The organism is Gilliamella sp. X-57, assembly GCF_057063565.1.
The window spans coordinates 1-57,671 of record NZ_JBXSQI010000001.1; the positions used below are offsets into that span (position 1 = coordinate 1).

Genomic DNA, 57,671 nt, shown 5'->3' on the forward strand with positions numbered 1-57,671 from the left:
GAGAATGCCTTTGCTAGAATCAAGCAATATCTTTCAATATCAACTAGATATGATAAGTTAGAAAGGAATTATGCCAGTATGGTATCACTGGCATTTATGTTAATGTGGCTGCCAATGTATTGTTGAGCAATTTATGTACAGAAAAGATCAACAGCCCCTAAACAAATAAAGATAATAGAACTTTAATGCTATGGCAATTCTTCCTTCTTTTAAGCTGAATTTAGCATAATGACGTAACCAAGATTTTTTTAAGGCTAGAGGGCGTTTAGTAGTTTTCCAAGGGGATAACTTAAAGTATATTTTAAATAATTCAGAATTAAATGTTTGGTACCATGGTTTATATCCTGAAACGTAATGCAATAATACAGTATATGGTGCAATTGACTGTTCTTCTTTACAGGAAATTGAAATTTGAATCTTAGTATTATATTTAATTGGTAAAAGTAGAGTTTTATTTTCTAATAAAATATTTAAAACATCTTGATCAGCAAAACGATAAACATTTCCATCATTTATCATATTCATGCACTGTTCGGTCAAATTGTTTATCGCCCATTGTTTAGTATTTATAAGTAAAACACCTGCATTAAAATATTTTTCTGAGTCAATTAAGTATAAATCTTTTATAATATTTTTCATTACATTATCATCAGGTATGACACCAGCGATATTATCCTTTAATTCTGTATTGTATAATGTGTCGATTCGTTTTAAACATAAAATATCACTATCAATATACAAGAATTTTTCTGTTTCATCTTTCAATACATCAGGAATGATAAATCTAACACACGACATTGCAGATAAATAGCCTAAAACTAATGTCTTTGAATTAATTCGAAAATTACTGTTGAGATAATATATTTTTATTGTAGTTGTTGTACTTACCAAATGTTTGAATTTTTCCAAATTAGCAGGGGATATTTGATCTATAAACAGATGAAAGCATAAATGTATATCAGGATTATTGCAGATAACTGAAGAAATAGTGACGCCTGCTGGCATTGCATAATTATCGTCGAATGCTAATGCTATGTGCATCATATCTAAATTTTCTTTTTCTAATTCTTTAAAAACCTGAATTTCACTGATATATTTATTTAAGTTAAACATTTATTACTTTTAGTTAAAGGACTTTCCTTTATTCTAAATAAAATATAGCCATGTGTAAATTTATTTAATCTTACTCAATTTTTTAATCTATATTTTAACAAGAATTAAATATATAATTAACCATATATTTTTAATATCTAAATTGTCTACATGTTTAACGTTAATAAATTTATTGATCAAATAAAACCCCTTTTTAATAATTATGATCCTAAATACTCAATACTTAATATTGCTTTAGGATTTGATGATAATTATGCAATCCCAGCGGGAGTTGCGATGTTATCGGTAATAAAAAACACGCCAAATTATAATCTAAATTTCCATTTATTTATTGATCAGGTCTCCGAAATTAATCTTGATAAATTCAAAGAATTAAGTAGCAATAACGTTTCAATTACACTCTATTATTTGAATAGTAATTTCATAATTAATCCTAAAACTTTAGTCTTACATATTGCTACAATATCAACGTGTATTCGTTTTATCATGCCAAAATTATTAGAAACAATAACTGATAAATTAATCTATCTTGATAGTGATATAATATGTTTACAATCATTAGCTCAAATAGCCGAATATAATATTGAAAATTATATTGCCGGAGTAGTCTGTGACACAAAAGATATGCAACAAACAATTAGCGAAATGTATCGTATCGATTCAACTAGATATTTTAATGCCGGCGTACTGCTAATAAATACAAAAAAATGGTGTGAAGAAAATATTTCAGAAAAAGCACTTGAGCTAATTAATGATGGAAACATATATAAATTCGCAGATCAAGACGTTTTAAATATTTTGCTAGAAAAGAAAACACTCTTACTTCCTATAAAGTTCAATACAAAAATTAAACTTTCAATTGATGCTCATCAAGAAAAAAGTATTAGGCCTTATACAGTAATTTTGCATTATATTTCACAAAATAAGCCTTGGTTTAAAGTCTATCAATCTGAAATCTTTGAGCATTATTTTCAATTATCACCATGGAAAAGTGATAATTTACCTTTAAGTGCAGATAGTTCGTCAATAAGAAATTATGCTAAATACTTAATGAAAAATAGAGCTTATTACAAAGCTATTTACTATTATGGGGTTTACTTAAAATATAAGTTATTCTTAAAAAAATAATTCTTAATAAAAATATTATATGATAAATAATAATGCTCCTATTTCGATAATTATACCTTGTTATAATGTAGAAAATTACATTGCTAATTGTCTAGACTCATTAATTCATCAAAGCTGTTTACCCGAAGAAATTATTTGCATAGATGATGGTTCAACTGATGACACACTGCTAATTATCCAAAAATATTCATCAAAATTCGACTATATAAAAATTATTCAACAAACTAATCAGGGGGTAAGTGTAGCTCGAAACAAAGGAGTAGAATTAGCAACTAGTGAGTATATCTTATTTATCGATTCAGATGATATTCTAAATACAAATCTATTGTATCAATTTGAATCATCATTAAAAGCCGAACCTAACTTAGATATATTTTACTTTGACTATACAACTTTTAAGATTAACGTACCCATAGATGCAGCAAATAAAATTATGGATATAGAACCAACAATTTTTAAATCGGGGACAGAATTACTAAATTATTTATTAGAAAAAGTCAATTACTCTGGTGTAGTATGGAGATATATATTTAAACGGCAGCTATTCACAGAAAAGTTTAGTGGAACTAATCATGAAGATCATCTGGTATCACTTGCTATTATGACTAACGCAAAAGCATCTTATTATTTTAATAATAAGAATGCACATTTCCACCGAGTCCGATCATCTTCGTTATCAAATCTATATATTGACAATATATATACAGAAACATTAAAAAATGTTTTAAAAAAGTGTATACAACAAATTAATGAGTTACCATTATCAAATAAAGCAAAACTCAATTATACTTTGGTTATGAATGTAACTTATTTAGAGACCATCTTAAGATCGAATATAATTAAACGAAAGCAAGAAAAAGATAATATAATTAAGGAATTAGGTTTATTGAAAATACTAATTCGCATTTATACAAACAATAAACCCAATATTATAAGAAATACTTTTTATATTTTAAAATTCGTAAAACAACATGACTGTTCTCTTTCAACGAAAAAGGCACTATTAAAATGCGTAATTACCAAACAATATCCAAAATTAGATATTAAAAACAATTACAGACAATATTCTTCATTAGATAAATTTTAGTAATTAATTATTAAATCTAAATGTGAAAAAATTAATTAGTCGTTAAAATTACCTTTATATAACTTTGTATACATGCCGTTCATGTTTAATAATTCGGAATGAGTACCTTTTTCAATAATTCTACCTTCATTCATAACTAGTATCTCATCTGCATTCTCAATAGTCGACAATCTATGGGCAATGACAATAGACGTTCTCCCCTTTTGTAATTCATCTAAAGCTTTTTGTATTGCTCGTTCTGATTCAGTATCTAGAGCAGATGTAGCTTCATCTAAAATAAGGATCGGGTTATCCCTTAATAAAGCTCGAGCTATTGCAATACGTTGACGTTGTCCTCCCGATAACAATACACCATTTTCGCCAACTAATGTGTTGAAGCCTTTATCAAACTGTTGTATAAAATCATAAGCGTTAGCTTTTTTGGCAGCATCTTCAATTTGATACTGGGAAAATTCACCGATCTTACCATATGCAATATTATTCGCAATTGTATCATTAAATAAATGGACATTTTGAGACACTAATCCAATCTGGTTTCTTAAACAGTACAAGGTAAAATCTTGTATATTTATACCATCAATTAAAATTTTACCTTGTGAAACGTCATAAAAACGAGTTAGTAAACTGGCTATCGTTGTTTTACCAGAGCCAGAATACCCCACTAAAGCAACGGTTTTACCAGCAGAAACAGAAAAACTAATATTTTGTAAAGCTAGCTCATGCCTAGTTTCATATCCAAATGATACGTTTTCAAAAGCAATATCCCCTTTTACTTTTTTAATATTTAAAGAACCTTTATCGTTTTCTATTGGCTGCTCTAATATAGCAAACAATGTTTGACAAGCAGCCATACCTTTTTGAAATCCAGCATTCACACTAGTTAAACTTTTTATCGGTTGCATTAACGCAACTAATGAAGAAAAAACAACTGTAAATTGACCTGGAGTAATATCTAAATCAGGATTGCTTGCTGTTAATAATACAAATGCAATTGCAAAAGAGATAACGACCTGAATTATTGGGGTAGATAATGCAGATATTGAAACCAATCGCATACCATCACGGCGAAATTTATTACTCACTTTATCAAAGTTTTTTGATTCTTCTTCTTGAGCACCAAATATAATAATTTCTCTATGCCCTTTTAACATTTGCTCAACAGACATAGTGACACTGCCCATAGAATTTTGCATGTTCTTTGCTAATTTTCTAAACTTTACAGAAATAAAGGCGATTAAACTAATCACAATTGGCGTAATAATAATCAAAGATAAAGATAGCTGCCAACTATTACTAAACATGGTATAAAATAATCCACAAATAAAAGCAGATTCACGTACAATCGTTATTAAAGCATCAGATGAAGAAGATGCAACTTGATCGGTATCATAAGTAATGCGAGATAATAATCGACCTGTGGAGTTTTGGTCATAAAAACTAACAGGGGCATCAACAAAATGACTAAATAGCCTCTGTCGAATTTTCATTACAATTTTTCCTGAAATCAATGAAAGGAAAATAGAATATCCATAATTTGCAATCCCTCGAAGTAAAACTAACCCAAAAATGTAAAAAGGTGCCATTAGTAAAAAATCTTGATCATTCATAGAAAAACCGCGATCAAGCAATGGTCGAAGTAACCCAATCAATGAGGTATCCGCAAAAGCACTAGCAATTAATAGAATAACAGACAAAAATAAAATAAACTTATGTTCTGCAATTAATGGCCATAGTTTTAAGAAGGTCTTCCATGTAGATGAGTCTTTATCTATATCATTTATATGATTTGGATTACTTTTTTTAGTCATATTATTCATTATCTATTTTAATTATTTCAAGAACACAATTGCATCTTATGCATTTGAGCATAAATTCCACCTAAATTGATTAATGATTGATGGCTTCCATCTTCAACAACTTTTCCATCATCAATAACTAAAATTCGATCTGCTTTTTCAATAGTAGATAGGCGATGAGCAATTATAATTGACGTCCGATTTTTTTGTAGTATTTCTATGGCATCTTGAACAAGTCGTTCAGACTCATTATCTAATGCTGAAGTAGCTTCATCAAAAATTAAAACCGGATTATCACGCAATAATACACGGGCGATTGCAATACGCTGTCGTTGACCACCAGATAACAAGATGCCATTATCACCGACCTGAGTATCAATACCTTTTTCCAACTTATCAATAAATTCAATTGCATTAGCTAGTTTTGCAGCTTTAATTATATCATCTCTACTATGCAGATTTTTTTCACCATAAGCAATATTTTCAGCAATTGTTCCATTAAATAAATGGACATTTTGAGAAACATAACCTATTTGCTTACGTAATGAGCTTAATGTATATTCTTTAATATTTACAGAATCTAACAATATTTCACCATGTGAAATATCATAAAAACGAGGAAGCAAACTCGCAATTGTTGATTTGCCTGCACCAGAGCGACCAACTAGTGCGATTGTTTGCCCTGCTTGTATTTTCAAAGAAATATTATTGAGTGCTGGTGTATGCCTAGTAGGATAAGTATAAGTCACATTCTTAAACTCAATATCCCCTTTAACTCTATCTGCAACAATAGAACCTTGATCATCTTCTAGTGGGGAGCTTAAAATATCGAATAATGATTCGCACGCAATTGCACCTTTTTGTAGTTCTACATGTAAGCTTGTTAGTTCTCGTAACGGGCGCATAACCGCAACCATTGCAGAAAAAACGACAGTAAAAGATCCCGGAGTAATATCTAAATTTTGGCTAGCAACTAAATAAAGTATAAAACCTAATCCTAAAGTAGCAACTAATTGGATGATAGGTGTAGATAATCTAGAAATAATTTCCATTTTTAGCATTCCACGCCTAACACAATCTGTGATGTAATTAAAATTGCGTTTTTCATACTCCCTAGCGTTAAAGATCAAAATTTCCTTATGTCCTTTTAACATTTCATCACTAGCTGTGGTAATTTGTCCCATCCCTTGTTGCATTGACGCAATTGTTTGTCGGAACTTTTTTGCAATAAATTGAGCAATAAAAATGATTAGAGGAACTAAAACAATCAGGACTGAAGCTAATTTCCAGCTTCCATATAACATAACTATGCACAATCCAATTGCATATGTTATCTCTCGAATAAGTATAATCAATGCATCAGAAGAAGCTTTTGATAGCATTTGAGTATTGAAAGTAATTACAGAAACAAGATCACCAACAGATTGCCTATCATGAAAACTTATAGGACTTTTGATTAAATGATTAAATATCATTATCCTAAATTTAGTTACTACCTTTCCTGATAGCCATGAAAGACAATAAGTTGATATGTAATTAGATAACCCTCTTAATAAAATCAAACCAATGATTGCAATAGCAATCGCAATTAAAAGGGAATAATTTTTTTCCATCAAACCATGATCAAGTAACGGTTTGGTAAGCGAGATTAAAGTTGCATCTGTAGCCGCATTGATTAAAAGCCCAACCACAGCAACAATTAATGCCTTTTTTAGTGGACAAATAAATGGCCATAATTTCTTTAATGTAGTAATTGAATTTAATTTTTGAGACATAATAAAGTATTTAAGAATAGAATTACTAAGTATTATACTATAAATAGCACCTTACTCGTTAATTTTATTGTAAGTCAAAATAAGATCAGTAAGTAATAAAATCAAAACCATAATTTATAACAGACTTGTATCAATTCTTTTTTTATTTTTATTTTAATACCTAAAAAACAAATAATATAATATTTATTTGCATCCCAAATACCTAACAAGCGTTGTTTCTTTGTTAAAAATAACTCATTTATTTTTCCTATTTTATGGTAGCACTTATCGGACAATAATATTAAATAACGATCATGAGGAAAATAAAAATTAAGATTAAATAAATTAACAATTTCAGTTGCTTTATTTAAAGCTAGTATCCGTTTATTCAGAGGAAGGCGACGCAAAGACTCATAAATATTTTGCTTAAATAAATCTCTTAATAAGGGTTTAAATCTCTCTTGCAACTTCCATTTAAACACAAAATTGAGCAAATATTCAAAGCCCAATAATGAATCTAATTCGTGTGATGTTTTATTATAAGTTTTACCTTTCTTATTATATTGGCTCATGATCGATCCATCTCTTATAAGATAATTATAAAATTTATCATTTACAAAAAAGGCGGAATTACACACCAAGGCATAAGACAAAAAAAATGGGTTATCTTCATACCAAAGTCCATCAGGAAATCTAATTTGGTATTTTTTTATTATTGAAAGTTTGTAAATTTTATTCCATACACAAACATCCATTTGTGCAATTACATCATGAGATAAATTAACTAAGCCTATACATTTATGTTCAAAATATTGCTCATCCTGAAATCGATTAACATGATTTTCTATAACAAGCCGAGTAGAGAAATAAACAAGATCTACTTTATTATTATTAAAATATAATAGTGAGTTTTCGTAAGCATTTGATTCAACAAAATCGTCTGAATCAACAAAAGTAATGTATTTTCCTTTGGCATGTTCAATCCCCACATTTCTAGCACAAGATAAACCGCCATTATTTTGATTAATAATTTTAATTCGTTTATCCGCATTTTGATATTTTTGCAAAATTGCAAATGAATTATCTGTGGAGCCATCATTAACACAAATAATCTCAATATTATCTATTGTTTGGTTAACAAGACTGTCTAAACATTTTTCTATATACATTTGTGTGTTATATACTGGAATAACAACCGAAAGGATTGGTAAACTACTCATTTTTTATTTTATTAGAAATCATTATAAATTAAATATTTTATCAGCATCCCATAAAATGGGCAAATTAGTTTTAGCGATAAAAATGATATCAACACTAATATGCAAATAGCTAATAAATTAACAATATAAAATGATACAAAAAACTATTGATGATTCCTAACTAAAGATTAGGACCGATAATAAGCCAAATGCAGTTAAAATCCATCATATAATTAACTACATTTTGCTAATTTTCAAATCATATAAAAAAGTAATTTTTTAAAAGTTATTAAATATAAAAAAGATATCAATGATAGATGTTCTTTATCTTAAGAAGGTAATCAATTCCTTCTTCAATTTCACAAATAGTTTGAGTTTCAGGATTAACATAATTACAGTAAAGAATATATGAAATATAAAATAATTCTTCTATAGAAAGTTTTCTTTTTCTCCGAGGTAGTGAAATTTTATCAATTGTTAATCCCCATCCTGCATAAAAAGGAATTCCATAAACATATACGAGCTTACCACACATTAATGCATCTAAACCTATCATATCATTATGTACATGAACTTCATCCATTTGATTTACTAAATCAAATGGATGAGTGTCATGATGTTCAAAATATTTTATAGTTAAATCCGACTCTAAATTAGCTAATATACTTTTGTAGCGTTTTAACTGCTTCTCACAGCAATTAATAGAAAATTTAATCACTATATTCGCATTTGGATTATTACAAATAACTTCATTAAGCATATCTTCAAAGGAGTAATTCACTTTACAAAATTTTTTATAAATTTCATGTTCAGATTGAACAACAAGTATGTTTTTTTTATGCTTTTCTTTATAAATATTAGAGAGGCTTTTAAAATTATTATATTTGGATATTTTTTCTTTAACGATTTTGTTAATAATATTTCTAGATCTCAGTAACTGCTTTTCATTAACAAATTCTGTATTTAAAAGTTCTTCTAGATCTGTTGCCACATTACCATCATTAAAATAACCTCGGCTGTCTAAAACAAATGAAATAGCAGAACAAAAGGTAGGCATTGCTGAACCATAAGGAGGTAAGATGTTACTTATAAAACCAGTGTATATATAATAAAATAATTTATTTTCCTCTACAGCAATTTTTACCATTTCCAAAATATCTTGATTTTCAAATGAAAATACTGCATTAGATTTATCAATATCATCTGTTAAATTAGCTACAACAGATAAATTTTCAAAATAATACTTAAATTGATTTAAATTCATTTGATTAAAGAAAATTAAATTATTTTTATTAGATAAAAAATTTCCTTTTTTTTGTTTTAAAATACTTGGAACAAGTATTTGTTGTAACTTTGACAATTCATTATATAAATTATTAAACTTATCATTTGTTTCTTTTGAAATCTTTTCCAGTTTGTTTTTAGATTTTTTCCTTTTAATTTTTAATCCTAATAAACATAAAGTAGTGCTACTTGACGAATGATATAAACCAAATAAACGTTGCTTTCTTGTGATATACTCAAGATATTTAATTTTATAATATTTTTTTTTCGATAGCGCTCTGAAAAAACGATTTCTAGGAAATAAAGAGATTAAAGAAAATTTGTTGACTATATTTGTCGATTTTTTTAACACACTCTCAATGTTTTTATGTGATGAATGATTTATTTCATCCCAAAAAATTCGTTCAAAAAACTTTTCTAATATAAAAACCACTTTATAAAATAAATTCCATTTAAAAATGAAAGTTAAAAGTTCTTCGAAACACAATAATCTATCTAACTCATGATTTAATTCATTAATTTTAGATTTAGAAAGTTTTAAAGTTAAATTCATAATTGAATTTTTTCTACTTAGGTAGTTATGAAGTTTTTCAGGCATAAAGTATGCAGAATTACACATTAATGCATATGACCAAAAAAAAGGATTATCTTCATATAGTTTACCTTCTGGAAATCTTATATGATAATCTTGGATAATCGAAAGTTTGTATATTTTATTCCATGCACAAACATCTAAAAATTGGATAACGTAACTTGTTAATTTAACTAAACCACTAAATTTATGTTGAAAATAATCTTGATTATAACGTTCACAATCATTATCTTCCATTATCAGATTTGTTGAAAAATGCACAAAATCTACTTCATCACTAACAAATCGCGATAAGGCTAACTCATATGCGTTATTTTCAACATAATCATCAGAATCTAAAAAAGTAACAAAATGACCATTAGCATGATCAATTCCCATATTTCTTGCTGATGATAACCCACCATTGGTTTTATTAAGAATTTTGATTCGGGAGTCTTTATTTGCATATTCTTTTAGAATAAGATGTGAATTGTCTTTAGAACCATCATTAATACAGATAATTTCAATATCCTTTAAAGTTTGGTTAATTAGACTATCCAAACATTTTTTCAAAAATTTTTCTGTATTATAAACAGGCACTATAACAGTCAATTTAGGTTGCAACATTGAGTATCCTATTTAAACAATAATAAATGCATATTTCTTTTTCTTAAATGAAAACGAAATTAATATTTTATTTGGTATTATTTCTTTATTCAATCTAACAAATTGTATTTTTTTGTTAATCCGAAATTTGACTTTAAATGGTTTTTTAACCTTGATTGGAATAGTTACATTATCAGTATCATCTTTCCAAGAAACATAGAACTGGTGAACACAATAGTTTAAGTATCCTTCTATTTCTTCACAAAAATAATGTGATGGAAAAATAATTTCTTTAGGAGAAATTTTTAAAGTATTAAATTTATCAAATGGTTCAGCAACTAAATTTTTATTTTTTAAAATAGTCGTAATTCGCTCAACATTAGTTGTAAGATCTACTTCACCATTTTTAATAAAACTATCATGCTCATACGTATCTAAAATTTCTTTAATAAAATCATTACACTTAGATGCCCCTAATGTTGCAGTTGAAATAGGGTGAATTATTCCTCTCCAATTCTCATAACAAGAAAAGAACTCCAATCCTAAAAAATAATCAAAAGAATCAAAGCTCTGAGATAAAGTAATATCTGTGTCTAAATATATACCACCTTCAGTCCATAAGGCATATATTCTAAAATAGTCAGATACAAAGGCAAATTTCCTTGTTTGGTAGGCTTCTTTAACATACCGATTGTTGTTTGCTAAATGAAGGTGATTATCATTCCATTCTACAAATTTATAACCAGGAAGTTTCTTTTTCCAATTAGCTATATTATCTAAAACTTTTTTTGGTTTAGGATTATCGCCAAACCAACAGTAATGAATTATTTTAGGAATCATGGTAAATAAAAAGACCTCATCATTTTTTAAAATAACTAAACAAGAAAATACTTAAAGAGAAACCGTATATTCTTTTCATGTAATATTTTGGTAAATTTGAATGTGTTAATAAGTTTAACAATGTTTCTTTAGTAACATTTCCACCCCATTGTAAATGCTTTCTAATCATAAAAAAAATAGCATTATACTTAGAAACATTAAGTTTCTTATTAAACATATATTGTAATATTGAATAAATTACTTTAGCTCTATCGATATTATTTCTTGTTTGCACTTCTGGATCAGGATTATTGCATTGAGAATTTTGATTAAGTTTATTATAGATATAATACGTTTTTTTTGTATAAACTAACTTTTGAGAATTAATTAAATATAATGAATTAAAATAAAAATCCTCAGCAAATCCAAAATAATTATCAGACTCAAGGAATTTAAGGCTAAGCTTTCTAATTTTACTTAAATTATACAATTTAGCATAAGGAGCAGGAAAAGAATCAATGCTTAACATATAAATGATCTCTTTCGTTTTATTTAATGATAAAGTTTCTTGCTCAAAAAAAAAGCTTTTAACTAATCCTTCATGGTTTTGATGATAAATATCACAAAATACGCAATCCACTCCATCTTTATACATTTTAATTAGCTCTTCAAAATAATTATTGGGTATAATATCATCAGAATCAATAAATGTAAGTAATTTACCACTTGCTTTATCGATACCCAAATTTCTAGCTTTATGCGATCCCCCATTCTTTTGATAAAAATACTTTATTCTTGAGTCAAACCTAAACTGCTCACAAATAGCTCTTGTAGAATCAAAACTACCATCATCAATTATAATTAATTCGTAATCAATAAAAGATTGAGAAAGTATACTATTTATACAAGAATAAGCATACTTTTCTGAATTATACATGGGCAAAACAACTGAAAGTAATGTCATATTTATTCCTAAACATTTATAAACACTTTACCAATCTACTTAAACCCAACAGCAAAGAAATAAAAAACCAAGGAAAGATCATGTTTATTATTTTTACAAATAATAAACTATTTTATAAAGAGTAATAAGCTTAAGTCAATATAATTAAAAATATAAGTAAATTTAAAAAATAACTTTTTAATTAAATTCAGTATTAAGCTTAATAAAATTCCACAACATCAATGATGTAAACAAACCTACCGCCCTATCCCATAATCCCTTAACTTATTCGCAATCGCTGTATGCGATACACCTAATCTTTTAGCCAGTTTTCTTGAACTTGGGTATTGGCCATATAATTTTAATAAGATTTCTTTCTCAAATTGTTTTGTCATTTCATCAAGGGTTTTATTTTCAATATTGCTCACCCATGATAATTGCGATGTGGTTGAAGTTGGTAACATAACATCTTTGACAGTTAATATCGGCGAGGTTAATTGCGCTAATGCTGAATAGAGGATATTTTTTAGTTGTCTTACATTCCCGGGCCATGAGTAACCGCTCAAATAATCAATCACATTATTATCAATCCTTGGCGGTGTAATGCCTTGTTTATTGGCAAACTCATTAACAAAAATGTCAGTGAGTAGTGCAATATCCTCTTTACGTTCTTGCAAAGAGGGTAAATTAAGCGATAGCACGTTGAGTCTGTAATAAAGATCTTTTCTAAATTTACCTTGTTCGACCAACTCGGCTAAATCGACTTTTGTAGCGCAAATAATTCTTACATCAACATAGACTTCATTATCATCGCCCACACGACGAAAATAACCATCATTAATAAAACGAAGTAATTTGGTTTGCATTTGAAAAGACATCTCATCAATGCCATCAAGCAACACTGAACCACCATTGGCTTGCTCAAAAAAGCCTTTTTTGCTCTCAATTGCTCCAGGGTAGGCACCTGCTGCATGTCCATATAATTCACTTTCGACCACTTCATCGGGCATGGCTGCACAGTTTAATGCTAGAAAGGTCTGATCACCGCGAGAGCTATATTGATGGCAAGCATTAGCCAATAAATCTTTACCTGTGCCAGTTTCACCAGATATTAATAATGGTTCGCGTTGCATAGAAAAAGCTTTAGCTTGAGCAATGAGCTTTTGCATAACCAAACTTTGGGTAGCAAAAATATCAAAAGCATGCTCCCCCACTACTTTGATTTTTGATAATCGTTTTTTGAGATAATCAATTGATTGTAAAATAAATAGGGTTTTAGACGATCCTATCACTCTTTGCAATAAAAAATGCTGAGAGTTTAAAACAATGATTGTATTATCTTGTTCATCTATATTGATTGTATTATCAAGATTGAAGATCTTTTGATAATCAAATGGTTGATTTAATACTAAAACATAATCAGAAAATAACGCCTTAGCGACATCATTATACGCAACCAGAAGTTGGTTATTATCAATTTCAATGATTGCAACTTGCATAGTTTGCCCACTTTTCACTAAGTTTTACTAAATTATCACGTCGATGTTGCCACTCACAGCTTTTCGTTAATTCTGAATAGGTCATTTTTGTATTGGTTAGTAAACGTTTTGCTTTATCTGATGTTAAAGGATGAACCTTATCTAACGCTGTTAATTGATCTAAAATAGCTAACGCCCCTTGCCGGTTATTACAAGCCAAAAGCAGATCACAGCCTGCGGATAATGCCGCTTGCGCTCGCTCGGCATAATTGCCCATTATTGAAGCACCTTCCATTGATAAATCATCAGAAAAGATGACACCATCAAAATGCAATTGCTCGCGAAGTACTGTTTTAAGCCAATACGATGAACCACTAGCCGGTTTATTATTAAAAGCAGGATAGATAACATGAGCAGGCATAATCGCATCGAGTTTTTTATCAGCAATAAGCTTAGCAAATATTTGCATATCATGTTCAATCAACGATTTTTCACGATCATCAATGGGTGTTTCTTTATGCGAGTCAGCAATTACATGACCATGTCCCGGAAAATGTTTGCCCGTTGTTTTCATACCTGCTGCATGCATACCATCAATCATAGCAGAAGCAACTTGATAAGCGATATTAGCATCTTGATGAAACGAACGAGTACCAATAGCTAAGCAGTCATGACCTAAATCTAAAACAGGTGCATAGCTAAGATCGATATCAAAGGCGATGAGTTCCATAGCAAGTACCCAACCAGCATCAAAAGCTAATGACTTAGCTTGCTCTAGATTATTAAGCACCGCAAAAGATTGTGCAGGAGGAATCGTTGTAAAACCATGCCTAAAGCGTTGAACACGCCCACCTTCATGATCGACCGAAATTAATAAACGCTGTGAAGAAGCCGCTCGAATCTGTTTTATCAATGCCATTAATTGAGCTTGATCTTGATAATTACGACTAAATAAAATCACTCCTGCAACTAGTGGATGTTTCAAAAGCACTTTATCTTCATCGGTTAATGAAGTGCCTTCGACATCAATCAATAATGGTCCCATTTATTCATGTGCCTCTGAAACATTATCTTTATTGGTATTTTGTTGTGAAGGGAAGTCTTTCGATGTTACTCTTGTTAAGATTTCTCCGTTTTGTGTTGATAGCAATTCAACTGAAAGGTTAGCATCATTACTATCAGTTGGTGCTTTATATATAGTTGTAAATAGCACATATCCAGCATTGATTGATTTAGCTAGCCCTATCATCTTACCACGTGACACAAACTTATCATCAGCCGAAATACCTAACGCTTGTTTAGCTTGGTTGGTTGACTGCTTATTGACAACTGTAAACATATTTTGTTTATTCATCAATTGATGTAATGCGTCATCAATTTGATTTGTTACAAGATAATCACCACTACGATTTTGAATGTCACTAATTAAAATAATTTTATTGTCATTATTTGAAAGTGACACGTGTAATATTTTATTTACAAATGGTGATAATATAGTGTTCCAATCAGTTTGTTTAACGATCTGAGGAGGTGTTTCAATCACTCCAGTATCATCTGGTTCAGTGACATCAACGGGTGGTTTTACTTCAACTTTTTGGGTATGACTAATAAGATGACAACCCGCTAATACACAAGTCATTGCACTAATAACAAATAGACGTTTTATCCGTTTCATATAATAGTTAACCTACTAATCGACCTAAGTTTTTGCCACCTAATAAATGCATATGAATATGAAAGACTTCTTGCCCTGCATCTTTATTACAATTCATGATTAAACGATATCCGCTTTCATCAATGCCTTCTTGTTTTGCAATTTTAGCTGCGACAATCATCATATGCCCTAATAACGTTTCGTCTTGTTCAGTGATATCATTTATGGTTGGAATAAGTTTGTTAGGAATAATTAAAATATGTGTTGGCGCTTGAGGAGAAATATCTCGAAATGCGGTCACTTTGTCATCTTGAAAAACGATATCGGAAGGGATTTCTCTTCGAATAATTTTGCTAAAAATAGTTTCCTGAGCCATCAAACTTCTCCTTTTATACAAACGTCTATGCGTAAAATTGATATATACTGACAAGCATAACACATTTTAATAGCAAAAATGTATAGAAATCGTTACATATTTAAAATACATTTTTATATAAAAAACGCCAAAAACTGTGTAAATTTTATTTATTATTTAAATGATATGCATAGTTTGTAAAATAGTTAACCAACACCTTAAAAACACTCAGGTATACAACTGATTATATTCATCTTTTATATTTTACGTTCCAGATATAATATGAAGCTATATCTTCTGTTAAAAACTAAGATAAAACAGAAGTTTCCTTCATAAAAAAGTAAAACAAGTCCTCAAATCAACTGATTATATTCATTTGTCAAATATGATAAGTTGATATATAATGCCCCGTCGATTTCAACCGCCTATTTTCATGTTCCTTGCTTTCAATGGGTTGCGGTTGCCCCGACAGAAAGCTGATTAATCCGTAGGGAGCGATAATGCGTCATTACGAAATAGTATTTATGGTTCACCCAGACCAAAGTGAACAAGTGCCAAGTATGATTGAACGTTATACTGGTACGTTAACCACTGATGGTGGCAAAATCCATCGTCTAGAAGATTGGGGTCGTCGTCAATTAGCCTATCCTATCGAAAAACTGCACAAAGCACACTATGTGTTAATGAATGTTGAAGCAACTCAAGAAGCTGTTAATGAGCTTGAAGATAACTTCCGTTTCAATGATGCAGTAATTCGCAGTTTAATTATGCGCACCAAACACGCTGTAACTGAAACTTCACCTATGTTAAAAGCGAAAGATGAGCGTCGTAGCTCTGAAGAAGATTTTAACGAAGCAAACATGGACGATGATTCCGACGAATAATCGTTTAGTGTTATCGGGTATTGTAAAAAAAACACCGATACGAAAAATCAGTCCAAGTGGGATTTCGCATTGTCAATTTTATTTAGAACATGTTTCTGAGCAGATTGAAGCAGAACTCACAAGGCAAGCATGGTGCATCATGCCTGTAATTGCTAGTGGACAACAAGAGTTAAGTTACGTAAAAAAAGGCAGTAGAGTTTTAGTTGGTGGATTTATAAGTACCCACACTAAACGTAATCAAACAAGCCAACTTGTTTTACATGCTGACCAAATTAAACTATTAGGAGAATAGCCAAATGGCACGTTATTTCCGTCGTCGCAAATTCTGCCGTTTTACTGCAGAAGGCGTTAAAGAAATTGATTATAAAGATGTTTCTTTATTAAAAAGCTATATCACAGAAAGTGGTAAAATTGTACCAAGCCGTATTACTGGTACAAGTGCAAAATATCAACGTCAATTAGCTCGCGCTATCAAACGCGCTCGTTACTTGGCATTATTACCATACACTGACAACCATCAGTAATTAGCAACAGAGGGAACATATAATGCAAATTATTCTACTCGATAAAGTTGCTAATTTAGGCAGCTTAGGTGATCAAGTTAATGTTAAAGCGGGTTATGCGCGTAACTTTTTGATTCCACAAGGTAAAGCAGTAGCAGCGACTAAAAAGAATATCGAATTTTTTGAAGCTCGTCGTGCTGAATTAGAAGCAAAACTTGCTGAGACATTAAAAGCCGCTGAACAACGCGTTGCTGAAATTAATGCACTTGGTAAAGTCACTATCACTTCTAAAGCTGGTGATGAAGGCAAATTATTCGGTTCAATCGGTACTCGTGATATCGCAGATGCAGTTAAAGCTCGTGGTATTCAAGTATCAAAAAGCGAAGTTCGCCTGCCAAATGGTGTACTGCGTACTACTGGCGAACACGAAGTGTTCTTCCAAGTACACAGTGAAGCTTTTGCTAAAGTTATTGTTGAAATTATTTCTGAATAATTATCACTCAATACAAATAAAAAAACCCGTTAATAAAACGGGTTTTTTTATTATCTATTTTCGGTACAATAACAAGCCAAATAAAAATTCATTGAATTATTGCACATCACTAGATGCTATTAAAAAGCAACTATCTAACAATAATTGATTTTCCTCTACCCCGAATATCTGACACCGCTTCCGGTTTATTGTCAGTGATTTTTATGGCTTGAATATCACCGCTAAAATCTTGCTGCTTAAACTGATAACCCATCTGTTTGAGTTGATCTTTTAAATCTTCTGGCACTCTATTTTGAAAACGCTCAATAAAGATAAGATTAGTTGGTAATAACTGATGATGATAACGCGGAGCATCTATTGCTGCTTTTAATGACATATGATTATCAAAGACATTCGTCACCACTTGGAAAATTGAAGTAAAAATCCTTGAACCGCCCGGTGTACCAATAACTATTGCAACATCATTATTTTTAATAAATATACTTGGCGTCATAGAAGATAAAGGGCGTTTATTTGGCTCGATTGCATTAGCATCTTTGCTCACAACACCAAACTGATTAGCAACACCAGGTTTACTACTAAAATCATCCATCTCATTATTGAGTATAATACCTGTACCTTCTATTACAACCGCCGAACCAAACCAGCCATTGAGCGTATATGTATTAGATGCCGCATTGCCCCATTTATCCACAATAGAAAAATGCGTTGTCTGTAATTTTTCGCGATTATTGTCTAAACCAGGTTTAACTTGTTCAGTAATCGAAATAGCTTTTGGATTAACTTGCTTAGCTCTTTGCGCTAAATAATTAGCATCAATCAATTGCGTAACGGGTACAGAGATAAAATCAGGATCCCCCATATATTCAGCCCGATCAGCAAAAACACGTTTTTCTATTTCTGCTAATAAGTGAATATATTGTGGCGAATTCACTTTCACATCTTTGAACTCATTCGCAAGATCTTGTTTCATTAATAAGAGTTGAATTAAACCAACACCACCTGAACTTGGCGGAGGGGCGGTAACAATTTGCATATCTTGCCATTTAGCAACTAAAGGATCTCGCCATTTAGCCTGATAATTTGCCAAATCGTTTTCCGTAATTAAACCGTCATTTTTTTCCATCTGTTGGGCAATTAATTTGGCTGTTTCGCCTTTATAAAACCCATCACTACCTTGGTTTGCAATACGCGCTAAGACTTTGCCAAGTTCGGGCTGTTTAAATACCTTTCCTGCTTGCATAGCATCAAAGTATTGCTTAAAGTGACCATTAGCAGGTGCAAGCTCGGCTGCTTCTTGATAACGTTTAACTAGCTGTTTATCTACGGTAAACCCTTCATTAGCAAATCGAATAGCCGGCGCCATCACCTCTTTCCAAGATAATTTACCAAAACGTTGATGCACCGCCCACATACCAGCAACCGTTCCTGGCACTCCCGAGGCTTTGTAAGAATATAAACTTAAATTAGGGATCACATTTTTATGTTCATCAAGATACATATCTCTATCAGCTTTGCTTGGTGCAACTTCACGATAATCAATAAAATAAGGCTTACCATCCATCCAAAGGGTCATAAAGCCCCCACCACCAATATTACCCGCTTCAGGATAAGTAACAGCAAGAGCAAAAGCGGTAGCCACGGCAGCATCAGCCGCATTTCCACCTTTTTTTAAAATTTCTTGTGCAGCAATGGCACCATAATAATCGGGCGAAGCAACTGCACCAGCTTCTAATTTTTGTGTTACGTTTTCGACAGCAAGTACTTGTTGGCTTATCAGTAAAAATACAATAAAGTAGCAATACTTTATCAACTTACGTTTAAGATAAAACATTTTGCACCTCCTAATAAAAGTATTATTTATCGTACCCACTTAACAGCAAAATACATGAATCACATTAATAAATCATGTAACAATCGGTTAAGGGGAATCATCAATATAACATAGAAAATAAAAATGTTGAGCAAATATTGATCAGATAGCCACAATGCAATCGATGATAATAAAATTCATCTACATAGAGCTACCTATCTATCTTATTTGATGAACATAAGTGAGAAATAATTAAATTTTGCTAGGAAATGTTATTAACAGGTGTCAAGGATGATGTATTTTCTTAACATGATTAGTCATAAAAAACATAATCCGTTTAAATAAGGCTGATTTTTGTAAAAAAGTTTCAGGAAACACGACGTTTAAGTAAAAAAAGTAGTAAATTTAGTCGAAATAATTGCTTGACCCTCATAAAAAGAAGCATAATTGATCTTTATGATTATAAATAAAAAAGAGCGTAACCCATTTAATTAAAGTGCGTACGCTCTTATCTAAAACATAAAAAAACTAAGCTGTTTGAATTTGACTTTCTGATTTACCTTGCTCATCTTTATACAATTTATTGTCATATAATTTGACAAAAGGAATATAAATTAGCAAAGCTAAAATAGCTGAAAATATGGCAACAATAGCCGCTTTATAATCACCGCCAGTGCTAATAAATGCCCCTAATCCCATTGGCGATGGCCATGGAATTAATGCGATGATTGGATGAATAAAACCGGTATTAATAGCCAGATAACCTAATGTTCCGCAAGCCATAGGTGCTAAGAAAAAAGGCAGTGCTAAATAAGGATTGTATACAATCGGCATACCAAAAATAACTGGTTCGTTGATATTAAATATTGCTGGCACTACAGATGCTCGTCCTAAGATTTTTAGTTGGCTAGACTTAGCAAAAAACGCAATAAAGAATGTCATTAATAAGGTAGAACCTGATCCCCCTAAAATCACGAGTGAATTATTAAATTCACCTGCAAAAGGAATATGTGCTCCCGCCGTATTTTCAGTCATATTAGTTAACATAATCGGGGTAATAAATGCCCCAATAATACTCGCACCATGAATTCCAACCACCCATAATGCATGAATTAAAAATAGGATAACCATAATACCCAACCAACTTTTAGTGAGATTGGTTACAAAAGCAAATGGTACGGCAATAATATTGAAAATATCAGTGCCAAAATAGATCAAAATACCATTAAGAACGATCACAAAAAAAGCAATCACAAAAGTTGGGATCAGTGCAGTAAAGGAACGTGAAACACCTAATGGTACTGTTTCAGGCATTTTCACAACCCAGTTGCGTCTGACGCATAAAAAATAGAGATGAGTCGCCACAATAGCCATAACGATGGCAATAAATATCCCCGATGTCCCCAACCGAAAGACAAAGGGTTTTAAGCGTAGCCCATTAAAGACTAAATTACTTTGATCATTGAGTAAGGTAATCACACCATTTTGCATAATTAATTCAGGCAAGGTCATGAAAAATGCAAAAACGGATAACATCGCCCCATTGAGAGCATTAACTTTAAGACCGGTTTCTTCCGCTTCGATCTTAGTCATTTCATAACCAACAACAAAGTTAAAATAGAGGGCTAAAATACCAATTGTTGCTGTATTAGCAATCATATAGAGATCACTGACTCTAAAAAAAGTATTTTCAAAAAAGCCTTCTAAACCCGTAAATGTCATTGGCAACGTATTGAATACTAAAAACATGGAGCCAACAATAGAAAAAGGTACTGACGCCATTCCCGCCGCCATTACAGCTCGAACAATTTTAAATTGTGATATTTTCGCCATGGGCGTCATCAGGTATTTCTGTAAAATAACAAATCCCGTATTCATTTTGTTTTCCTCATCTAATTAATAAATTCTTCGTAAGCTTGGATTCTTTTGAAATGCAAATCCTGATTATGTTGAATTTTATTTAACTTGCTAAGCATTAAGGTGATAATGATTAGGCTTACCGTCAGTAACACCATTAATACATGTAAAGCATCTGGCGTCTGTTTTAAAAATGGAAAAAAGAAGTGATACAAAGGGGTATAGAGCGTAATCATTAGTGTCACAAAAACTATCGCTAAGACACGATAAAATAACCTTGCATAAGGCAATTTATTGCAGTGATTTCGATAAAGTTTAATTTGTTCCCATGTGGTGAGTATGCCTAAAACAAAAAGAGCAAGCGGTAAAATCGCTACCATCGACAATGACCCCATTAAAAAGGTTGCCCAATAAAGATTCAAAAATAAAAAAAATGCGACGGTATAGCGAATCGCTAAAAATCGATTAAAATAGAGATTGGTTAGGCTGATTTTTTTATGCATTGTTAGCTTTTGTGTCATTATGCCACTCCTTATTTAGCCCTTTAATGTTGTTTCTAGCTCATGATGTTTTTCATATAGGTGTAACATTTCAATCGCCATTTCTCGAAAACTCATGGTTGTCATTAAGTGATCTTGTGCATGCACCATAATAATTTCCATCGTGATTTTGATGCCATTTGCATAATTTTGCAGTAATTGTGTTTGTGAATGGTGTGCTTGTAAGATCTCTTTATTTGCTTCTTCAAGCAATTGATTGGCGGTAATAAAATCGGCTTGTCTCATCGCCTTAAAAGCATCGTGAATTTTAGTTTTAGCATTACCACTATATAAAATAATATTAAAAGCGATAAGTTGAATATCCTCTGAGCTCATTTCCTGATTCATTGCTATACCCCTTTTTCAATAAGTTGGATAAAAAGTTGTTTAAATTGGTGAAAATTATGTGTTTTCAATAATTTTGATTGCATTTCTAAATCATCAATCAAGTTAACAATCGCTTTTGTCATCATCGCAAGAGTCGGATTTTGATAAATCGAGGGGGAAATCATAAAGATAAATCGGATTTGTGGGTAATTATCATCCCAAAATACACCATCAGGGATTATTGCAATGCCAATTTTAGGCAATTTTCCCACAGGCATTGCTGGATGTGGCACAACAATGGTTGGGCTAAAGAAAATATCGCCTAATCGCATACGGTTTTCCATTTGCTTTATCATCTGTTGTTTATAATCGCTAGTTTCATTTAGCGCTAAAAGATCAAGTAAACAATTTAAAACTTGTTCTTTACTTTGCGGCTGTTCACATCGGTAAAAATAATCAGCGGATAAATCATCTACCATTTGCAAAGCATCAATAACATGATCTAAACAGCTTGAGGTTAATATTGGCTCTTTATGTGTCGAAATAAGCATATTAGGTGACGAAAGATGACGGCGAATTTTTTGTACATCATCTTCGGTAAAAAATACTGAAACATGAAAAACTGGAACTTTAAATACTTTTGATGAAAGATCCACTGACGAGATAATAAAATCAATCTTTTCTAATATCTTCGGCTCAATTTCATAATATCCTTGCGTGGCAACAATTTTGATTCTTTCATTAAATTCACATTCAACGCGATTTTTTAGTAGTTGGGCACTACCAAGGCCTGTTGCACAAATAATTAATACTTTGGCTTTTTGTTCATTTTTCAGTTTTTCAATCGAAGCTAAAAAGTGCAAAGTTAAATAGCCCCATTCATCATCATGAATAGTAAATTTTTTAAGCTCAGGAAGCTGGCTAAGGTAATTTTTAACTAACTCAAACAATTCTGGAGAATTGGCTTTAATTTCATTAAGCAATGGATTTTTCAGTTTAATATGTTGCTTTAAGCGAACAATCATCGGTTTTAAGTGTTGGATAATGCCGTTTTTCAATTGCTCATCATTTAAAAATAAATATCCCGTTTCTTGTTCTATCTTGATGAGTAAATTAGTCAAAGATGAATATAACTCAGCATCAAAATCATTTTGGCAAAAATTTGATTTACTCATTAAATGTAAAGTTAAATACATTTGTTCTTCTTTTGGAAAACAAAAACCTGTTACCTTTTCAATTCTATTAATAATCTTTTTAGCGACTTGATATTCCAAAGTATTTTTTGTCGATTGTGACATATCAAGATTTTGAATAGAAAGCCCTGACTGTAAGCGTTTAATGCTTAATGACAGATGTAACACGATATTTTGCATCATCACGTCGGATAATTTTATTTTTGCCTCACGGCATTCATCTAAAATAATAATGGTTAACGAATCAAAACTAATGACATCACTAAAGTTATTTAAATACGTTAGATGCTGCAAAAGATTAATCGAGCCATCATGGAAAAAATAGCTCAAAATGAAATGTCGTTTTGCTTTTTCCTCGCCCTCAACATAAAACAAGGATTGATTTTTTTTGACCGTCAGACCATACGGTTTAAGTTGATGCTTAATTTCTAAAATATCTTTATTAAGTTGGGAAGAACTAATAAATAATCGCTCTGATAATGCCTCTATATCAATTTTTTGACATTCTAACAATAACAGATTAAGAATATGATGTTTTCTTTGAGTTGCTTCTCGACAATTCGCTTGTTCTTCATTGCGATCTAATAGATGATGTTCAATTAGAAATAAATTGAAAGCAGTTCTATCTTTAATTTGTAGTTGGTAGCCATAACCTTGTTTACTAACGATAGCTCCACCATGGCTTTCGACCAATGGTTTTAAATCATGAAGATAAGTGCGAACAGTGCGATCTGATAATGATAGCTCAGTTGCTAACCACGCACTACTTTTGAATAAGTTTTTAGAACGAACCAATAAACTAATAAGGTTACGTTGTTTATTTTTAATCACAATTATCCAAACCTGTGCCAACTAAAACCATATTGTTAATAATATAGTGACGGTTTTCACTTGTTAGGTAATCACGCCACAGCCCCAGCCAGATAATAAGGCGCTGCCATTTGGCAAACGCCAAACCTATATCTAAAACAAAAATTCATTGAAATTATTGGATATTATCCTCAATTAACTTGGCTAATTGTTCAATGCCCGATTGAATGGGTATATAGGCCTGAAAAGGAATACTGACAACAGGCTTACCCACTTCATCACCCAAACTTTTCAATTTATCAAACATCATCATCGTTTGGGGACTAATTAAAAAAAGTGAAAAATCACTATTTTTAATCATATTCGCCCCTTCAGTTGCTGATACCGCATCAACCGAAACCGCTTTATCTTTGCTAGCAAAATATTCTGTCACTTTTTTTGCCATTAATGATGATGACATCCCTGCGGCACAAATAATTAATGCTTTTTTCATAAATTCTCCTAAAAATAGTTATATGCTTTATAAAACTTCACCATTAGACTCAATGACTTTTTTAAACCATGCAAATGAGGCTTTGCGACTACGTTTTAGTGTGCCGTTGCCTTTGTTGTCTTTATCAACATAGATAAATCCATAACGTTTTTCCATTTCGCCAGTCCCCGCTGAAACAAGATCAATACATCCCCAAGGGGTATATCCCATCAAATCGACACCATCTTCTTCAACAGCTAGCTTCATTTGTTTTATGTGATCACGTAAATATTCAATACGATACAAATCTTGCACCGAACCATCGGCTTCTACTTTGTCATAAGCCCCAAAGCCATTTTCTACAATAAACAATGGAAGCCTATACATATCAGTCAACCAATTTAACGTATAACGTAATCCCTCGGGATCAATTTGCCATCCCCAATCAGACACCTTGACATATTGATTACCAATCAGATCGGTTTTTTCGTTATATTCATAGCTTTCATTATCTTCTTTTTTCCTAATTGCATTAGACATGTAATAGCTAAAACCAATGTAATCAACGCTGCCGCTTTTCAAAATCTCAAGATCTTGATCGGTGATATCAAGTTGAAAATCTTTACGTTGCCAATATTTTTTAATGTGGTTTGGATACTCACCATGGACATGCACATCAGCAAAAAAGTATTTACGCTCCATCGCCTTTTGTGCCATTAAAATATCACCGGGTTTACTGGTCTCTGGATAGATTGGTATCATTGCTAACATACAACCTATTTCAAAATCAGGGTTAATGGCATGACCAATTTGCACCGCTTTAGCACTGGCAACTAATTCATAATGTGCAGCTTGATACATGATCTGCTCGCGATCGTCGCTTTGTTTATAGAAAATACCTGAGTTAGTAAATGGTGCAAAATCTTCATTAAAGTTAGCCTGATTATTAATTTCGTTGAAAGTCATCCAATATTTGACTTTATTTTTATAACGATCAAAACAGACCTCGGCAAAACGCACAAAAAAATCAATTAATTTACGATTGCAAAAGCCACCATATTCAGTAACAAGATAATAAGGCAATTCAAAATGGGAAAGGGTAACAACTGGCTCAATATTGTATTTTAAGCATTCATCAAAAAGATCATCATAAAATTTTAATCCTTCTTCATTTGGTGCAAGTTCATCACCTTTTGGAAAGATACGCGTCCACGCAATAGAGGTTCTAAAACATTTAAAACCCATTTCGGCAAAGAGTTTAATGTCATCTTTATAGTGATGATAAAAATCAATAGCGTCGTGATTTGGGTAATATTCACCGTCAATAACACCTTCAGTAATTTTTCGATAGCTTTTAGGTGAACCCACCGTCATCACATCAGCGACACTCACTCCTTTACCACCGACTTGCCAAGCCCCTTCTAATTGATGAGCTGCAACGGCACCTCCCCATAAAAAATCTTTTGGTAAACCTTTATTATTCATAATCAAGTACCTGTGTTTATTGAGAATTCAACTTTAGTATAAAAGGAAAAAAATAGAATTACTAACCAACTTTTTCCGTATTGATCAGGAAAAATATAAGTATATTTTGGAGGAAAGTTATGAATTAATATTAGTAAGGTGAGTTACTTTTTTTGATATTTAGAACTTTATCGACACACGATAAAAATAATTTTAAATTTTAAATAATTAAAGCAAAATTTTAAATAAATTCTTCAAACTCATCAGCCTATTTCGAGGGAACAAACTCGATAATATGGTATTGAGCAATGTAATGAATATAAAATGGATCTTCCTTTATGATTAAAATTGCTATTTCTTGCTTTCTACTTAGCAAAGAATCATTCCGCCTGTGCGCGGAACTTTTCGACCTGATGCTATAAAATGTCCCAACTCGTAATGGCTTTACAGATAACTAATATATTGCTGTTAATTACGTTTTACTTCGTTAATAAGTTTAACGTAAGTCAGAGAAAAATAAACAGCGTTTATTTCTAACTAGGATAAAAAAGAAAACCAATATAATAAATCCGTTTTTACTTGTGATAGAAATAACCTAATCCTAACTTATTTTATTCTCATAAAAGTAATGATTAGTAAAAAAATTAGGATGATATAAATTATTTCTATCGAATTATTATTTAACTGGGTTGCCTAATGATTATTTACGTTGCCATTTACCATCTTCACCCTTGTGGTAAACCTTTTCGACTGCTGCCCAAGCCACTTTAAAAGCAATCGTTTCGGGATCACTATTATCACGTCGCTTATGCGGATCTTGATATTCCTTAATCGCGCTATTGAATGCTTCTTTAAAAATATCTTGCGCATGCTCAGGCAAAACATGGCGTACTGAATCGGGTAAATCTTCACGAGTTTTATATGGCATATTACATTCCCTCATAAATTAATCTTAGATGACTGAAAATTTAAAATGGTAATGGTAAAAATAGCACTCCAATGAATGTATTCCCATTTATAAAATAATACAAGTGCTAATTTCATTTAAGAACCCGCTGATGTGATCTAACGAGTCGGAATACCTCACATTGTTGATAGTAATTTCTGCAATGACAGTAATGCATATACCTAACGCCATCTCCCATAAGCGATATGGCGTCTATATCATAAAAAATCACCGTTATCGATTGGCTAAATATTTATGGTCAGTCGTCCGATCGTTTATAATCAACAAACAAAGAACAAAGCCAGATTGAAGATAAATTAAGACAGCAGGCTAAATTTTTGTAAAAAATATTCAGGATTCTATACCGTTTCGTGATTACTTAGCACTTCGCAGTATCTATTTGTTAAAACGTGTAATAATCATCGTATCAATCAAATACTCACAAAACCTGCACGTTAACAAACAAATGGGAAAAACGAAAAAAATACATACTTTAATGGTGATGTGATGTTCGCTTTTTAGATTATATTTTTGTAAAAAATATTCAGGATTCTATACCGTTTCGTGGTTAATTAACACTTCGCAGTATCTATTTGTTAAAACATGTAATAACCATCGTATCAATCAAATACTCACAAAACCTGCACGTTAACAAACAAATGGGAAAAACAAAAAAGATATATACTTTAATGGTGATGTGATGTTCGCTTTTTAGATTATATTTTTGTAAAAAATATTCAGGATTCTATACCGTTTCGTGGTTAATTAATACTTCACCGTATCTATTTGTTAAAACATGTAATAATCATCGTATCAATCAATGCCAGAATTATTACGAATAATTGAGAATAAACATCGCAATTCATTATTTCAACTTCATATTTTATTAGAAATAGTCGTTAAAAGATAATAAAGTATTAACACAATGAATTTATAAAGCCAAAATTAAGGAAATAAATAATGAAAAAAAAATTTTTAACCGTATTGATTGCTGGATTTTTGATGATTGGCTGTGATGACAAATCAACCGAAAACAAAACACAACAACCCACAGCTGCTTCAGAAGTTAAATCTTCTGAGTCTAAAACTACTGAAGATGTTTCACAACAATTCGCCCTGAAAGCACGTAAAGGTAATATATGGCTAGACGTTTTTAATACTAATGTTTCCCAAGCTGCAGAAGCATTAAGAGGACGAGGCAATATGACTTCTTCTCTTTATCATCTTGATGACAAAGTCGGGAGATTTTTAAAAAGCGTCAATGATAAAAACGGTAAAATTGATGTTAATTATGTGAAAAAAAATCCAACGAAACTATTTATCGGTTATCACCCAACACCAGAAGTTCTTGATGAATATAAACAATTGATTACTGAGTTATTAGCATTTAAACCAGAGTTACCCGAACTTGATGCCGTAGGCAAAGCATTAAGTGATAAATACATTGAAATAGGATTAGCTTATGACCAGATAGCTAAATATTATTTAGATAATGAGTATAAATTGGATGACTTTGCCAAATTACCTGAACTGTTAAATAATCTTGACACGCTTTATAACCAATATATTGAAGCAAAAAGTGTTGCTTTAGCAGCTTATGGTAAATTATACAAAGAAATCCACGCATTTCAAAAATCAGAAATAAAAAACAAAGGGTTAACTCTTAACTACAATTGCATGGAAATCATGGATTTATCTGAAGATATTGTTGCGTTAATCAATGAAAGCTTTAACGAAAACAACCAGTTTAAAAATCTCGATAAATCTGACCTTGAACAAAAAATTCAGCAAATAGAATCCATAACCAATGAATTAATGACGAATAAAGGCAAGAGTAAATTAATTAAACAACAAGGTTTAAACGATATGTATTATGACCGTTTTGTTGATCGTTTACCTAAATTGATTAATCAAATGAAAGTAGTTTTAAAAAATTTACAGACCAATACTATAGAAAGAGAAGTTGATTCTTTGAATAGCGAACTTAAAAGTGTAATTAGCGGCTATAATCAAGTAATCAATTAAAAATAGATAAACATCGTTTCATTGCTAACATTTTAGTCATTATCAATGACAATAAATAGTGGTATAAATAACAACGGTGTAAATATTACACCGTTTGCAATGCATGAATTTTGGTTAAATAACCATCTTCATATCATTATGTAGTTGGTTATGTAGCTGAATGTAAATAGAGTTCAATATTTAATCTGCGTTGATATTCATTTTTTATTTTGCGCTGCCGATGAAACTGCACCAATAAACACAACATCACTTGACGAATTTAACGCAGTTTCAACCGAATCTTGAATCACACCGATAGCGATCCCAATGCCAATCACTTTAGCTGAAATTTCGTTAGGAATACCAAACATACTACACGCGACAGGAATAAGCAGTAAAGATCCCCCCGCAATTCCCGATGCCCCACAAGCACATACTGAAGTTACAATACAAAGTAATACCGCAGAATAGATATCAACATGTATACCAGCACTAGCCGGCATTGAATTAACTGTGGCTAAAGTTAACACCGTTATAGTAACAGCCGCTCCCGACATATTAATTGCTGCGCCTAATGGCACAGCAACGGTATAGGTATCTTCATCCATGTTATATTTTTTACAAATTTCCATATTGACAGGAATATTTGCTGCTGAGCTACGTGTAAAAAAAGCAGGAATCGCACTTTCTTTTAAAGTAGTGAATACAAGTGGATATGGATTTTTTCGCATAACTAGATAAGCAAGTAATGGATTGATAACCAATGCAACAATCACCATGCAAGAAACTAATACAATTAATAAATGAGCATATTTTTTCAGCTCATCAAAACCTGTTTCGGCTAATGTTGAAGCGATAAGTCCAAAAACTCCTAAAGGCGCAAATCGGATAATAATTCTGACAATAAATGAGATAGCATAAGACAGATCATTCATCATTGTTTTAGTGCTTTCACTAGCGTGCCTTAGTGCTAAACCAATACCAACTCCCCATACAATAAGACCAATATAATTTGCATTTATCAGCGCATTGACAGGATTGTCGATCATTTTGCCTAATAACGTTTTTAACACCTCGGTAATGCCATTAGGCGGAGAAAGCTCAAGGTTATTTAGTGTGTCACCAAATGAAATTTGCGATGGGAATAAAAAACTAGCAATGGTTGCTAATAGTGCAGCTAACATCATTCCAACAAGATAAAGGGTAATTAACGATCTCATATTCGCCTGTTTACCATGCTGATGGTTGGATATTGATGCAATCACTAAAATGAGCACAAGTATAGGAGCTACCGATTTTAAGGCATTAATAAATAGTCCACCTATAAGAGACATTCCTAATGCGGTATCTTTCGATACTGCGGCGAGAATAATACCAAATATTAAGCCCAATAAAATCTGCGGTATCAACCCTACTTTTAAGTAAAAACGAACCAACGGATGAGAAGAATGAGTCATAATATTCCTTGTTTATTAAAATAAAGGCAAAACAATAACATAATTCAACATTATGTTTATAGAAAATAATCATCATCATAATGTTTTTTTATATATCACTTTACATAATGATTAAATTTAATTATTCATTGCTTTTATATTAGACATATTTTAGGTGTTCTAATCAATTTTCAAAAAATAACCATCTTACTTAAGTAATTCAAGTAATTGTTTTGCTTTGTTTACTGCCACTGATTTTGCTTTTGCTTGGGCAATATCCGCTAATCCTTGCCATTGAGAATCAAGTTCAGTTAGATAACCGCGCCTAGTTGCCTCTTTCAAATAAGGGGCATAGGTTAATGACATATCTAAAATCCGATTGATCCAAACAGGTATTTTTTCACCTTGTTTTACTAGATTTCCAACAAACTTAATGCATTCAATTAATACTGGACAAAATATTGGCAATAAACTTGGTCTTTTTTCTAGTAATCGAATTAATTTAGCGGGGCTTAAATCAGGATAATCGAGAAACAACATAATAGCTTTACGCATGGTATCTGCATCAATGATTCCTTTTTTAACATTTTTTTCAAAAATAAAATTTGCTTTATAAGTATCACTGTCTTGAGCCAACAATCCGATAATCACTGTCACTAACGATTTTGAAAAAATCAGATTATCTGTGTTTAAAAAAATCAAATTATATTTACTTGATAATGGTCCATCGTTATTTTCTTGCCAATTACGTGTTTTTTCAACAACAAGTAACTGTTTGTTAATACACCAATGTAACCAAACTCTTGATTGAAAATTAGGTATAACTTGTTGATCTTTTGATAATGCTGGGTAAGCTTCGCATTGGAATTCGTATTCTAAATCATAATACCAATCATTTTTTACTATGTGGAAAACTTGGTTAGACACATTGGGGAGTTTTAAAGTAAACATTAGTGATTTAGCCAATGCTTTAGAAAAGCGTGATGATTGATCTATTACAGGCTTACTAATAGTAATTGAAACATTATCTTCAGGCACAACTTTAGCCTTTTGCGGTTTTGACCATACTTGTTCAAAATCATCAGGAGCTCGCATCGATACGTCTTGTTTTAAAGGGGCGATTTTAGGTAGTTTTTCAACTATGGCTTTTGCTTTCTTAATCGCATTAGCACTCCCCTCTTTACTGGCTAACATTCTGATGCCAAATAATTGCAATTGATTGGCATCGGCTATGCCTTGATCGACAGCATATTGAACTTCTGGTAAAAACTCAGCTATCGCATCAACAGTTTCAAGCGTGCCAGATAACAGTCTCGGCGCTTTACATGATGCGATGATTAATTGATCCAAAATAGGCCAAACCACCGAAAGAATGCCTTGTTTTGCAATATCGGTTAATACTGATACCAAACTAGCTATACGACAAGGAACCTGACTAAACCGCTCCAGTAACAAAACATCTGCCACACCAGGAATAAGCAAACCTCTTTGCCATGCATCATTCACGGCTTGAGCCATATTGCTAGCCACATAAGGCGAATTAGCGCGTTGCATAGCTAACAATGTCATTGCAGAACGTGCATCAAAAGGAGAACGTCTGTTAACAATTTGCTGGAACTCAAAACCTTGATGGTAATCTGTTGCCCAATCAATATCTGACGGTATTGCACTATCGTTCCATAACGGAAAAATAGCAAGAATTTTTGTAAATCCGTTATTTCCAATACGTTTAGGAAAATAATTTAATGATTGTGGCAGGGACAGTACGTCTTCAATATAAGTATTTAACGCTAATTTAGGTTCGATTACTGGATCGTCCAGATACTGTAATACTAAAGAGCCAGCATCAATTGGCATTTTTTGTCCTGATTGCAAAACGACTGCAACATTTAACTTCTTGAGTTTTTCTATCGTTGATGATGTTTGTGTCGAAACATCAAGACGAGTCAAGGCTAAAAACAGATCCGCCTCTAATGCATCAATTTTCAACTGTTGATAAATCGCTAATCGTTGACTAAGATCATCCACTGTTATTGAAAGATCACTCATGCTTGGTGTCGACAGTAAACAAGGTATTTTGCCTAAGTTTTTACAAACAATATAATCGCGTGCTGTCAATAAATCAGACAAGTATTTATGATACGGAATCTCTTCGCCTTTACGCCAATAAAATAGAAAGCCAAGAAGCCGGTCAACCCGCAATTTTATACCAGCTAAACTCGCTTTTGCAGCTTGAGGATCGTGATAAGCAATAATATTGGCTACAGCTAAAAATCTTTCCGTCACACTATCATGACCAGATATGTTTCTTTTTACTAATTCAGAGGCTAACTCAGTTAATACATCAGGGGAAATAGGCTCTAATTCAAAAGGTGGTAATTGCCAAAGTGGCGGTGTTGGTTGCCAAAGTTGTTGTAATTCGGAGGAATTAGATTGTATGGTATGATTATCAAGATGCCACTTTGTAATTAGTTTGCTAGTTAAAGCCACAATTGACTCATCAGTTTGGTCAAGTAATAGGTTTAACAAAGGCATAAACAAATCAGCATTTTTGGGCTTTTTGCGATTTAGAGCAATCTTTAACACTAATTTTTTGACCGATTTTATTTTAGATGATAAGCATGCCGTCATCACTTCAACTAATAACTCATCATCAACAAAGGGGATTAAAACGGGTGCTAATCGATTAATGATTGCTGATTCACCCATGGCTAGTAATGGAATTAAAACAGGTACTCGCTGACACAATTCAGCATCGGTAACACCTAAATCATAAAGTGTATCTAACCATACTTTACGATCTATAGGACGAATAGCGATATCTAAGGCTAAAAAAATTAACTCTTTTGCTTGCTCTCGGTCAAGCCAACCTAATGTTACCCCCAAGCGAAACACTTCACTAAAAGACCCTGTAGCAGGTGTATTTAACGCAATAGCAATTTGAATATGTTCGATAAATCGACGCTGACATTGAGCTATATTTGGAGGGATTTTATCGTAAAAAGGGTCGACAATATCAGCATCATGAATAGCAACTGAAAAATGCTTTACAACATCACAACCACGCATAGCAACCGCCGCATACAACGTCCAATCGGCGATATAATTTTGATTTTCAGGAATAATCAAATTTAAACGATCTACCAACTGAACAGCAAGATCTGTAGGCGCAGACGCTTGTTGCACAAAATTTTGTGCATAATTCTCACCACGTTCAATAATAACCGGCAATAACAAAGATGAATAAGTATAATGAGCAAGTTTTAACGCTCGGCTCACTGATACCCCAATCCGAATGGCGTACAAAGCTAAATATGCTTTATTACACTTAACATAATCTTGCCATTGAAAAGCGTTACCAACTTTGACATAGTCACCCCATTTGCCACTTTTTAATCCTAAAAGTGCAATCTTTTGCTGCTCTTTGCTACCTAGCGGTTGTTGTAAAATATTGTCAGCTGTGACATTGTTCCAATTCAAAGAAGTAAAAATCGCTTCGGCTTTCACTAAGTTAGCATTCATAAATATTTTCCTTAATTTGCACTGCTAAAATATGTTTACACGGTCCTTTTTTGAGTTGATGATTCAGATACCATGAGCAAGTACATTGTGATATCATTTTACTATTCTGCCTAACAAAACGGACACGATAGTCTTCGTTATTCGAGTGAACCATCCATGTGTTTTCATCAACCCGATCAATACATTTAATCAATTGATAAGCCGATTTTAAACGCGGATTATCTTTAATAAGTCGATTAGGATCTTCAGGCAATTGACGATGAAAATAGCCATTTTGGTGTACATCAAAACCCAACTTACCTGAAACAGCCAGATACGCCAGCGAACTATTAATACGCTGAGTATCTAACCCTGTTTTTATCGCTAACTGAGTCAGATCAATGAGTGAATCAAATTGTAAAATAGATTGAATAAGTTGAGCATTTTGTAATTGTTGTTTTGGTGCAAGCAACTCAAGTAAGGTACCTTCGCCAGAATAACCTTGCCATGGCTGTGCAGTTAAGCTCAAAGTAAGCCTTGCTCCGTCGAGTTCAACTTCAACCATGCAGGGTCCTTGTTCGCCACTTGCTAACCGGTAAAAAGTTAAACGTTTAATATTGGTCATTAATCGCTTAAGTGCGCTTAACCGGTGTAGCCCTGAAATATACACACTATTGCTATCGCCTTGAGCCATCAATTTAATACCGGTATTGGATGGCACTAGCCAGCTCGATTGTTGTTTACTAGTCACGGTTGGCAATCCCGCAATAAACGTTTGTGCTTGTATTCCCGTTACCGCAAAAACAGCAACCATTTTGGTATGAATTTCAGCTACATTACCAAGTGCTCGAATCCACCTATCTGGCATTGCAACAGGGCGCTCAATAATGGCTTTTATACCAATCACATCTCTATCTTGTTTTTGGATATGCCGCGTTGCCAAACCTTGATTGCCAATATTGAGATGAAGTTTATCTTTATTATTAACCTGAGTTAGCGCTTGCCTTAAGCTAATACCAATATCTACATTGGTTGTGCCTCGTGATATGTGTCCATCAAATCCTTGTTGTAGCAAATCTAAACGGGCATAAACACTGTTGCAGGCTGAAAAAACTTCTGCTCTTAATTGATTCCCTTGCGCAGATAAAACAGGATCACGCAAAGTCACCGGCACCGGTTTAAAATATCGGGTCGCAGTAATATCAGCCAGAACCAGTAAAGATCTAGCAAGAACCTGTGGGTAAAGAGCATAACCAGCAAAAAATTGAGGGTTGTCAATAATTCCATCTGGTGTTAAGGCTGGCGATAACGCTAAGGCTAATACGTCGTTAGTGAGTTTTGATTGCTGAGAAAACTTCAATATAAATCATCCTAACACATTAAAAATAGACAAAATATCATGCTCATGAGTATAAAATAAGCAAAATATATTGTCTATATTTGATGTTTTTTTGCTATTTTGATGAAAAATATTCTTGTTTTATCAACACTATCTAAATGATTTCTGCAACAGGTGATCCCGCGCTGACATAATTGCCTTCTTTGATTGTTTGCTTTAAAACACCGTTTCGATGTGCAATAACTTGAACTTCCATTTTCATGGCTTCCATAATAGCAATAACATCGCCCGCGTTTACGCTTTGATTATCATTGATCACCCATTTAAAAACACTACCCGAAACAGGTGACTGGACAATCAATTCAGAAATTTCTTCTTTCACGCTGGAAGATGTATCTAAATTAGCTTCCGTTTGCAAGGATAACCCAGCAAAAAGTTGTGCAGGAAAACCCAGTTTACAACGTTTACCGTCAATCTCGATAAATGTGTGAGTCAGTGTTGCTTCTTTTTGTGGTATTTGCCTCTTGGCAGGCGTTATTGTTGCAGTCAATTCAGTTTCGATCCAACGCGTATGCACTTTAAAATCATCACAAAAATCTGGATGTTCAATAACCGCACGTGCGAATGGTAATACACTTGCCACCCCCTCAATCGAAAACTCAGCTAAAGCACGACGGGCCCTTGCTATAGCGTGCTGACGATTATTGCCAACAATAATCAGTTTTGCTATGAGCGAATCAAACATGGCCGGAATAGCCGAACCAGCGAGTACCCCACTATCTAAACGTACTCCTGGCCCTGATGGCGCATCAAACCGTTTAATGGTACCAGCTACAGGTAAAAAGCCATTAGCTACATCCTCAGCATTAATACGAAACTCAATGGCGTGACCTCGTGGTTTAGGCATTTGGTTAATACTAAGCGGTAAGCCTTGGGCAATGCGCAGTTGCTCGATAACAAGATCGACACCCGTTGTTTCTTCTATAACTGGGTGTTCAACTTGCAATCTTGTGTTTACTTCAAGGAAAGATAACTTGCCATCCTGACTAAGCAAAAATTCAACCGTACCCACGCCGACATAATTTGCTTTAGCACAAATATCAATCGAAGCTTGAATAATTTGTTGCTCTAATGGTTCGGTTAAAAATGGTGCGGGTGACTCTTCAATTAATTTTTGGTTACGACGTTGCAGTGAACAGTCACGAGTTCCAACCACAACAACATGACCTAATGTATCTGCAATGATTTGTACTTCAATATGTCGAGGATTGTGTAAAAATTGTTCTAAAAAACATTCACCACGACCAAAAGCAGTAGTCGCTTCGCGTACAGCGGAATGATAAAGTTCTTCAACTTCTTCCATTTGCCAAGCCACCTTTAATCCCCGACCGCCGCCACCGAATGCCGCTTTAATCGCTATCGGTAAACCATGAGCGTGCGCAAATTCAACGACCTCTTTAACATCTTGCACTGGTTGTTTAGTTCCAGCAACTAAAGGCGCGCCAACTTGCAATGCAAGTTGTCTGGCTCTGACTTTATCGCCTAATATTTCGATCGTTTCTGGATTTGGTCCAATCCATATTAAACCAGCATTTTGCACTGCTTTAGCAAATTCAACGCGTTCTGATAAAAACCCATAACCTGGGTGCACCATTGTAGCGCCTGACCTTTTGGCTATAGCAATGATTTTATCAATATCGAGATATGTTTCACTCGGTAAATTGCCTGATAATCCATAAGCTTCATCAGCCATTTGTACATGAAGTGCATCAATGTCCGCATCAGCATAAATTGCAATAGACAAAAAGCCCATATCACAACAAGCACGTATAATACGTACTGCAATCTCGCCTCGGTTAGCGATCAATACTTTGTGCGTTATTTTTTGATTATTTTCAGACATGATCAATATCACTCCCTTCAAATTCTCTAAACATCCCTATAGGATTAAATTTTATTTTGGCATTGACAGGAATTTGACCGGCCAAATCTAAATGGTATGTACACACAGCCCCGATAACAGGATAGCCCCCTGTTAAAGGATGATCATTCAAAAATAGTACCGGCTGCCCATTCGCTGGAATTTGTATTGCTCCAATGCAGGTGCCTTCACTGGGTAATTCTTGCTCTTTGGCACGGCTTAAAGGCATGTCACCAGACAAACGTAAACCAATGCGATTAGATGCAGGTGTCACCTGCCATAGTTGAGAAGAAAGTAATTCTACTGCTTGCTTTGTAAACCAATCAGTACGCGGTCCAAGCACAATATCGAGTACAATAACATCATTACAAGTAGGATAGCGTATCATTGGTGTTTCAGTTAACGACACCGCATTTAAGGTTTGAATTTTCTTAATAGCTAGCGTTTGACCAATTTTAAGTGGTGAGGGTCCGACTTGGGCAAGTGTATCATAAGAGCAACTGGTTAAAACAGGTGATACTTGAAAACCACCACGCACAGTCAAATAACTGCGTACACCACATTTTACGCTTCCCAAACTAATAATATCGCCTTTTTCCAATTGAATCGGTTGATACATGGCAACATTATACTTTTCGCCATCTGATGTGGTAATGTGTATATCACACTCAGCCCCTGTGACAGCAACCAACATACCACGGTTTACCTGCGCTTTAAAACCACCTTGCGTAATTTCTAATACGGCTTCATTTATTGGATTGCCCACAATGCGGTTACCGCTATGTAATGCCCCCTTATCCATCGCTCCAGATTCAGAGATACCTAATGCCGCCTGACCAATGCGCCCTGCGTCTTGTAAAAGTGTTTGTAATCCTGTTGCTAATATTTTGATATCCTGTTGTTGATTGCTGTTGTTATCGTCTTTTTTAACGGTAGGCAAATGATACTTTTTAGTGGATTTGCTAGCATCAAAAAAATTAACTCGGCTACCAGGTTTCAATAATGCAGGTTGATCGCGATTTAAATCCCATACAGCGGTATCGGTTATACCAATAAGTTGCCAACCGCCGGGACTAGCTTGAGGATAAATACTACTAAACTCACCTGCTAAAGCAACTGAACCAGCTGGAATACGAACTCGTGGTGACTTGCGACGCGGTACATTAAGCTGAGCATTTTTAGACACCATATAAGCAAAGCCAGGCGCAAAGCCACAAAAAGCCACTTGATATTGATTATTGGTGTGTCTTGCAATGACTTGAGCAACAGTTATACCTAGATATTCAGCCACTTGGGCTAAGTCCTCGCCATTATAATGAACAGGTATTGTCACCCATTCACCAGATTGCATAACACTTGCTGAAATATCCAATTTAGCGATATGCTTAACAAGCGTATTAGCATTAGTCGCAATGGGATTATAACGAATCAATATAGTGCGCGCTGCGGGGATTATCTCTTCTATATGCCAATGCATAAATACACTGTGCAGTGCATTGGTAAGCGCCATTGTTTGCTCAAGTGTTGTTAATTCAACAATAAACGCATCAACATTAACGGGTAAAAATCGCATTAAGCACCTCTATATATGGTAAATATCCAATTCCTAACTATAACTATTTATAGCATTGTGTCATATCAGAGACTAACTTTATTGCCGGCTTAACAAATTCGTATCTAATCATAGTGCTATTTTTTCGTTAACTTAATTAAGTTTCCAAAACTTAACTAATCTAATGATTATTTACCTTAGCAAACGAGACAATATTAATGCCATTTTGTTGTAATTTTTCACGAACTTTTTGCGCCATTGCTAAAGCACCAGCGCTATCGCCGTGAACACAAATTGATCCTGCCTCAATACCGACAAACTGCCCGTCTATAGAAGTCACACCACCATCACTCACCAACTGTAGCATACGGTCTGCAACTAGATCGGGATCGTGCAACACAGCGCCGGCTTCTTTACGAGACACTAACGTACCATCGGCATGATATGCCCTATCAGCAAAAGCCTCAGCAACCACACGCAAGCCATTTTCTTTAGCCCACTCAATGAGCTTTGAGCCCGCAAGCGCAACTAAAATCAGTGTTGAATCAACCGAACAAAGTGCATCAATCACTGCCATTGCCTGACGCTTATCATGCGCAATTGTGTTATATAATGCACCATGAGGTTTAACATAACTCACCTTAGCGCCAATTGAAGCGGCTAACCCTTTGAGTGCACCAATTTGATAAATCACATCTGCGGTTAATTCATCGGCGGCTATATCCATATTACGACGGCCAAAACCAACTAAATCAGGATAACCGACATGAGCACCGACTTCGACATGATTAGCTTTGGCCGCTTTTAATGTCTTTAAAATACCCGCTGGCGATCCTGCATGGAATCCGCAAGCTATATTGGCACTGCTAACAACTTTTAGCATTGCCTCATCATTTCCCATCGGCCATTGACCAAAGCTCTCGCCAAGGTCACTGTTTAAATCAATACATTTAGTAATTGTCATATGTCCTCTATTTTAAATAGTTAAAAATAGTCGCAACCGACATTATGCCCATATACCAAGTAATAGCACACACAATCATACCTAATAACAATAGCCATCTTGGGTAATGATACCCAGACATAAGATCAGCACGTCGCCAGCCAATATAGACAAAAATAGTTAAACCAAGCGGTAAAACTAAACCATTAAAACCACCCGCAAAAACTAATAATGATACAGGTGCGGTTCCCATAATTAAATAAATAGCTAACGAAACAACAATAAAAACAATGGTGGCAAACTGGCGTTGCTTTTCTGTAATTGCCCGTTTAAAAGGGGTAATAAAAGTCATCGAAGTATAGGCAGCGCCAATAATACTAGTTATCGCGGCAGCCCATAAAATCAAACCAAAAATACGTAACCCCAATTCACCTAAAGCGGCCTGAAAGGCTTGTGATGCGGGATTGGCAGCATAGCTTGAAATGTCAATTGACACACCACTTGCACCCACACCTAAAATGGCTAAAAATAAGATGTAACGCATCAAACCCACAACCATTATTCCTTTGGTTGCCGCGCCCGAAACATAATCGATATGCTGAGCACCAACCATACCTTTATCAAGTAATCGGTGAGCTCCAGCGTAAGAAATATACCCCCCAACCGTTCCCCCAACAATAGTCGTAATAGAGGCAAAATCAATACTGCTTGGAAAAACCGTTTCCTTTAAAGCTTGTCCAACAGGTGGTTGAGAAGCAAATACCACAAACAAGGTCAAAATAATCATGAGCAAACCAAAACCAATCATTAAACGATCAATAAAATGACTGGCTTTACGGGATGAAAATATATAAACCGCTAACAGTGCACTAATTGCCCCACCCCATTTAGGATCAAGCCCAACAAGTGCGTTTAAACCTAAACCAGCACCGGCTATATTACCAATATTAAATACCAACCCACCAAATATGATCAGCACCGCAAGTATATAGCCACTAAATGGAATCGTCGCATTAGCAATATCTGAAGAATTCATTTTGGTTAACGCAACAATTCGCCAAATATTTTGCTGAACAACATAATCAATAATAATAGAGGCTAAAATACCAAACCCAAAAGCAGTACCAAGAGTGACGGTAAAAGTGGCTGTTTGGGTAATAAAGCCCGGACCAATTGCCGAAGTCGCCATTAAAAAAATGGCACTGATTAATGAGGCACGCCGATTTTTAACAAAAGCAACAGTACTACCGCTATTATTTTCCATATGCATGTTTCCTCTAAACTTATTTCTAGAATTATGACGATAGTTATACTAAATAGTATTTACAAGCAATAACTATGCCATAGCTCTAACAAATTTTGATAAATGGGGATAAATATAATTACTGTTTTTAAAGTAAAAAACTAATAAAAAATAATTATAATGATTCATCAACAAAGACTAACGAGCTTATTAATGATAAAGGAGATAACTCAATTTTTAACTTGCACTCAATTAATGTGCAAAAATGCCACTACATAGGGTAAATATCTTTAATTAACATTACTAAAAATAATAATTTTTGTAAAGAAGTTTCAGATAACCCTACATTTCAATATAAAAACCAAACAAATTAATCTTATACCAATTTAAATATAAGATGACATTTTTTTCATAAATTTGTTTTATGGTTTACATAAAATAAAAATAGCGTTATCCATCAAGACATTTTCAATCATTTTTAATGATATTTGTATAATATGTTGACTTAACTTATAATCCAGACATGATAATACAGCCCCTATCAGACAAAGAAAATCAGTCACTGGTTTCCACTGTCAATTCCAATTGTCTGACTGGTATTTAAAAAAGGCGGAGTAAAAATAATTAGCATCACATAATTACTGTCTAATATCTTGATATAATGGAACTAGAAATTGAAACGTGCCAACAAGTTATTACACACTTAATGATATGAGATTAGTTGATTTTAAAAACAACAAAGACCCTTGTCATTTTCTATTTCTATGTTAGTTTTGCCCTGAGTAAAGTATTTAAATCTAAAATAATCACCTTTTTTAAAATTAAACAATCATATTGGCATATAAAATTAACATTTTAGCCAGCCTGTTATTTATCTTTTGTAAATTCACATTTATGCGTATTGCAATTACTGTTTAAGTAGTAAATATAATTGATGATTATATAAGGAGAGATAGTTTCCCAACGTCCTGCTGTTAGCTGGGAAACATTAATGTTTATGAGAAGTCCACTTATATTAAAAATGGCAATGGCAAATTAATTATTAAAAAATGACCTTAAATAGTGTGATTGATGAAATTAAAAAATAGCTCGCACTAATTGCAATCCCATAAGGTAAGGTAACACCATTTTCTGGTTTTTTTATGTGTTTATATATAATTGCGATGATTGCCATAGGTAGCCCAAAGAGTGTGATTATCATCAAAAAAGACAGGACGCTGCTGCCTGATGGAATAGAGATTAAAAGTACAGTAATTAATTTTATATCCCCTGCACCAACAAATCGACAATAAAACATAAAAAAACCACAGATTAAAAATATGCCCGATGCACTATAGTTTAGTTGACCATCTCCAAAAATAAAATTCAAAATAGTAAGGATGAATATTATGCCAACAATATAATTTGAAATCGTGCGGCGTGTTAAATCAGTATAACAAGAAACCAACAAGCATCCCCAAATTAGTAACAAAATAATATCATTAATTAATCCATGACTAATCATTATTTTCCTTGCCTCTGAACGTGATCTTTACTATAAAATTTTTCATTGCATCTACAAAAAAATGCATCCCAATCGCAGGTTTCCAATTTCTTATTCCAATCATTTAGTCAAATTTACATCCACCACCATACCAAAGACTTGTCATTCATCATACCAATAAAATTGATACTCTTTATCGCCATCAAGCTTAACAAAATTACCTTCGTAGTTTCTAAATGTTGCTACGTTACGTACAAGATATTTCTAAAAGCACCATCAATAATATTCCATATTAGCAATTTTTCATCTTTAGTACTGGCAATACATCCAGAATATTGGAAATAAAGTCGAATATCACTATCTTTTTTACGCCGACTCTAAATGATTACTTCTCCCATACCATAAACTTAATCTAATGCATCTAAAAAAGCGGTAAAAGTATTCCCACCAAAGAACTGTAAATAGTACAGCCCCCCCCCTAAACCTCTCAAGTTTAATAATCCGCATTCCTGATTTTATCGTTATACAACAGCATAGAACCGCTATTCACGAATGATAGCCTTATTCTAAAGTCCTAGAATCATCTTTGATAACAAAATTTCCGGTCTCTGTCTGAATAATTTTTGTCATTGTATCAAGTAATGTCTGATAATCTTGAGCCTCATGTAAATATTGTACATTACCATTCATACACTTAGTGAACCATTTGCCGTATATTGCTTCATATTGAGCATCTGTTGACAAATTATTTGCCTCTGGATTGAGCATTATATAGTGGATCGCCGCCGTTTTAGCCACCCTCGCAATAAGACCTTTGTCTCTATTGTCTGACGAAGTTAACCCGCTAGTTATTGCTTGGCAAATACCTTTATCCAAAAATTGATCTCTAAGAATATCGGCCCCAGCATCATCTTTGCCATCAGTAATAATAATTATCAATTTATTATCAGCGGTACTACTTGCCATTATGGGAACAGTCCGTAACAGTGCAGTCATTGTATCTGTTCCTCCTCCTGGTTGCCAATTTCCATGCTCCATATACCTGAGTAATTTTCTATTGTGATCTTTATCGGAACTAAAAGGAACTAAATAAGGGGATAATTTAAATGTCCCGATATGCCTTGAGGCTTCTTGATACCTTTGGACATTAGAATTCATATTAATCACTCTTTCACTCATAATACCATTATTATATAAAGGGGATTGGCACATTCCCAAAAATGGTGAAAAATCACTACTCGCTGGCGAAATCGGTCGATTAAATGTTATCGTTTTCCCATCCATTCCCTCAAATAATTCATTAATTGTACCGTCTACATCAACTGTTTTAGTATTAGCAAATGAATAATGCACATCATTAAAATTTCCCGAAAACATATAGTTATACAGTTGAACTACCTTACCATATTGTTCTTTAACAATGTTTTTATTTCGACTGCTTAATGGGTAATCAGGATTATTTTCACCACAAGCAAATTTTGCATTTCCCATATTAATCTGTTCACTAGGAGATCGACTTCGACACAATCCTCCACTCACTAAAGCTCCATCACTATAAAGTCCTTTTGCAGGTCCAATTATTTGTGAATAATAACGATAATTAAAATAGTCTAAATAATAATAAACGGTGTTCTTGAATTTATTGAAATAGTCATAGGATGAATAATCATCTTTACCTTCATTATCTTTATCTATAGTAATCGCCCCATTTGTTTTTAAGCTACTCCATTTTCCATATGCAATATTTTTATTGGCCCAAAAATTATAATCAATTTTGTCTTTGCCATAAGGTGGCTTCATTTTGTACATAACCGAACAACCATAGCTCTCTCCATCAGCAGGGTTTGCTGTATTTTGCTTAACAGGTACGCCAATGTCATAAGGAACCAATGCAAACTTAGTTGAATCTCCATTAAACCTCTTAATAATGCCAATTATTGCATTATTCATATATTCGAGACGTTGCTGACCAGCGTCTATAGCTTCGGAGTAACTGTTACAATTTGGGTTGTCTACCGATTGATATTTGCACGTTACTGAACCTGAAAAATCGGCGACAAATGCGATATCATATGCATCAAAACGCTGAAATTTTTTTGTATTACCGTAACTTTCCGTATTACCTTCAATCGGTATAGATAGATTTAACACATCATCTTTTTTATTATTTTTATCACTACTAGTTAGGGAATTAGATTTTTGTGCATAAACAACACTATATACTCCTGATCTTTCGCTATATTCTATATTGATAGTAGCACCACTTTCTTTTGATAAATTGTCACTAATTTTTTGATCGGTAAAATAATTAATATAGTTCAATGCCATTTTACGATTTTGTTCAATTGCTTCATTGCCAACATTTTTATTGTCTAAAGCTATAATGGCTAACGAGGCTTCGTTTGTTGCTTCAGAGAGCCGAGCACGATTACGCATTGTTTCGGCATAATTTATTGAAACTAACATACAAATAAATAGAGTAGGAAGCATAATCGCAAAGCTTACAGCAACAGCTCCTGAAGTACACTTAAAAAAAGATTTATTATCATTCATTTGGTTATACTTATTATTGCTCATGTATAATCCTCTAAAAAGCATGTTGATTAGCGATGATAAATTGGGCAAGCAGTCTCATCAACGTTCAAAATATCATTACAGCGAGACAACACTACAATGTTACTACATAAATTTGGTAAAGTATCCGTGGATTGTCTGTTTGAGTTGAGCCATTTTAAATAAAGGCTCTCTTCGTTAACAATACATATACTAACGCGATATAAAGGAATCCAACGTCCTGCTAACCCACTTGTAGGGTCGGCAATTCTTGGAACATACGGAGTAAGTTTTGAATAGTTATAGAGTGAATTTGAACGATTATTGATGCTGGGTAACGAGGTAAAATAGTTTCTTATTCCATTATTACAGTTACCAGAAGGGCAAGATTCAGCGCTTAACGCGACAAGCTCAGCCCTTTCCAAGCTCGCAGGGTGAGCAACATCTTGAAAAATAAATAAACCATCTATTTTTAAAGCAACATCACGTCCATTTAGTAATGAACTCGCTATTTGACTGAGTTTTTTCGCTTGAGTATTATCAAACAGCTCATAGGATTGAAAGCAGGGGTTAGAATTACCGCATAATGAAAAATCAGAACCATTTATAGCAGGAAACAAAGATGATCTTTCGCGAAAAATTGATGCTACTGCATAATTCGCTCGCTCCAATCTATTTTGTAGCATGATGGTACTATATACATCATAGATAATGAATACGATAACCGAAAACAAACCGAGACACGCTGCAAACTCTATGGAAAGTATGCCGTTTTTATTGTGCAAAAAATTACCAGAAAATTTCATTTTTTAATCCGTTTCTCTATGTTCAATTGGATAAAACTCACGGTACACAATTGTTTTCTTTTTCAAAGAAGAGTCAATTATACGACTAAATAGTTCGGAAAAAATGGCGTAATAATGATACTCCAAATCAAATACTAATATGTGAGTATTATCGCTGAGAGCGTCTTGACACTTATTCTCTATTGCTTCTTCTATTGTTTCACAATAAGTTAGTGTTATATCTAATTCTTCTCCATTAGTCAAATAGGGCCACATCGGTACTTCAAGTAAAGCGAAATGGTTGACCACTTCGTCATAATCATTGTATTCATAAAGTGAAGTTTTTTTTGTTATCTCTGTAACCATTAAATCCAAAGACGAACCAATAGCCATAATTCGACTAAATTCAAGTACAAACAAAAACAGAACACCCAAATAAGGAACAACGATTGCAGCTTCTATTGAAACACTTGCTCTCTTTTGACGAAACAACAATTTCCAATATTTCAACATAATTTTTGCCCTACTCTATTATTATATAAAGGGTTAATCTTTCTTTTTCTTAAATATTGAAAAAGATGTTTTTGATTTACTTTTTTTGATTTTTTTATTACCAATAATAGCTGAAGCTATTTCTTTAATTTCACTGTTATTATGTGCTTTTTTAAATTTATCCATCCTTGGGATAAATTTACGTGTAAAATCAATACTTCGGCCTAAAAACTCTTCAATATCATTATCTCGTAAAGCATTTTTTTTATCATAAGGAAGATTATCATTTAAACAAACCAAAAAGCGCTTATTTAATAAATCTGAATTTTGTGTGGTTGCTCTGGAAATTTCATCTAGCATTTTTTTAGCCACTTTAATAGAGAAAGGATCCCGATTTGTTACGATAAAAACGATATTTGAAAGTGTAATCATCTCTTCAAAATGCTTAAATGAAGATGATAATCCCATATTTTGATCAATAACAGTAATGTTGAATTGTCCAGAATTCAAATCATCATATTTCCAAATCTTATCGCTAGATTCAACTTTTACTTGTAAAGAAAATTCAACATCAACTATTGAACCATCTTGGGGAATAGGCATTTCAAATAAAAAATCAGCATTAGGGCTAGTTGTTGCACCTTGAACATAGAGAAGAGGATAATTAGTTAACAAACTGATATGTTTTAGTGTATGAACCGCTAATGATGATGTGCCAATTCCGCCTTTACAACCTAAAAATGTAATAATGCTACCAACCCTTTGGCTTGAACCTTGTGGTGTCAAACTCTTTGAATGTAAAATAGAAGGGATTTTCTCCAATTGACCTTCTTCTAATAAGAAATGTATTCCTTTTCTTAGTAATAATTCAGAAAATTGGATTGAATCATGGCTACCAACGAGTATGGTTGATGTTTTAATTGGAATACAACGATTAACATTTTCTGATAATAACTCAGCATCATCTTCATCTTGGATATCTAGAATAATTGCATCGTACTTGTTCCAACGTGGCTCCTCTTTTAATTCAGATAAGTCTAACGAGATGATCTCCATACTTAATACATTGTAGAGAAAAAGTATAGAACGAATATTTTCAATCAATTCACTTCTTTTGCTTAAAATAGCAACGTGAAAACCAGAAATACGCCCAACCACAAATTCTTGTGAAAGTTCTTTTGATATATCTTTATCTTTTTTATTACCAAATAATTGCATAAGAATCCCACTAACCTTTTATTCAATAAAACCCATGTCATTAATAAATTTTTCACTCTCGTTAGATATTGGTACTGTTTTGCGTCGTTGTTTATCCATGTTATTTTTAATATTAAAGAAACTATTAATTACATCAGTTCGTTCTAAAATTGGTAACTCTACACTATCAAAACTATTATTAGATGTAACCAAATTAACGGTTGCAAATACGACCATTTCAGTCTTTTCACGGCCTGTCGTTGAGCTACGAGCCAATGCTCCTAAAATTGGAATCTCACTAACAAAAGGAATACGAGATAATGTTTCAGAATCTTGTTCATTAATTAATCCCGCAATAACAAAGCTGTCTCCATCAGATAGGTCTATGGTTGAACTGGTTTTTCGAGTGGATAAAGTGGGAATATTATAGTTATTAAAAGCATACGCTCCTGAAACTGAACTCACTTCATTATTAATAAATAATCTAATCCGTTTATCATTATTTACTTTGGTACTAATATTTAATTTAATACCATACTCTTTATAAGTAACATTAGCATCACCATCTTTATTCTTAGTTACTATGGGAATCTCGCCACCAACTAAAAATGACGCATTTTCACCAGACAGTACAGATAGGTTAGGTTGCGCTAAAATCTTGGCTAAACGGTCATTTTTTATTGCACGAATCATTGTGGTGATATTATGAATATTAAACCCCTTTTTTAGGCCTAATAGGGTAAACTCACCAATATTGTTCATCTCAGATCCACCATTTAGCATACTATCCAAGGTTAAACTTTGCCACTCAATACCCAATGAATCGGTAAATTTTTTGCTGACCTCAACAAAAGTTAATTTTACATTGACCTGATACTCTTCAATTACTCTGATATTATCAATAATATTGTTATAAACATAGTAGTCTTGGAAGGTAAGTTCCCGATTTCCTGACTCGCCTGTTGCTGTACTGCGTATTCGTTCTCCACTTTGCCCAACAAGTGAACCCACAACCGCCATAATTTTACCTTTTGTCGTCGTATCTGGTGTAGTGCCATTTAGTACATAAACAAACCGCCCACTTGGATCACCATTATCATAACGATCTATCGTTACGCTACTATTTGGAAAATTTTGTGCCAATCTATGCGTAATTTGAGATAAAAGCGGATCAACATTAATAGTATCATTAATAATAATGTTATTTGCATCATCATAAACCAGCAAGCTAGTTCTACCATTCGACTTACCATATATAATTAATGATTTACCATCAACAACTTCATAATTTGCTACACTATCTTGACTAATGAAAACAGTACCAACATTTTCAGGCAAAACAATTGTTTTGGTTTGCCCAATCTGTAAATTATGGATATTAGCAAAAGTCAAAGAAGAAAAGCCAATAGATAATAAGCAAACTAGCTGTTTAATTGTATTCATAATTGATTTAACTTTTATTAGCATTCTTAGTTACCTTTTAGCAAATTAATCTGTTTTTTCTTTGAAAAAATAGCTTTATCAGTTAATGGCCAGCTTTTTTCTTTATCACTTAACAAACGTAATCCATCATCAACATTTCTTTTATAAGTACTCGGATACATCATAATCGAAGAATTTGTCATCAATGTTCTTAATAATTTAATTTCTTGATTTGAAAGCTCTAATTGAATTTGACCTGCTTCTTGTTTTTGAAATTTAAAATCAACTCCATCATCTGCATTAATATAGAGAATTTTTTTACCTACAATGATAGGTTTTATCCGATTTTTAACAAAATCATCACTAGGCGAAACGAGTCTATCCGCTTTATAATCTTTATTATTAAACTTCGTTGATTCATCATCACTATAAAATATATAAAGATCAACGAGATCTCCACTCTTTAGATTTTTCACCAAATAAGAATCAATCTGTGCTAATTTGAATGGAAACATATAATTCCCTTCTTTTAGCGCCAGTAGCCTATAATCTTCTGAATTAGGTGAAGCAACAAAGCTATTTTCTATAAGAGTATCTTTTGCAATATTGTTTTTAGCAACATAAGCATCAATTGCTTTCGCATTGGTCACATATTTGGATTTTTCATTAGACTCAATATCGACCTCAATTGATTTAAAATAGTAATAATCTTTAGTCAAGATTGTCTTTTTACTAATATCATTCTTTGCAACAGCCACTGTTATAATTTCTTTTTTTGGTACTTCTATTTTAGGTTCTTCTTTAACTTCAACTTGCGGCTGAACCGGTGGCTCAGCAACAGGTGTAGGTGATGACTTTGTAAACAACAATGCCAGTCCCACAACTAGCATTAATATATACAGAACAATTATTTTTTTCTCTTTCATACAAACTCCATATGATTTTATATTTATTGTTATTTTTTTTGCATTTATTTATTCTCTAAATAAAAATCAAATGCAAAACAGTGGGCTTTACCGTTAGAATTAAGACCTGCATCAAAATCCTTCACTATTGAGTTCTGTTTAGTTTTTATTTGTAGAATTAATGTTTTTTCAGCAGTAAAAGTTCCGGTTACATTGGCAAAATCTCGATCACTACGGGAAATTCGATTAATAATATAATTTATTCCTGCAGTAGGAAGCGTTACATCATAAAATGATAATTTAAATTCCGTTGGCGAGATTTTTTCAATTAAGTATTGCTTTTTGCCTAATTGATTAACTGTTTCGAAAGTGATTCTGCTGAATTTACCGTGTTCGCCTGATCGAACAGCTAAAATAGTCGACGAAGCCATCGCCTGATTGACTTGATTATTTTGTTTAGATGTAGATGGATTAGTATCCCTGCCAGAATTAGTTACAGCGGCTTGTCGAGGAGCAATTTTCTGATCAGTTTCTGTTTCTAATTTGGCTACATTTGATAATTTAGCACTAATTTCTGACTTAGCGGTAGTTTGTGAATTAGTTTCTTTTTTAGGTTTAACTGCGGTATCTTTTTTGGATACTTGCTGTGAGGCTATTTTTTCAGTCGTATAGCGCTTTTGATTATCACTTTGTGCTGGTGTAATCTCATTAAATTTAATCGCATCAACTGGTTCTATCTGTTTTAATTCTTGAATCAGGATTTCTGGATCATTAGATAATCGATGCCTTAAACAGAATGTTTTAGCTAATTGCATTTTATTTAATTTCACCAACGTGTAAAGCAAGTTGTGAAGAATAGTTTGATCACGATATCCTTTTGTATATAAAATATTTAGGTGCTTATAAGCTTCATTATAGTCTTTATTCAAAATTGATAGCATTGCTAGGTTATTTGTGACTTTGTTTTCATCATAAAAGTTTTCTCTAGCTAGGCTGAATGAATAACGTGCAGCATCATATTGTTTCTTTTTCAGCAAAACGATACCTTTTATATTATATGCTTCACCATTTTTACGATTGATTGCAATTGCTTTATCTAAATATTCTAATGCTGTGTCATTATTCCCCATTTTAGATTCAACATGAGCATACAAAGCAAAAAGATTATCATTCTTACTTTTATTTAAAACAGGGGTTAATGTTCTTTTTGCTGCTTCAAAATCATTAGAAAGGTAATAAACTTGAGCAAGTTTATATCTTGTATCCTCGATATCAGAACGTTGTAAGCGTTGTTTATAAAGCTCAATTAAGCCGCCGTAATTTTTTGTTGTTTCATGAATATAAATCTTTTGTTGCTCATTCAAATCGTATCTGACGGTACTGTTTTGACATCCAACAGCAACAAACAACATTGAACATACCACAATAAATTTTGGTTTTATTAACCTTCTTGGTTTACAGTATATTGAAAAATAGTTCATTATCTCTACATCCCTATCTATTACTTAATGTTGATATAATATTCATGACAATAGGTCCTGTAATAATCACAAGAACAGGCGCTAAGAAAAATCCCATCATCGGTAATGTCATTTTGGCTGCAATAGCAGCAATTTTTTCTTCTATTGTTAATTTTTGTATCTCTCTAATTTCAGAAGATAATTCTAATAATGCCTCATAAATTGAGTTTCCATAACTAATACTTCTCTTTAACGTAACACAAAACATTCTGATTTCTTTGCAAGGTACTTCTCGCTGAATCAAATCAATTGAGAGTTCGATACCATTAACATCCATCATTAAACAAGCCCTTTCTAAGATAGCTGCCACGTCTCTATTAATTGGTTTCACTCTCGTGCTTAAGTACCTAAAACCATTTTCAACTGTCATGCCTGATTTAACCATAATTGCCATCATATCAATGATCAGTGGTAAGTCTCGTGAAATTCTTCTGATTTTTTTAGCTGTTTGTATTTTTAACAGCCTATCGGGCACAATAATGACCACAATAATAATAAAAACTAAAACAATCAATAAGATATTTGAATCAATTATAACCAATGAAAAGATTTGATTTACAAGATAAAAAAATGAAAATCCAATAACAACAGCGTAAATCTTCCAACTATTTTGTTCTTGAAAGCGACGCAAAAAACTTAAACTTACACTATTTTTTGCCGCAATTTTTTCAAAAGCAACATTCTTTTGGTTAATATGTTTTTTAGTTATTTTCTTTTCTTTATTCTCGCTATTTAAAAGTAAACTGAGTTTTTCCTTTCTTTGATACAGTAAATAGGAGTTTATCAACTCTCTACTGCCGATATAGATTAAAATAATTGGGATTATTATATTTAGTAAACTAATCATAATTTAAATGATCTTGCTAATCATCCCCTTGATAATGATAAGACCAATAACCACGCTACCAACAACATAATACAAAATATAGTGACCAACTGTTGTATTAACCAAATAATCATAATTTGCCTGTGAAACTAATTTAAGTATAAAGATAAAAGCAAAAGGCATACACCCTAATATTGTCATCGTCATTCTTAATTCCGCTGTTTTACCATCTCTGGTTTTAGTTAAAATTCGATTGCTGGCTAGCATTTTAGCTAATCGACTCAAGACTTCCTTTAATTCTCCCCCACTATCAAGATTAACCATTACCGTTAAAATAAAAAAATAATATTCTGGAAAAGGGAGTCGTTGATAAGAGTTTATTAAAACTCCCTCAATGTTATCACCGATTTCTATTCGGCTATCCACTTCTCTCATTGTTTTACCTACAATACCACTAATTGAATCTCCACATGTTTTAAAACTTGTTGTTATTGCACCACCCGATGATACAACACCTGAAATAACATTTATTGCTTCGGGGAATGTTTCGTAAAATTCTTTTTTCAACTTCCGCTTTTTAATAACAACATTTAGAACAACTGTGGCAACAGCACTAATTGGAATTACAATATAGCTATCATAATGGAGGTACTTTTCATTCAATATGATGCCCGCAACCGTACCTGCTAAAATATAAATAAGCAACCGAGTTTTCGATTGCCCCATTATAAGCAGATTGTGATAGGAGCTAATCATTACTTTAAAATCAAAGCTGATTCTATCCCAAAAAGATTGTTTCTGTCGGGATAGTTGGTTTTCAACCAAACTAGATAATGATGTATTCTTCACTTCGACATTATGAAAAATTTGCAATCGTATTCTACGACGACGCAATACCCACATATTTATAATAGAGACGAGAATAAGTACAACTGAAAGGATGAAAATCATACTTTGAGCCCTACTGCGTTTAACATTAGCTTTTCTAATACGTCTGACATTTCATAATATTGAGCGCTTTCATAAAGTGCAGAGCGTTTAACCAGCCCATTACAGACAAATTCACCTTGAATCTTACCTTGTTCGTTTCTATCATCATGAATTTTAAATTTAAACACATCATGAGTAACAATATTTTCAGACTCTAAACCCATAATTTCAGTAATACTCATTACTTTACGTTGCCCATCTGGAAGGCGAGAAACCTGAATGATAAAATTAACCGAAGAAGCAATATAGTGCCTAATTGCAACCATCGGCAATTCAGGCTGAGCCATAATAATCATGCTTTCTAGGCGAGATAATGCATCTTTAGCCGTGTTGGCGTGTAGTGTAGACATTGAGCCATTGTGTCCAGTATTCATGGCTTGAAGCATTTCATATGCCTCTTCACCACGACACTCCCCTAAAATAATTCGGTCTGGCCTCATCCGTAGTGCGTTAACTAATAGATTTTGCATAGTTATTCTTCCGCGACCATCTTCTCCGCCTACTTTTGTTTCCATTCTAACCACATGGTCTTGTTGTAGTCTTAATTCGGCAGCATCTTCAAGCGTAACAGTACGTTCATGCTCACCAATAAATCCAGATAATGCATTTAGCATTGTGGTTTTACCCGAACCCGTTCCACCGGAAATAATAATGTTCATCCGACAACGCGCCGCAATGACTAAAAAGTTAGCCATGTCTTCGTTTAAAGAACCATAGTTGATTAAATCATGGAATGTGCGACGACCAGCACCGAATTTACGAATTGACATCGAGGTGCCATCAATAGCAATTGGTGGAATAACAACATTAAGCCGGCTACCATCCGGCATCCGAGAATCAACTAACGGGTGCGACTCATCGATATTTTTGCCTACTTTGTTAACTAAGCGTCTTGCAATATCAAGTAGCTGGCGTTCGCTAATAAAAAATTTATCCGTTTTGCTAAGGACTCCTCCCCGCTCAACATAAATACTATAAGGACCATTAACCAAAATATCGCTGACAGTTTCATCTTTCATTAATGAATCAATTGGACCATAACCAATGATTTCATCACAAATCATACCAGCCAATACATTGGATTCATCAGTTGAAATATAAGCGTTACCTGAATTAGCGATATCCCTAATCACATTTTGCACTTCACGTTGAATTTTAGTTGGTTCATTCTTTAACTGCTCAATAAGTTCCAAATCAAGGACTTGAAAAACTAAATCACGAACTTTACTCCATTCTTCAGGAAACTTAAATCGTTCATTAACCATAGTGCTTTTCATTAATAACTGATCGTAAATTAACAAAAGCTACTAGAAACCGATAAACAGTTCTAGTAACTTTTACTTGTAAGAATAACGACAATAATCTATACCAAGATAGATCCCTAAGGGATTTTAACTATTAAAACGACGATTATATTCTAATTATCTACCGATAATAACCGTCCTTATAAAAGTAAAATATCCCTTGAACGCCATAATTACTTATGGGCTTGGAGTACCAGGTGTACCACCAGGTGTACCACTAATAGCTGCACCTATTGTGCTTGTTAATTTATTTTTTAATGAACTAAATACACTTTGTAACATATCATGGACAGGACCACTATCACCTTTAAAGATAGCTAATACAACAGCAGCAACACCAGCTGCAACAATTGCATATTCGATCGCAGTTACACCTTGTTCACTTTTAACAAATTTGCCCAAGGCGTTTCTTACTTGAGCATGAACTGCTGATAAATACATCATAATTTTCTCCTTAAATATTTCTTACATTTTTTATTTAATTGATTTACCTTCTTATCGAAAGCTTAAACATTATACATATATAAATTTAAAATAGCTAATTATTCATCAAAAAATTTCAATTAACCACCATTTAAAAATTGATTATAATCAATAATGTGAAAAAAAATGATTACTAAACATACCTTTATTTCAGATTGATATTTAAACTAAAAATTTGTGTGAATATATCAGTATAAATAAAGGCAAAATTCGTTTGCTTTCGGTTTAGCTGTAGAATACATAGCATTTTAATGTTTTAGAAAAACACGATGTTGTTTACACTTTATAATTAAAATAATCCTCTAAAACTCATAAGGCGTTTTTCCAAAACACCACTTAATTTGGTGTTTCCGGTTTATTGAATCAATAGATATTTGCTGAATATGCTCCATTTCCATTTAAAGAGTGAATTACTCTTTCTGCTTGTCCACTTATTTGAGGAATGACGGAGTTATTGAATATTTGGTTTATGCGATAAAAATCACATGCGTTAATAACTTGATGCTCTCGTATTTCTTGATATGACCTCATTATCAAAATAAATACACTCTTGTTTGCCGTTTAGCTTGTCGCCTTCATTTATTTTCTATGGTTTTTTCAAATTTAATTGGAAAATTGAGATCATAATTTATTGTTTAATAGCGTTCATTTTTACTATTCGATGAAATAAACTCCCGTTATCTGGCTTTTCTAGTCTGTTACAAATTGTCTAGCTATTGACCAAAACCTTTTTGCTAAATCAATAGCCCATATTTTTCATTATGATGTAATCATCTATATATTGCCAGTAACAAGAAAGTGTTAGATTAATTTTTTAACAAATATTAATCTAACAACAATTAGCAACTTCATACCTATTTCGTTTAATAAACTATATAATAAAGGCCGTCATTACCAACTAGCAATTACGGCTAATTTATCTTTTAAGGACGAAAATACACTATTAAACATATCGTATACCAAAAAACCTTGTTGTCCTTTAAATATCGTTAATACCATTGTTGTAATTCCAGCCGATATAATCGCATATTCAATTGCTGATACACCTTGCTTATTTTGCACAAATTTAGCAAGAAAAGAGCCAACTAGAATATTCACTGCAGATATCATCACATTTTCTCCATACCATATTGTTTATAATTGTTATATCAATGAATTGTTTTTTATTTTAATATCTTTTTTTATTCTAATAACAAATTGAATAAAATTCAAGCTAATAGTGTATTTTACATAAACTATTGTTTGCCAAATATCATCCAACTATATTTATTTTATTATAGCTATATTGTTTTATAATAAAGTTCTTTAATAGTTGAAATAAAAGCTGATTCAGTATATAACTATTTAAATAAAACAATTGGTTATTCTAATTTGAAAATATGTCAAAAATATAATAAAGGTAAGGTAATATAATGAAATTATTTGGAGCTAAAAAAAATTGGTCTTCTCTTATTTTACTGTTGGTTTATATCATCCTTAGTGCTATTTTAGCTTATGTATATTTTACAAAATCCGGTTATGCGTATGAAAAGTTCGTGTTTAAGGAACTGTTTCTGTATATTATCTTAACAACAACATTATGTTTTATTGTACTTGTGCATATCGGTCTTTGTAGCCGTCACTATTTTATTATTGCCCTTAGCACACTATTTCTATTTCTATTTTTGTCCGAAATAAGTTATTCCATCTATTACGGACAAATAATATCAGATGGCGTGCTTGACTCTATTGTAGAGACTAATTCTCATGAAGCATTGTCAATGTCTAAACAAGTTTTAATCATAACAGGACCCGCATTTATTGCGACTTTTCTTATTTTATTTATCTTTAGAAAAGTAGTTTCTGTTAAATTTAGACCACTAATCCCCTTAACAGTTTATCTACTTATCTTAGTAATTATTTGTACTATGGCTCCCGCCTCAATCACAAAAAATGAAATTAAACTAGGACATTATAAAAATAGTGCAGATATAGTTCGTAGGTTTTATCCCGCTGCATTGGGTAATTTATCCTATCTTCTGGTTAGTTATACATCAACAGATATCTATTCAAATATTCATGAAATTGAAAAATTTAATGAAGCTGTTCTTTTACCGCCTAACAAATCCGATAAAGACTTGATCGTATTTATCATGGGCGAATCTTCTTTAGTAACCCGTTATAGCGCCTATGGTTATCATAAGCAAACGACTCCTTTTATGACCAATATTTTTAGTCAAAATGGAGGATGTATTATCCAAAATAGCCACTCTACAGCAGCTTTTACTAGGGATTCTATACCAATGACACTTTCATTCAGTGTACCCGAAAGTAGTGATAATTTATTTAATAATAAATCGATTATTGAAATGGCTAAGTTTAATCATTACAAAACCTATTGGCTAGCTTCGATTGCGCAGGAAATTCAAGGTTCATTTAATACTAAATTTGGTTTTATCGCACGTAAAAGTGATGTTGTCTCCTTTAGTGACAAAAAATATGATATTAGTTTGAGTCAGCTATTAGAAGCAACCCTACAAAACGATAATTCACCGAAAAAATTTATTTTTGTCCATTTGCGTGGTAGCCATAAACCCTATGAAAATTATGATGAAGTTGATAAGCAGGCTTTACCTGACGTCGAAGAATATGATCTGACTATTCATCATACCGATCGTACAATTAAGGCCTTGTATGATGTTATC

General features: G+C 32.9%; 46 protein-coding genes and 2 pseudogenes (1 of these 48 running past the window's edge). 9 read left to right on the forward strand and 39 right to left on the reverse strand.

Going from position 1 to position 57,671, the window contains the following annotated elements:
• Nucleotides 1-126, forward strand: a pseudogene (locus tag ACYIAL_RS00005) (IS5/IS1182 family transposase); the annotation flags it as partial.
• A 21-nt stretch (nt 127-147) separates the two neighbouring features.
• On the opposite strand, the gene ACYIAL_RS00010 reads toward ACYIAL_RS00005, so the two are convergent.
• Complete coding sequence (locus ACYIAL_RS00010; RefSeq protein WP_174796064.1) at nt 148-1,113, reverse strand: glycosyltransferase family 8 protein; 966 nt, start codon at nt 1,111-1,113, stop codon at nt 148-150.
• Between the two features lie 150 nt (nt 1,114-1,263).
• Here ACYIAL_RS00010 and ACYIAL_RS00015 point away from each other — a divergent pair, with 150 nt between their 5' ends.
• A complete protein-coding gene (locus ACYIAL_RS00015) occupies nt 1,264-2,241 on the forward strand; it encodes a glycosyltransferase family 8 protein (protein WP_174796063.1) in 978 nt (325 codons plus the stop codon).
• 19 nt (nt 2,242-2,260) lie between these two features.
• Nucleotides 2,261-3,328 carry a glycosyltransferase family 2 protein gene (locus tag ACYIAL_RS00020; protein WP_174796062.1) on the forward strand — a complete coding sequence of 356 codons (1,068 nt, stop codon included), beginning with the start codon at nt 2,261-2,263 and terminating at the stop codon, nt 3,326-3,328.
• A gap of 35 nt (nt 3,329-3,363) precedes the next feature.
• Here the strand turns inward: ACYIAL_RS00020 and msbA (ACYIAL_RS00025) are convergent, their stop codons facing one another.
• The 10 genes and pseudogenes from msbA (ACYIAL_RS00025) to ACYIAL_RS00070 all read right to left on the reverse strand — a co-directional run bounded on the left by msbA (ACYIAL_RS00025) (nt 3,364) and on the right by ACYIAL_RS00070 (nt 15,808).
• Nucleotides 3,364-5,136, reverse strand: coding sequence for a lipid A ABC transporter ATP-binding protein/permease MsbA (gene msbA / locus ACYIAL_RS00025; RefSeq protein ID WP_483750611.1), 1,773 nt, complete (start codon nt 5,134-5,136; stop codon nt 3,364-3,366).
• Between the two features lie 26 nt (nt 5,137-5,162).
• Nucleotides 5,163-6,899: a lipid A export permease/ATP-binding protein MsbA gene (msbA, locus tag ACYIAL_RS00030; RefSeq protein WP_174796060.1), complete on the reverse strand. Its 1,737-nt coding sequence runs from the start codon at nt 6,897-6,899 to the stop codon at nt 5,163-5,165.
• Nucleotides 6,900-7,000: 101 nt separating this feature from the next.
• A complete protein-coding gene (locus tag ACYIAL_RS00035) occupies nt 7,001-8,098 on the reverse strand; it encodes a glycosyltransferase (RefSeq protein ID WP_174796059.1) in 1,098 nt (365 codons plus the stop codon).
• Nucleotides 8,099-8,384: 286 nt separating this feature from the next.
• A complete protein-coding gene (locus tag ACYIAL_RS00040; RefSeq protein ID WP_174796058.1) occupies nt 8,385-10,559 on the reverse strand; it encodes a glycosyltransferase in 2,175 nt (724 codons plus the stop codon).
• A 12-nt stretch (nt 10,560-10,571) separates the two neighbouring features.
• Nucleotides 10,572-11,378, reverse strand: coding sequence for a glycosyltransferase family 32 protein (locus tag ACYIAL_RS00045; RefSeq protein ID WP_174796057.1), 807 nt, complete (start codon nt 11,376-11,378; stop codon nt 10,572-10,574).
• Between the two features lie 19 nt (nt 11,379-11,397).
• Entirely contained in the window at nt 11,398-12,321 is a 924-nt protein-coding gene (locus ACYIAL_RS00050) for a glycosyltransferase family 2 protein (protein WP_174796056.1), read from the reverse strand.
• Between the two features lie 236 nt (nt 12,322-12,557).
• Nucleotides 12,558-13,472, reverse strand: a pseudogene (locus tag ACYIAL_RS00055) (sigma 54-interacting transcriptional regulator); the annotation flags it as partial.
• 307 nt (nt 13,473-13,779) lie between these two features.
• A complete protein-coding gene (nagZ, locus tag ACYIAL_RS00060) occupies nt 13,780-14,823 on the reverse strand; it encodes a beta-N-acetylhexosaminidase (protein WP_483750612.1) in 1,044 nt (347 codons plus the stop codon).
• Nucleotides 14,824-15,453 carry a hypothetical protein gene (locus ACYIAL_RS00065; RefSeq protein WP_483750613.1) on the reverse strand — a complete coding sequence of 210 codons (630 nt, stop codon included), beginning with the start codon at nt 15,451-15,453 and terminating at the stop codon, nt 14,824-14,826.
• Nucleotides 15,454-15,460: 7 nt separating this feature from the next.
• Nucleotides 15,461-15,808, reverse strand: a complete 348-nt coding sequence (locus ACYIAL_RS00070; RefSeq protein ID WP_174796052.1) for an HIT domain-containing protein — start codon at nt 15,806-15,808, stop codon at nt 15,461-15,463.
• 479 nt (nt 15,809-16,287) lie between these two features.
• Between ACYIAL_RS00070 and rpsF the strand changes: the two genes are divergently transcribed.
• Genes rpsF through rplI form a run of 4 tightly spaced genes read left to right on the forward strand, consistent with a single transcriptional unit; the run spans nt 16,288 to nt 17,667 of the window.
• The gene (gene rpsF, locus ACYIAL_RS00075) at nt 16,288-16,671 is read left to right on the forward strand and encodes a 30S ribosomal protein S6 (RefSeq protein WP_065588737.1); all 384 of its coding nucleotides are present in this window, start codon (nt 16,288-16,290) and stop codon (nt 16,669-16,671) included.
• A complete protein-coding gene (priB, locus tag ACYIAL_RS00080; protein WP_483748516.1) occupies nt 16,658-16,963 on the forward strand; it encodes a primosomal replication protein N in 306 nt (101 codons plus the stop codon). The genes rpsF and priB overlap by 14 nt, the downstream gene beginning before the upstream one ends.
• A 4-nt stretch (nt 16,964-16,967) precedes the next feature.
• The gene (gene rpsR, locus ACYIAL_RS00085) at nt 16,968-17,195 is read left to right on the forward strand and encodes a 30S ribosomal protein S18 (protein WP_025314965.1); all 228 of its coding nucleotides are present in this window, start codon (nt 16,968-16,970) and stop codon (nt 17,193-17,195) included.
• A 22-nt stretch (nt 17,196-17,217) separates the two neighbouring features.
• Complete coding sequence (gene rplI, locus ACYIAL_RS00090; protein ID WP_065639166.1) at nt 17,218-17,667, forward strand: 50S ribosomal protein L9; 450 nt, start codon at nt 17,218-17,220, stop codon at nt 17,665-17,667.
• Between the two features lie 130 nt (nt 17,668-17,797).
• On the opposite strand, the gene ggt is transcribed toward rplI, so the two are convergent.
• The 8 genes from ggt to ACYIAL_RS00130 form a co-directional block, all read right to left on the reverse strand.
• Nucleotides 17,798-19,501, reverse strand: coding sequence for a gamma-glutamyltransferase (ggt, locus tag ACYIAL_RS00095; RefSeq protein WP_483750614.1), 1,704 nt, complete (start codon nt 19,499-19,501; stop codon nt 17,798-17,800).
• 507 nt (nt 19,502-20,008) lie between these two features.
• A complete protein-coding gene (celB, locus tag ACYIAL_RS00100) occupies nt 20,009-21,358 on the reverse strand; it encodes a PTS cellobiose transporter subunit IIC (RefSeq protein ID WP_483750615.1) in 1,350 nt (449 codons plus the stop codon).
• 14 nt (nt 21,359-21,372) lie between these two features.
• Nucleotides 21,373-21,858, reverse strand: coding sequence for a hypothetical protein (locus ACYIAL_RS00105; protein WP_174796047.1), 486 nt, complete (start codon nt 21,856-21,858; stop codon nt 21,373-21,375).
• Between the two features lie 15 nt (nt 21,859-21,873).
• Nucleotides 21,874-22,212 (reverse strand): PTS cellobiose transporter subunit IIA, encoded by a 339-nt coding sequence (locus ACYIAL_RS00110; protein WP_483750748.1) that lies wholly within the window; start codon nt 22,210-22,212, stop codon nt 21,874-21,876.
• Between the two features lie 14 nt (nt 22,213-22,226).
• A complete protein-coding gene (locus ACYIAL_RS00115) occupies nt 22,227-24,227 on the reverse strand; it encodes a BglG family transcription antiterminator (protein ID WP_483750616.1) in 2,001 nt (666 codons plus the stop codon).
• A gap of 154 nt (nt 24,228-24,381) precedes the next feature.
• A complete protein-coding gene (locus ACYIAL_RS00120) occupies nt 24,382-24,699 on the reverse strand; it encodes a PTS cellobiose transporter subunit IIB (RefSeq protein WP_065639161.1) in 318 nt (105 codons plus the stop codon).
• A gap of 27 nt (nt 24,700-24,726) precedes the next feature.
• Nucleotides 24,727-26,163 carry a 6-phospho-beta-glucosidase gene (locus ACYIAL_RS00125; RefSeq protein ID WP_483750617.1) on the reverse strand — a complete coding sequence of 479 codons (1,437 nt, stop codon included), beginning with the start codon at nt 26,161-26,163 and terminating at the stop codon, nt 24,727-24,729.
• 679 nt (nt 26,164-26,842) lie between these two features.
• The gene (locus ACYIAL_RS00130; RefSeq protein WP_065639159.1) at nt 26,843-27,070 is read right to left on the reverse strand and encodes a ChaB family protein; all 228 of its coding nucleotides are present in this window, start codon (nt 27,068-27,070) and stop codon (nt 26,843-26,845) included.
• Between the two features lie 978 nt (nt 27,071-28,048).
• Between ACYIAL_RS00130 and ACYIAL_RS00135 the strand changes: the two genes are divergently transcribed.
• Nucleotides 28,049-29,113, forward strand: coding sequence for a DUF3829 domain-containing protein (locus ACYIAL_RS00135; RefSeq protein ID WP_483750618.1), 1,065 nt, complete (start codon nt 28,049-28,051; stop codon nt 29,111-29,113).
• Nucleotides 29,114-29,310: 197 nt separating this feature from the next.
• Here ACYIAL_RS00135 and sstT read toward each other — a convergent pair whose 3' ends face one another.
• The 20 genes from sstT to ACYIAL_RS00235 all read right to left on the reverse strand — a co-directional run bounded on the left by sstT (nt 29,311) and on the right by ACYIAL_RS00235 (nt 56,100).
• Nucleotides 29,311-30,552, reverse strand: coding sequence for a serine/threonine transporter SstT (sstT, locus tag ACYIAL_RS00140; protein WP_483748046.1), 1,242 nt, complete (start codon nt 30,550-30,552; stop codon nt 29,311-29,313).
• A 183-nt stretch (nt 30,553-30,735) separates the two neighbouring features.
• Nucleotides 30,736-34,050 (reverse strand): hypothetical protein, encoded by a 3,315-nt coding sequence (locus ACYIAL_RS00145; protein WP_483748042.1) that lies wholly within the window; start codon nt 34,048-34,050, stop codon nt 30,736-30,738.
• Nucleotides 34,040-35,389 carry an SWIM zinc finger family protein gene (locus ACYIAL_RS00150; protein ID WP_483750619.1) on the reverse strand — a complete coding sequence of 450 codons (1,350 nt, stop codon included), beginning with the start codon at nt 35,387-35,389 and terminating at the stop codon, nt 34,040-34,042. The genes ACYIAL_RS00145 and ACYIAL_RS00150 overlap by 11 nt, the downstream gene beginning before the upstream one ends.
• Before the next feature lie 133 nt (nt 35,390-35,522).
• Complete coding sequence (locus tag ACYIAL_RS00155; protein ID WP_483750620.1) at nt 35,523-37,271, reverse strand: acetyl/propionyl/methylcrotonyl-CoA carboxylase subunit alpha; 1,749 nt, start codon at nt 37,269-37,271, stop codon at nt 35,523-35,525.
• Nucleotides 37,264-38,862, reverse strand: coding sequence for a 5-oxoprolinase subunit B/C family protein (locus ACYIAL_RS00160; RefSeq protein ID WP_483750621.1), 1,599 nt, complete (start codon nt 38,860-38,862; stop codon nt 37,264-37,266). The genes ACYIAL_RS00155 and ACYIAL_RS00160 overlap by 8 nt, the downstream gene beginning before the upstream one ends.
• Nucleotides 38,863-39,022: 160 nt before the next feature.
• On the reverse strand, nt 39,023-39,799 hold the full coding sequence (locus tag ACYIAL_RS00165) for a LamB/YcsF family protein (RefSeq protein WP_483750749.1): 777 nt from the start codon (nt 39,797-39,799) through the stop codon (nt 39,023-39,025).
• A 13-nt stretch (nt 39,800-39,812) separates the two neighbouring features.
• Complete coding sequence (locus ACYIAL_RS00170; RefSeq protein WP_483750622.1) at nt 39,813-41,048, reverse strand: NRAMP family divalent metal transporter; 1,236 nt, start codon at nt 41,046-41,048, stop codon at nt 39,813-39,815.
• Nucleotides 41,049-42,069: 1,021 nt separating this feature from the next.
• On the reverse strand, nt 42,070-42,531 hold the full coding sequence (locus ACYIAL_RS00175; RefSeq protein ID WP_483750623.1) for an A24 family peptidase: 462 nt from the start codon (nt 42,529-42,531) through the stop codon (nt 42,070-42,072).
• 540 nt (nt 42,532-43,071) lie between these two features.
• The gene (locus ACYIAL_RS00180) at nt 43,072-45,087 is read right to left on the reverse strand and encodes a TadE/TadG family type IV pilus assembly protein (RefSeq protein ID WP_483750624.1); all 2,016 of its coding nucleotides are present in this window, start codon (nt 45,085-45,087) and stop codon (nt 43,072-43,074) included.
• A 26-nt stretch (nt 45,088-45,113) separates the two neighbouring features.
• A complete protein-coding gene (gene tadF, locus ACYIAL_RS00185) occupies nt 45,114-45,869 on the reverse strand; it encodes a tight adherence pilus pseudopilin TadF (protein ID WP_174796035.1) in 756 nt (251 codons plus the stop codon).
• Nucleotides 45,870-45,872: 3 nt separating this feature from the next.
• Complete coding sequence (locus tag ACYIAL_RS00190; protein WP_174796034.1) at nt 45,873-46,361, reverse strand: TadE/TadG family type IV pilus assembly protein; 489 nt, start codon at nt 46,359-46,361, stop codon at nt 45,873-45,875.
• A 33-nt stretch (nt 46,362-46,394) separates the two neighbouring features.
• Nucleotides 46,395-47,558: a CpaE/TadZ family protein gene (locus ACYIAL_RS00195; protein WP_483750625.1), complete on the reverse strand. Its 1,164-nt coding sequence runs from the start codon at nt 47,556-47,558 to the stop codon at nt 46,395-46,397.
• Nucleotides 47,559-47,576: 18 nt separating this feature from the next.
• Nucleotides 47,577-48,980 carry a type II and III secretion system protein family protein gene (locus ACYIAL_RS00200; protein ID WP_174796032.1) on the reverse strand — a complete coding sequence of 468 codons (1,404 nt, stop codon included), beginning with the start codon at nt 48,978-48,980 and terminating at the stop codon, nt 47,577-47,579.
• A gap of 26 nt (nt 48,981-49,006) precedes the next feature.
• Entirely contained in the window at nt 49,007-49,885 is an 879-nt protein-coding gene (locus ACYIAL_RS00205) for a CpaB family protein (RefSeq protein WP_174796031.1), read from the reverse strand.
• A 44-nt stretch (nt 49,886-49,929) separates the two neighbouring features.
• Entirely contained in the window at nt 49,930-51,276 is a 1,347-nt protein-coding gene (locus tag ACYIAL_RS00210) for a tetratricopeptide repeat protein (protein WP_483748036.1), read from the reverse strand.
• An 82-nt stretch (nt 51,277-51,358) separates the two neighbouring features.
• Nucleotides 51,359-52,231, reverse strand: a complete 873-nt coding sequence (locus ACYIAL_RS00215) for a type II secretion system F family protein (protein ID WP_174796029.1) — start codon at nt 52,229-52,231, stop codon at nt 51,359-51,361.
• 3 nt (nt 52,232-52,234) lie between these two features.
• A complete protein-coding gene (locus ACYIAL_RS00220; protein WP_483750626.1) occupies nt 52,235-53,083 on the reverse strand; it encodes a type II secretion system F family protein in 849 nt (282 codons plus the stop codon).
• 74 nt (nt 53,084-53,157) lie between these two features.
• On the reverse strand, nt 53,158-54,477 hold the full coding sequence (locus tag ACYIAL_RS00225) for a TadA family conjugal transfer-associated ATPase (protein WP_202984915.1): 1,320 nt from the start codon (nt 54,475-54,477) through the stop codon (nt 53,158-53,160).
• Between the two features lie 204 nt (nt 54,478-54,681).
• Nucleotides 54,682-54,948: a Flp family type IVb pilin gene (locus ACYIAL_RS00230; RefSeq protein WP_483750627.1), complete on the reverse strand. Its 267-nt coding sequence runs from the start codon at nt 54,946-54,948 to the stop codon at nt 54,682-54,684.
• Between the two features lie 930 nt (nt 54,949-55,878).
• Entirely contained in the window at nt 55,879-56,100 is a 222-nt protein-coding gene (locus ACYIAL_RS00235) for a Flp family type IVb pilin (RefSeq protein ID WP_174796027.1), read from the reverse strand.
• Between the two features lie 299 nt (nt 56,101-56,399).
• Here ACYIAL_RS00235 and ACYIAL_RS00240 point away from each other — a divergent pair, with 299 nt between their 5' ends.
• Nucleotides 56,400-57,671, forward strand: the 5' portion of a protein-coding gene (locus ACYIAL_RS00240) for a phosphoethanolamine transferase (RefSeq protein WP_174796026.1). It continues 327 nt past the right edge of the window; only the first 1,272 of its 1,599 coding nucleotides appear in the window; the start codon lies at nt 56,400-56,402; its stop codon lies beyond the right edge, outside the window.

Excerpts from the sequence above, each read along its gene's own strand:
- ACYIAL_RS00205 (WP_174796031.1), bottom strand. The coding sequence starts at position 49,885 with ATGAAAGAGAAAAAAATAATTGTTCTGTATATATTAATGCTAGTTGTG.
- ACYIAL_RS00110 (WP_483750748.1), bottom strand. The coding sequence starts at position 22,212 with ATGAGCTCAGAGGATATTCAACTTATCGCTTTTAATATTATTTTATAT.
- ACYIAL_RS00170 (WP_483750622.1), bottom strand. The coding sequence starts at position 41,048 with ATGGAAAATAATAGCGGTAGTACTGTTGCTTTTGTTAAAAATCGGCGT.
- tadF (WP_174796035.1), bottom strand. The coding sequence starts at position 45,869 with ATGAAATTTTCTGGTAATTTTTTGCACAATAAAAACGGCATACTTTCC.
- rpsF (WP_065588737.1), top strand. The coding sequence starts at position 16,288 with ATGCGTCATTACGAAATAGTATTTATGGTTCACCCAGACCAAAGTGAA.
- ACYIAL_RS00035 (WP_174796059.1), bottom strand. The coding sequence starts at position 8,098 with ATGAGTAGTTTACCAATCCTTTCGGTTGTTATTCCAGTATATAACACA.
- ACYIAL_RS00010 (WP_174796064.1), bottom strand. The coding sequence starts at position 1,113 with ATGTTTAACTTAAATAAATATATCAGTGAAATTCAGGTTTTTAAAGAA.
- ACYIAL_RS00230 (WP_483750627.1), bottom strand. The coding sequence starts at position 54,948 with ATGATGTATTTATCAGCAGTTCATGCTCAAGTAAGAAACGCCTTGGGC.
- nagZ (WP_483750612.1), bottom strand. The coding sequence starts at position 14,823 with ATGGGACCATTATTGATTGATGTCGAAGGCACTTCATTAACCGATGAA.
- msbA (WP_174796060.1), bottom strand. The coding sequence starts at position 6,899 with ATGTCTCAAAAATTAAATTCAATTACTACATTAAAGAAATTATGGCCA.
- ACYIAL_RS00130 (WP_065639159.1), bottom strand. The coding sequence starts at position 27,070 with ATGCCATATAAAACTCGTGAAGATTTACCCGATTCAGTACGCCATGTT.
- ACYIAL_RS00020 (WP_174796062.1), top strand. The coding sequence starts at position 2,261 with ATGATAAATAATAATGCTCCTATTTCGATAATTATACCTTGTTATAAT.
- ACYIAL_RS00015 (WP_174796063.1), top strand. The coding sequence starts at position 1,264 with ATGTTTAACGTTAATAAATTTATTGATCAAATAAAACCCCTTTTTAAT.
- ACYIAL_RS00045 (WP_174796057.1), bottom strand. The coding sequence starts at position 11,378 with ATGATTCCTAAAATAATTCATTACTGTTGGTTTGGCGATAATCCTAAA.
- ACYIAL_RS00050 (WP_174796056.1), bottom strand. The coding sequence starts at position 12,321 with ATGACATTACTTTCAGTTGTTTTGCCCATGTATAATTCAGAAAAGTAT.
- ACYIAL_RS00210 (WP_483748036.1), bottom strand. The coding sequence starts at position 51,276 with ATGTTGTTTGTTGCTGTTGGATGTCAAAACAGTACCGTCAGATACGAT.
- ACYIAL_RS00175 (WP_483750623.1), bottom strand. The coding sequence starts at position 42,531 with ATGATTAGTCATGGATTAATTAATGATATTATTTTGTTACTAATTTGG.
- ACYIAL_RS00135 (WP_483750618.1), top strand. The coding sequence starts at position 28,049 with ATGAAAAAAAAATTTTTAACCGTATTGATTGCTGGATTTTTGATGATT.
- ACYIAL_RS00190 (WP_174796034.1), bottom strand. The coding sequence starts at position 46,361 with ATGTTGAAATATTGGAAATTGTTGTTTCGTCAAAAGAGAGCAAGTGTT.
- celB (WP_483750615.1), bottom strand. The coding sequence starts at position 21,358 with ATGAATACGGGATTTGTTATTTTACAGAAATACCTGATGACGCCCATG.
- ACYIAL_RS00120 (WP_065639161.1), bottom strand. The coding sequence starts at position 24,699 with ATGAAAAAAGCATTAATTATTTGTGCCGCAGGGATGTCATCATCATTA.
- ACYIAL_RS00105 (WP_174796047.1), bottom strand. The coding sequence starts at position 21,858 with ATGACACAAAAGCTAACAATGCATAAAAAAATCAGCCTAACCAATCTC.
- ACYIAL_RS00070 (WP_174796052.1), bottom strand. The coding sequence starts at position 15,808 with ATGGCTCAGGAAACTATTTTTAGCAAAATTATTCGAAGAGAAATCCCT.
- ACYIAL_RS00195 (WP_483750625.1), bottom strand. The coding sequence starts at position 47,558 with ATGCAATTATTTGGTAATAAAAAAGATAAAGATATATCAAAAGAACTT.
- msbA (WP_483750611.1), bottom strand. The coding sequence starts at position 5,136 with ATGACTAAAAAAAGTAATCCAAATCATATAAATGATATAGATAAAGAC.
- ACYIAL_RS00040 (WP_174796058.1), bottom strand. The coding sequence starts at position 10,559 with ATGTTGCAACCTAAATTGACTGTTATAGTGCCTGTTTATAATACAGAA.
- rpsR (WP_025314965.1), top strand. The coding sequence starts at position 16,968 with ATGGCACGTTATTTCCGTCGTCGCAAATTCTGCCGTTTTACTGCAGAA.
- ACYIAL_RS00215 (WP_174796029.1), bottom strand. The coding sequence starts at position 52,231 with ATGATTAGTTTACTAAATATAATAATCCCAATTATTTTAATCTATATC.
- ACYIAL_RS00145 (WP_483748042.1), bottom strand. The coding sequence starts at position 34,050 with ATGAATGCTAACTTAGTGAAAGCCGAAGCGATTTTTACTTCTTTGAAT.
- ACYIAL_RS00225 (WP_202984915.1), bottom strand. The coding sequence starts at position 54,477 with ATGAAAAGCACTATGGTTAATGAACGATTTAAGTTTCCTGAAGAATGG.
- ACYIAL_RS00065 (WP_483750613.1), bottom strand. The coding sequence starts at position 15,453 with ATGAAACGGATAAAACGTCTATTTGTTATTAGTGCAATGACTTGTGTA.
- ACYIAL_RS00200 (WP_174796032.1), bottom strand. The coding sequence starts at position 48,980 with ATGAATACAATTAAACAGCTAGTTTGCTTATTATCTATTGGCTTTTCT.
- ACYIAL_RS00155 (WP_483750620.1), bottom strand. The coding sequence starts at position 37,271 with ATGTCTGAAAATAATCAAAAAATAACGCACAAAGTATTGATCGCTAAC.
- ACYIAL_RS00125 (WP_483750617.1), bottom strand. The coding sequence starts at position 26,163 with ATGAATAATAAAGGTTTACCAAAAGATTTTTTATGGGGAGGTGCCGTT.
- ACYIAL_RS00160 (WP_483750621.1), bottom strand. The coding sequence starts at position 38,862 with ATGCGATTTTTACCCGTTAATGTTGATGCGTTTATTGTTGAATTAACA.
- rplI (WP_065639166.1), top strand. The coding sequence starts at position 17,218 with ATGCAAATTATTCTACTCGATAAAGTTGCTAATTTAGGCAGCTTAGGT.
- ggt (WP_483750614.1), bottom strand. The coding sequence starts at position 19,501 with ATGTTTTATCTTAAACGTAAGTTGATAAAGTATTGCTACTTTATTGTA.
- ACYIAL_RS00180 (WP_483750624.1), bottom strand. The coding sequence starts at position 45,087 with ATGAGCAATAATAAGTATAACCAAATGAATGATAATAAATCTTTTTTT.